The organism is Paraburkholderia nodosa DSM 21604, from assembly GCF_000519185.1.
GTDB lineage: Bacteria > Pseudomonadota > Gammaproteobacteria > Burkholderiales > Burkholderiaceae > Paraburkholderia > Paraburkholderia nodosa.
The window spans coordinates 1-57531 of record NZ_JAFA01000047.1 but is presented as its reverse complement, the minus strand read 5'-3'; the positions used below and the strand labels follow the sequence as shown (position 1 = coordinate 57531).

At 65.4% G+C, this 57531-nt stretch carries 47 protein-coding genes and 1 pseudogene; 15 read left to right on the top strand and 33 right to left on the bottom strand.

Annotation, left to right across the window (positions count from 1 at the left end):
* Positions 1–535 precede the first annotated feature (535 nt).
* Together A3CW_RS0138710 and A3CW_RS0138705 are read left to right on the top strand one after the other, a co-directional pair.
* The gene (locus A3CW_RS0138710) at positions 536–1561 is read left to right on the top strand and encodes a PRC-barrel domain-containing protein (protein WP_028208325.1); all 1026 of its coding nucleotides are present in this window, start codon (positions 536–538) and stop codon (positions 1559–1561) included.
* Between the two features lie 11 nt (positions 1562–1572).
* The gene (locus A3CW_RS0138705) at positions 1573–2826 is read left to right on the top strand and encodes an MFS transporter (RefSeq protein ID WP_028208324.1); all 1254 of its coding nucleotides are present in this window, start codon (positions 1573–1575) and stop codon (positions 2824–2826) included.
* 216 nt (positions 2827–3042) lie between these two features.
* On the opposite strand, the gene A3CW_RS49025 is transcribed toward A3CW_RS0138705, so the two are convergent.
* Together A3CW_RS49025 and A3CW_RS0138695 are read right to left on the bottom strand one after the other, a co-directional pair.
* Positions 3043–3516, bottom strand: coding sequence for a DUF3331 domain-containing protein (locus A3CW_RS49025; protein ID WP_051482004.1), 474 nt, complete (start codon positions 3514–3516; stop codon positions 3043–3045).
* A 761-nt stretch (positions 3517–4277) separates the two neighbouring features.
* The gene (locus A3CW_RS0138695; protein WP_028208323.1) at positions 4278–5186 is read right to left on the bottom strand and encodes a LysR family transcriptional regulator ArgP; all 909 of its coding nucleotides are present in this window, start codon (positions 5184–5186) and stop codon (positions 4278–4280) included.
* Positions 5187–5329: 143 nt separating this feature from the next.
* Here A3CW_RS0138695 and A3CW_RS0138690 point away from each other — a divergent pair, with 143 nt between their 5' ends.
* The 4 genes from A3CW_RS0138690 to A3CW_RS0138675 all read left to right on the top strand — a co-directional run bounded on the left by A3CW_RS0138690 (position 5330) and on the right by A3CW_RS0138675 (position 9223).
* Complete coding sequence (locus A3CW_RS0138690) at positions 5330–5947, top strand: LysE/ArgO family amino acid transporter (protein WP_028208322.1); 618 nt, start codon at positions 5330–5332, stop codon at positions 5945–5947.
* A gap of 358 nt (positions 5948–6305) precedes the next feature.
* On the top strand, positions 6306–7298 hold the full coding sequence (locus tag A3CW_RS0138685) for a hypothetical protein (RefSeq protein ID WP_028208321.1): 993 nt from the start codon (positions 6306–6308) through the stop codon (positions 7296–7298).
* 224 nt (positions 7299–7522) lie between these two features.
* The gene (locus A3CW_RS0138680; protein ID WP_028208320.1) at positions 7523–8272 is read left to right on the top strand and encodes an electron transfer flavoprotein subunit beta/FixA family protein; all 750 of its coding nucleotides are present in this window, start codon (positions 7523–7525) and stop codon (positions 8270–8272) included.
* Between the two features lie 15 nt (positions 8273–8287).
* The gene (locus A3CW_RS0138675; RefSeq protein WP_028208319.1) at positions 8288–9223 is read left to right on the top strand and encodes an electron transfer flavoprotein subunit alpha/FixB family protein; all 936 of its coding nucleotides are present in this window, start codon (positions 8288–8290) and stop codon (positions 9221–9223) included.
* Positions 9224–9328: 105 nt separating this feature from the next.
* Here the strand turns inward: A3CW_RS0138675 and A3CW_RS0138670 are convergent, their stop codons facing one another.
* From A3CW_RS0138670 to A3CW_RS0138610, 13 genes are all read right to left on the bottom strand, one after another.
* Positions 9329–10132 carry an HpcH/HpaI aldolase/citrate lyase family protein gene (locus A3CW_RS0138670; protein ID WP_028208318.1) on the bottom strand — a complete coding sequence of 268 codons (804 nt, stop codon included), beginning with the start codon at positions 10130–10132 and terminating at the stop codon, positions 9329–9331.
* Entirely contained in the window at positions 10129–11508 is a 1380-nt protein-coding gene (locus tag A3CW_RS0138665; protein ID WP_028208317.1) for an MmgE/PrpD family protein, read from the bottom strand. Before A3CW_RS0138665 ends, A3CW_RS0138670 begins: the two co-directional genes overlap by 4 nt.
* Before the next feature lie 45 nt (positions 11509–11553).
* Positions 11554–12732 carry a CaiB/BaiF CoA transferase family protein gene (locus tag A3CW_RS0138660; protein WP_028208316.1) on the bottom strand — a complete coding sequence of 393 codons (1179 nt, stop codon included), beginning with the start codon at positions 12730–12732 and terminating at the stop codon, positions 11554–11556.
* Positions 12733–12747: 15 nt separating this feature from the next.
* Positions 12748–13911, bottom strand: coding sequence for an acyl-CoA dehydrogenase family protein (locus A3CW_RS0138655; RefSeq protein WP_028208315.1), 1164 nt, complete (start codon positions 13909–13911; stop codon positions 12748–12750).
* 38 nt (positions 13912–13949) lie between these two features.
* Positions 13950–14795, bottom strand: coding sequence for an FAS1-like dehydratase domain-containing protein (locus A3CW_RS0138650; RefSeq protein ID WP_028208314.1), 846 nt, complete (start codon positions 14793–14795; stop codon positions 13950–13952).
* Between the two features lie 157 nt (positions 14796–14952).
* Positions 14953–15741: a citryl-CoA lyase gene (locus A3CW_RS0138645; protein ID WP_028208313.1), complete on the bottom strand. Its 789-nt coding sequence runs from the start codon at positions 15739–15741 to the stop codon at positions 14953–14955.
* A gap of 32 nt (positions 15742–15773) precedes the next feature.
* Entirely contained in the window at positions 15774–16643 is an 870-nt protein-coding gene (locus A3CW_RS0138640; RefSeq protein ID WP_028208312.1) for a MaoC/PaaZ C-terminal domain-containing protein, read from the bottom strand.
* Positions 16644–16664: 21 nt separating this feature from the next.
* Entirely contained in the window at positions 16665–17456 is a 792-nt protein-coding gene (locus A3CW_RS0138635; RefSeq protein WP_028208311.1) for an enoyl-CoA hydratase/isomerase family protein, read from the bottom strand.
* The gene (locus tag A3CW_RS0138630; protein WP_028208310.1) at positions 17453–18589 is read right to left on the bottom strand and encodes a lipoate--protein ligase family protein; all 1137 of its coding nucleotides are present in this window, start codon (positions 18587–18589) and stop codon (positions 17453–17455) included. The genes A3CW_RS0138635 and A3CW_RS0138630 overlap by 4 nt, the downstream gene beginning before the upstream one ends.
* The gene (locus A3CW_RS49020) at positions 18586–19761 is read right to left on the bottom strand and encodes a phenylacetate--CoA ligase family protein (protein WP_051482003.1); all 1176 of its coding nucleotides are present in this window, start codon (positions 19759–19761) and stop codon (positions 18586–18588) included. The genes A3CW_RS0138630 and A3CW_RS49020 overlap by 4 nt, the downstream gene beginning before the upstream one ends.
* A gap of 45 nt (positions 19762–19806) precedes the next feature.
* On the bottom strand, positions 19807–21006 hold the full coding sequence (locus tag A3CW_RS0138620) for an acetyl-CoA C-acetyltransferase (RefSeq protein WP_028208309.1): 1200 nt from the start codon (positions 21004–21006) through the stop codon (positions 19807–19809).
* A gap of 56 nt (positions 21007–21062) precedes the next feature.
* Positions 21063–22355 carry an acetyl-CoA hydrolase/transferase family protein gene (locus A3CW_RS0138615; protein ID WP_028208308.1) on the bottom strand — a complete coding sequence of 431 codons (1293 nt, stop codon included), beginning with the start codon at positions 22353–22355 and terminating at the stop codon, positions 21063–21065.
* A complete protein-coding gene (locus tag A3CW_RS0138610; RefSeq protein WP_028208307.1) occupies positions 22355–23260 on the bottom strand; it encodes an SDR family NAD(P)-dependent oxidoreductase in 906 nt (301 codons plus the stop codon). The genes A3CW_RS0138615 and A3CW_RS0138610 overlap by 1 nt, the downstream gene beginning before the upstream one ends.
* A 303-nt stretch (positions 23261–23563) precedes the next feature.
* Between A3CW_RS0138610 and A3CW_RS0138605 the strand changes: the two genes are divergently transcribed.
* Complete coding sequence (locus A3CW_RS0138605; RefSeq protein WP_028208306.1) at positions 23564–24466, top strand: LysR family transcriptional regulator; 903 nt, start codon at positions 23564–23566, stop codon at positions 24464–24466.
* A gap of 41 nt (positions 24467–24507) precedes the next feature.
* Here the strand turns inward: A3CW_RS0138605 and A3CW_RS0138600 are convergent, their stop codons facing one another.
* The 4 genes from A3CW_RS0138600 to A3CW_RS0138585 form a co-directional block, all read right to left on the bottom strand.
* Positions 24508–25665 carry an acyl-CoA dehydrogenase family protein gene (locus A3CW_RS0138600; RefSeq protein ID WP_028208305.1) on the bottom strand — a complete coding sequence of 386 codons (1158 nt, stop codon included), beginning with the start codon at positions 25663–25665 and terminating at the stop codon, positions 24508–24510.
* Between the two features lie 69 nt (positions 25666–25734).
* Positions 25735–27267, bottom strand: coding sequence for a class I adenylate-forming enzyme family protein (locus tag A3CW_RS0138595; RefSeq protein WP_035515206.1), 1533 nt, complete (start codon positions 27265–27267; stop codon positions 25735–25737).
* Between the two features lie 269 nt (positions 27268–27536).
* Positions 27537–28910, bottom strand: a complete 1374-nt coding sequence (locus A3CW_RS0138590) for an MFS transporter (RefSeq protein ID WP_028208303.1) — start codon at positions 28908–28910, stop codon at positions 27537–27539.
* A 47-nt stretch (positions 28911–28957) separates the two neighbouring features.
* On the bottom strand, positions 28958–31297 hold the full coding sequence (locus A3CW_RS0138585; RefSeq protein WP_028208302.1) for a cytochrome P450/oxidoreductase: 2340 nt from the start codon (positions 31295–31297) through the stop codon (positions 28958–28960).
* A 164-nt stretch (positions 31298–31461) separates the two neighbouring features.
* Here A3CW_RS0138585 and A3CW_RS49010 point away from each other — a divergent pair, with 164 nt between their 5' ends.
* Entirely contained in the window at positions 31462–32346 is an 885-nt protein-coding gene (locus tag A3CW_RS49010) for an IclR family transcriptional regulator (RefSeq protein ID WP_081772011.1), read from the top strand.
* On the opposite strand, the gene A3CW_RS49005 is transcribed toward A3CW_RS49010, so the two are convergent.
* Positions 32343–33701 (bottom strand): cytochrome-c peroxidase, encoded by a 1359-nt coding sequence (locus A3CW_RS49005; RefSeq protein WP_081772010.1) that lies wholly within the window; start codon positions 33699–33701, stop codon positions 32343–32345. The two genes, A3CW_RS49010 and A3CW_RS49005, sit on opposite strands and share 4 nt — an antisense overlap.
* A gap of 4 nt (positions 33702–33705) precedes the next feature.
* The gene (locus A3CW_RS0138570; RefSeq protein ID WP_051482002.1) at positions 33706–35013 is read right to left on the bottom strand and encodes an alkaline phosphatase family protein; all 1308 of its coding nucleotides are present in this window, start codon (positions 35011–35013) and stop codon (positions 33706–33708) included.
* 306 nt (positions 35014–35319) lie between these two features.
* On the opposite strand from A3CW_RS0138570, the gene A3CW_RS0138565 reads away from it, so the two are divergent.
* Positions 35320–36678 carry an NYN domain-containing protein gene (locus A3CW_RS0138565; RefSeq protein WP_081772009.1) on the top strand — a complete coding sequence of 453 codons (1359 nt, stop codon included), beginning with the start codon at positions 35320–35322 and terminating at the stop codon, positions 36676–36678.
* Positions 36679–36940: 262 nt separating this feature from the next.
* Here the strand turns inward: A3CW_RS0138565 and A3CW_RS49000 are convergent.
* The 9 genes and pseudogenes from A3CW_RS49000 to A3CW_RS0138515 all read right to left on the bottom strand — a co-directional run.
* A pseudogene (locus A3CW_RS49000) lies at positions 36941–37171 on the bottom strand (hypothetical protein); the annotation flags it as partial.
* A 64-nt stretch (positions 37172–37235) separates the two neighbouring features.
* The gene (locus A3CW_RS0138555; RefSeq protein ID WP_028208299.1) at positions 37236–38042 is read right to left on the bottom strand and encodes a bestrophin-like domain; all 807 of its coding nucleotides are present in this window, start codon (positions 38040–38042) and stop codon (positions 37236–37238) included.
* The gene (locus A3CW_RS48995; RefSeq protein ID WP_063750905.1) at positions 38039–40279 is read right to left on the bottom strand and encodes a cation:proton antiporter; all 2241 of its coding nucleotides are present in this window, start codon (positions 40277–40279) and stop codon (positions 38039–38041) included. Before A3CW_RS48995 ends, A3CW_RS0138555 begins: the two co-directional genes overlap by 4 nt.
* A 12-nt stretch (positions 40280–40291) precedes the next feature.
* The gene (locus A3CW_RS0138545; protein WP_028208298.1) at positions 40292–40879 is read right to left on the bottom strand and encodes a LutC/YkgG family protein; all 588 of its coding nucleotides are present in this window, start codon (positions 40877–40879) and stop codon (positions 40292–40294) included.
* A complete protein-coding gene (locus tag A3CW_RS0138540; protein WP_028208297.1) occupies positions 40866–42260 on the bottom strand; it encodes a lactate utilization protein B in 1395 nt (464 codons plus the stop codon). The genes A3CW_RS0138545 and A3CW_RS0138540 overlap by 14 nt, the downstream gene beginning before the upstream one ends.
* Positions 42257–43000: a (Fe-S)-binding protein gene (locus A3CW_RS0138535; RefSeq protein WP_028208296.1), complete on the bottom strand. Its 744-nt coding sequence runs from the start codon at positions 42998–43000 to the stop codon at positions 42257–42259. The genes A3CW_RS0138540 and A3CW_RS0138535 overlap by 4 nt, the downstream gene beginning before the upstream one ends.
* Before the next feature lie 120 nt (positions 43001–43120).
* Positions 43121–44332 carry a porin gene (locus A3CW_RS0138530; protein WP_028208295.1) on the bottom strand — a complete coding sequence of 404 codons (1212 nt, stop codon included), beginning with the start codon at positions 44330–44332 and terminating at the stop codon, positions 43121–43123.
* Between the two features lie 138 nt (positions 44333–44470).
* Complete coding sequence (locus A3CW_RS0138525) at positions 44471–45880, bottom strand: APC family permease (RefSeq protein WP_051482006.1); 1410 nt, start codon at positions 45878–45880, stop codon at positions 44471–44473.
* A 356-nt stretch (positions 45881–46236) separates the two neighbouring features.
* Entirely contained in the window at positions 46237–47253 is a 1017-nt protein-coding gene (locus A3CW_RS0138515) for an AraC family transcriptional regulator (RefSeq protein ID WP_154678170.1), read from the bottom strand.
* Between the two features lie 206 nt (positions 47254–47459).
* On the opposite strand from A3CW_RS0138515, the gene A3CW_RS0138510 reads away from it, so the two are divergent.
* The 5 genes from A3CW_RS0138510 to crcB all read left to right on the top strand — a co-directional run bounded on the left by A3CW_RS0138510 (position 47460) and on the right by crcB (position 53389).
* The gene (locus A3CW_RS0138510) at positions 47460–49442 is read left to right on the top strand and encodes a primary-amine oxidase (RefSeq protein ID WP_028208292.1); all 1983 of its coding nucleotides are present in this window, start codon (positions 47460–47462) and stop codon (positions 49440–49442) included.
* Between the two features lie 37 nt (positions 49443–49479).
* Entirely contained in the window at positions 49480–50430 is a 951-nt protein-coding gene (locus A3CW_RS0138505; RefSeq protein WP_154678169.1) for a hypothetical protein, read from the top strand.
* 53 nt (positions 50431–50483) lie between these two features.
* Positions 50484–51962 (top strand): phenylacetaldehyde dehydrogenase StyD, encoded by a 1479-nt coding sequence (styD, locus tag A3CW_RS0138500; protein ID WP_028208290.1) that lies wholly within the window; start codon positions 50484–50486, stop codon positions 51960–51962.
* A 123-nt stretch (positions 51963–52085) separates the two neighbouring features.
* Positions 52086–52832 (top strand): SDR family oxidoreductase, encoded by a 747-nt coding sequence (locus A3CW_RS0138495; protein WP_028208289.1) that lies wholly within the window; start codon positions 52086–52088, stop codon positions 52830–52832.
* A 176-nt stretch (positions 52833–53008) separates the two neighbouring features.
* Positions 53009–53389 (top strand): fluoride efflux transporter CrcB, encoded by a 381-nt coding sequence (gene crcB / locus A3CW_RS0138490; RefSeq protein ID WP_028208288.1) that lies wholly within the window; start codon positions 53009–53011, stop codon positions 53387–53389.
* 67 nt (positions 53390–53456) lie between these two features.
* Here crcB and cfa read toward each other — a convergent pair whose 3' ends face one another.
* Positions 53457–54620: a cyclopropane fatty acyl phospholipid synthase gene (gene cfa / locus A3CW_RS48990; RefSeq protein ID WP_051482001.1), complete on the bottom strand. Its 1164-nt coding sequence runs from the start codon at positions 54618–54620 to the stop codon at positions 53457–53459.
* Positions 54621–54855: 235 nt separating this feature from the next.
* Between cfa and A3CW_RS0138480 the strand changes: the two genes are divergently transcribed.
* Positions 54856–55272: an HIT family protein gene (locus A3CW_RS0138480; protein WP_028208287.1), complete on the top strand. Its 417-nt coding sequence runs from the start codon at positions 54856–54858 to the stop codon at positions 55270–55272.
* A gap of 37 nt (positions 55273–55309) precedes the next feature.
* Here the strand turns inward: A3CW_RS0138480 and A3CW_RS0138475 are convergent, their stop codons facing one another.
* The gene (locus tag A3CW_RS0138475) at positions 55310–55981 is read right to left on the bottom strand and encodes a nitroreductase (protein WP_028208286.1); all 672 of its coding nucleotides are present in this window, start codon (positions 55979–55981) and stop codon (positions 55310–55312) included.
* A 402-nt stretch (positions 55982–56383) separates the two neighbouring features.
* Entirely contained in the window at positions 56384–57418 is a 1035-nt protein-coding gene (locus A3CW_RS0138470; protein WP_028208285.1) for an IS110 family RNA-guided transposase, read from the bottom strand.
* Positions 57419–57531 lie beyond the last annotated feature (113 nt).

Below are 57531 nucleotides of genomic sequence, written 5' to 3'. Positions count from 1 at the left end.
ATGCTGAAACGGTTCACGGCTCACCAGCCGATCCGTCATCAGGTTTTCGTCTCGATTGAACTAGTCGTGTCGACGCGTTGCCGGCGCCTTTTTGAACTTCCCGGCGCTCATCGTTTTGACATCTCTTTATGGATGGAGCGAAGGTTAGGCGAACACGATTTGCGCTCCCATCGCACGAGTCGCATTGAGTTCATGCCGCGATGCTTATATGCCCGTGTACAGGGCACGGCGCGCGGGGCGGCCCCGCGTTTACACCTGGCCGCAAAGCGGGCCGTTGCCACGCGGACCGGGGCCGGTTTCGTATGACGAAGCGCGATCGTCCCGGCTCGCGCGGGCAGCCGGTTGCCCGGCGCGGCGCTTGCTGTGCGTCGCCCAAGCTGGTCGCCCACGCTGGTCGCCCACGCCGGTCGCCGACGCTGGTCGCCGACGCCGTCATTAAGCGGATCGGGCCGGTGCGCGGGTTACACTCACGCATCCCGACCTGGTTTCCCCCTGCCGCGCGCGTCGCGCCGGCCGCTCCAAGGAGTTTCAGTAGATGAGACGCGGCTTCTTGCGTTCCACACGTCCTGCTTTTCACTTTCCGTACGCCCTGACGCTGCTGATGCTGCTCACGCTTTCGGGTTGCAGCCTGTTCCGGCCGGCCCCGCCGCCCGAGCCGGAAGCGCCCGTGGCCGCGGAGCCCGAGCCGGCCGCGAGCGAGCCCGAGGCCGCGTCCGCGCCCGAGGCGGCGAGCGAGCCGGAGACGGAGAGTACGACGAAGCCGGCGCCGAAGAAGCCGCGCCCCGCGCCGGTGCACCGCCGCCGTCCAGCGCCGCTGCCGCCCGCGCCCGCGAGCGCCCCGCCGGCGCCGCCCCCGGCGCCCATCGTGCAGGTGCGCACGCTCGAGCGCGGCACATTCCGCACGCTGCTCGACAGCGAAGTGCAAAAGACCGACGGCAAGGTCGTGGGCCGCGCCGTCGACATGGTCACGGGCCCCGGCGGCAAGCCCGTCGACGTCGTGGTGAACCTGCAGGGCTTCATGGGCATTGGCGACCGTAAGGCCAACTTCCCGTGGAGCGGCGTGCGCGTGAATACCCAGGCGAAAACGCCCGCCATCACGCTCGCCCTGCCGGCGAACCAGCTGCAGGTCCCCGACCGACCCAAGGCCGGTGCGCCGCAGCCCGGCAACCCCGAGGCGAGCGCGACGCGCCTGCCCATGCTCGACGCGGACGTGGAACGCGCCAACGGCGGCAAGGTGGGCCGCGTGGTGGACGTGCTGCTCGACGGCAGTGCCGCCCCGCAGGCCGTCGTGCTCGACGTGAGCGGCACGCTCGAGAAACGTCATACGATCGCGGCCGACTGGTCGGCGCTGCACTTCGTCACGAAGAACAACACGCTCGAAGCGCAGCTCGAAATGAGCGATCAGCAGGTGGACGCCTCGCCGCCCTACGCGCCCGACCAGCCGGTGCACGCGGTGACGCCGGCCGCCCCGCCGCCGGCCCCGGCCGCCGCCCCGGCTGCGCAAGCCGCGCCCGCTGCCTCGCCCGTCGCCTCGGCAGCCAATGCCCACGGTGCCAAATGACGGACGGCACCATGCAACAACCCAATCCAGACCAGCGCAGCGTGCGCGCGCTCGACTGGCTGAACTTCTTCGTGGCGAACGTGCAAACGGGCTTCGGGCCGTTCATTGCCTCGTATCTGGCGTCGCACAAGTGGACCCAGGGCGAGATCGGCCTCGCGCTGTCAGTCGGCACGATCAGCGCGATGGTGAGCCAGGTGCCGGGCGGCGCGGCTGTGGACGCCCTGCGCAACAAGAAGGCCGCCGCCGCGTGGGCGATCATCGCGATCATCATCTCGGCCGTGCTGCTCGCCTCGAGCCCGACCGTCGTGGCGGTGATGGCCGCCGAGATTTTCCACGGCTTCGCCAGTTGCATGCTCGTGCCGGCCATGGCGGCGCTCGCGCTCGCGCTGGTGGGTCGCCAGAACCTGGGCGACCGGCTCGGCCGCAACGCGCGCTGGGCCTCGATCGGCAGCGCGGTGGCCGCCGGCCTGATGGGCTTGTGCGGCGAGTACTGGTCGCCGCGCTCCGTGTTCTGGCTGACGGCCGCGCTCGCGTTGCCCGCGCTCGTCGCGCTCGCGATGATCAAATACGACCAGAACGCCGCCTACGCCAAACCCGCGCCCAAGCCCGGCAAGGCCGGCGCGGCCGCGGGCTCAGGCGAATCTCGCGAAACGATCTTCGACCTGCTGCGCGACCGGCGCATGCTGACCTTTGCGGCCTGTGTGGTGCTGTTCCACCTCTCAAACGCCGCGATGCTCAACCTGGCCGCCGGCGAAGTGACGGCTGGCATGGGCGACAACGTTCAGCTCGTGATCGCGGCGTGCATCATCGTGCCTCAAGCGATCGTCGCGTTGATGTCGCCCTGGGTCGGCCGCACCGCGCAGGCCTGGGGACGCCGCCCCGTGCTGATTCTGGGCTTTTGCGCGCTGCCGCTGCGGGCGCTGCTATTCGCCGCCGTCGGCAACCCGTACTTCCTCGTGCCGGTGCAGATGCTCGACGGCCTTTCGGCTGCCGTGTTCGGCGTGATGCTGCCGCTCATCGCCGCCGACGTGGCGGGCGGCAAAGGCCGCTACAACCTCTGTATCGGGCTCTTCGGACTTTCCGCGGGGATCGGGGCGACGCTTTCGACGGCGCTTGCCGGCTTTATCGCCGATCACCTGGGCAATACGGTGAGCTTCCTCGCGCTCGCGAGCGCGGGCGCCGCGGCGGTGCTGATGGTTTGGCTGGCGATGCCCGAGACGCGCGACGCGCTCGAAGAGGAAAACGCCCGCGACGCCACCGTCTGAGGGGTGCGCCGCCGGGGCGGGCGCCGGTTGCGCCTGCGCCGGCGCACGGTGGCGACCCGCCTTTCTCCCTGCCAACGAACAACGGCGCCCCTCGGGGCGCCGTTTTGTTCTTGTGCAGCTTTATGACATGGGAATGACGAGGTGTGACCAGCCGCGCGGCATGTGAGCGGCGGGTGGCCTACCCGCGCGGGCGCCCGGTGCGCCCGGGGACGCCGCTCAGGCGGCCAGCGCCTCGTCCAGACGCGCCGCGACCACGGCGTTGGGCAGATTGTCGAGCTTGCTCGCGAGGATCATCGCGTCGGCATTGGCCGGGCGATGACGGCGATTCGGGCTCGGCCGGAACACCGCGTCGCCGCGGCGGATCTTCTCGCCGGTCAGCGCGCAAACGGCGCTGCGGCGCGCCGTGCAGACCCGCCACAACTGGTCCGAGTAGCGGCCATAGGTGGCGTCGCTCCAGCAAACGGTGATGCTGTCCGGATCATGCCGCCGGATCAAGGTGATGCCCTGCGCATCCCACGAACGGACGGTGGCGCGCCGCCGGTTGGCCGCCTCCGATGCGCCGCGTGTGATGGGTACCGGTTTGCAGCTTCTGCCGCCTTCGAATTCGCTGTCCAGGCTTAGCGGCTCGGAAGCCGCGGACAGAAGGTCAATGGTTTGTTGCCAAACGCTGCCGGTATCTAATTTCGTCATAATGCACCTCGTGCACGTGGAAACGATTCAAATATGCCGGTCGAATAAGCACTCTGCCACGTCCGGATTATAGCGTGTTCAACTCGCAATCCACAGGAAAAACGCAATTTTCACACGATAATGCCAAACGCAAAAAACGAGATGGCAGAGCTTTCAGTTCCGACTGCAAGCCTCCAATGTTGGTTTCTTTACATCCGTGAACTTTTTTGCCGATTTGATGATACTTAACAATCTCACCGCGGAAAAAATAACCGGTTTCCGGCTGGATGTCACTAGTCGCGCGACTTTTCCACATAACTGAATTGTTACAGCGCCCGCTGCGCCCCGCGCATACATAAAGCCCTGAATGCCCGTCCATGGCCGGTCTCGCGGTCTTCAGCGGTATCGCGACGTCTCCACTCTTACATACGGGACGTGACCGATCAATGAAACGCAACGCACCTATTCGACATAGGTGCATCAGACATATCACATACTAAACGTCAGTCTATTGGACGCGCAATTCTCGCACGAAGCTTGCATTGACCACACCCTTGGAATATCGAGGCATTCCACTATTCGAAAAGCAATTAATGGATTCCGGATATTGCTTTAGCGCTTTGGCGCGCGCCAATGCGGCCATTGTGCAACTCGCACGAGACGAATAGCAACAAAACGGTGATGTTACAAGCACTATGATCCGCACCGAAAGTATGCACACTAAACCACTATTGAATCCGCGGATAAAGACAAACGAATGAAGATATCGCGCGGCTCGCGTCTTACGTGCCGCGGCCCTGATCGAGAAATTCGCCGGCGCGTACCTTGAGCATGGCGCCGAAGTCATCGAGCCAGCCAATGGAAAGCCGCCAGCTCTGCCAGTAGAGGTCGACGTCGAGCGCCCGCCCGGGCGTGAGTTCGACGAGTTCGCCCCGCGCGAGATGCGGCGCGATCATGCGCTCGGGGCACATGCCCCAGCCCAGACCGTTCAGGCAACAGCGCAGAAACCCCGCCACATGGGGAATCCAGTGCAGCGGCGCGTCGATCTGCGCGCGCGTGATGCGGCGAATGAAGCGCTTTTGCAATTGATCCTTGGGATTGAACTCGACGCACGGCGCGTGGCGCAGCGTGTCGCGCGTCACGCCTTGCGCGAAATGCCGCTCGAAGAACGCCGGCGAGCACACGGCGAGGTAGCGCATGCGGCCGAGCCGGGTCGAGCGGCAGCCCTGCACGGGCTCGGCCTGCGTCGTGACGGCGCCCTGCACACTGCCGTCGCGCATGCGTTGCGCGGTGTGATCCTGGTCGTCGATCACGAGGTCGAGCAGAATGCCGCGCTCGACGCAGAAGCCCGCCACGGCGTCGATGAACCAGGTGCCCACGCTGTCGTCGTTGACGGCCACCCGCAGCGTCGGCCGCGCCGCGCCCAGCGCGCTCGTGAAGGTCGGCATCGCCCCGCCCAGTTCCGCCTCGAGCAACTGCACGCGCTCCGTGTGACGGCACAGCAGCGCGCCGGAAGCCGTCGCGACGCAAGGCTGGCCGCGCTTCACGAGCACGGTGCCCACGCGCTCCTCCAGCAGCTTCACGCGCTGCGAAACCGCCGACGGCGTGACGTTGAGCGCACCTGCGGCGCGATCGAACGAGCCATGCCGCACGACGGCGGCGAGCGCATCGAGCAAGGCATAGTCGAGCATTAGCGTTCCTTAATCCGGTTAATGAAAATGAGCTTTGCTTATGCGGCTCCTGGCGGCAGACTAGCGCCATTCCCTGTCGATGTCCAATGACCGCAGGCGCCGCGCACCGCGCCGCCCGCGTTCCTACTTTGTCCGCAACCGTCATGAACTGGCTCGCTTTCACTCACGGCGCGGCGCTCTGCGCCTCGCTCATCGTCACGATCGGCGCACAGAATGCGTTCGTGCTGCGTCAGGGCATCCTGCGCTCGCACGTCGGCAAGATCGTCCTGCTCTGCGCGCTGTCCGACTTCGTGCTGATCGGCGCGGGGGTGGGCGGCGCCTCGGCGCTCGTCGAACGCTATCCGACCTTCGTGCACATCGTGCTGTACGTGGGGCTCGCGTGGCTCGTGTGGTTCGGCATCGGCGCGCTGCGCCGTGCGGTGCGTCCTTCGCACGCGGTGCTGGAGAGCCAGGCCGCGGCGGATGCGCCTGAGCAGCGCGCGTGGCCGATCATCCTCATGACGCTCGCGTTCACCTGGCTCAATCCGCACGTGTATCTCGACACCTTCCTGCTGATCGGCACGGCCGGCGCGCGAGAACCGCAGGGCAGCCGCCTCGCCTTCGCGATCGGCGCGATGTCGGTGAGCGCGGTGTGGTTCGTCGCGCTAGGCTACGGCGCGCGTGCGCTCGCGCCGCTGTTCCGGCGTGCGGGTGCATGGCGCGTGCTCGACGGCGCCATCGGCGGCATGGTGCTGTTGATCGCCTTTGCGCAATTGCGCTGAAGTGTGCAGCACACATTCGTCCGGCTCCTCAACGCTCAGGCCCGCCCGTCCGCGCCGCGATTGTTCATCGATTCGATACGGACCGGGTCACTATTGCACCGAACGAGACGTACTGGATATTGAAGTCCTGTTCGTTCAGGCGCGACGTAGGGAGGATAGCTAACGATTCGATGTAACGCCATGCTCGTCGCGTCTGGCGCGAGTTCGAAGTATGCTCTTGCGACCAGGGCGAACGCTCCTGCAGCACGGCGTATCCGCACAGCGACACCGATCGAAGGCGCCTGGCAGGCCCCTTTCGCCACGGCACGCGATCCGTGAAAAAACCGCCTGCGTTAGCCACCAGCAAGCGAACAGCGAGATGGACGATCTGATACTCGACGCCTTCGATGCGTCGCAACTGATTCCCGGCTTCGACGCGCCGGCGTTGCCCGTCGAGCGCCCGGACCGCGAGACGCTCGACGCCGCCGAGCGCAACACTCGCCACTGGACGAGCCGTGTCGCCGGTGCGCTCACGCCCGGCTCCGACGTTCATCGCGACGAGATGTGCCGCATGTTCCGCGAGACCTTCAATCCTTACCGGCCCTCGGTACTCGATTGGCCGCAGCTCGAACCCGCGGCGCTCAAGCGCATTACCGATCTGCCCATCTGGGACATTGCCGTGCAAACGGAAGGCCGCGCGCGCCTGCGCATGGCCGCCTATGCCGCCTCGCTCGACGACGCCGTGATGCGCGATGCGCTCGCATTGAACGCGTGGGAGGAGAACCGCCACAAGGAAGTCCTCTCGCGCATGGTGGCGGCGTACGGCATCAAGCTCGCGAGCGAACCGCCCTACGTGTACCCCAAGGACGCCGAATGGGCTTACCTCGTGACGGGCTACAGCGAATGCGTGGACAGCTTCTTCGCGTTCGGCCTCTTCGAAGTGGCGCATCGCTCGGGCCTCTTTCCGCCCGAACTGATCGACACGTTCGAGCCCGTCATGCAGGAAGAATGCCGCCATATCCTGCTGTTCGCGAACTGGGTGGCCTGGCACCGCGCCCGGCTCAACGGGTGGCAACGCATTCGCTTCGAGCTGAAGGTGGCCGGCGTCTGGGCTTTTCTGGTGTGGGAACGCATTGGACTCGCGCGCGCCATGGATGCCGAGGGCAACCAACACCGGCACGACAACAACTTCACGATGAACGGCGCGCAACAGGTGACGGACGTGGACATCAGCGTGCCGGAACTCATGCGCCTGTGTCTCGCCGAAAACGAGCGGCGCTTTGCGGGCTACGACAAGCGTCTGCTGCGGCCCGAAACCATGCCGCGGCTCGTGCGCTTCGCACTGCGCTTCGCGCGCGACAAGAAGAACTGACCCTCCCCTCCCGCTGGCACGCGCGCCGCTTCGTTCGAACGGACGATTGCGGCGCGCGCCGCATTCGTGCGACGCTTCGCGCCCATGCAGGTTGCGCGGCGCCGCTTTAGCGCGCTCGAAGCGCGCCTTCCGCAAAGCTGAATTCCGCGCAGCCCACGCGTCTGTCACAGTGACGAAGGTCTTCGTCAGCGACGAAAGCATTGCCCCTATCGAGGAGAAAGAGCTTGAAAATTCTGGTGCCCGTCAAGCGCGTGGTCGATTACAACGTGAAGGTCCGGGTGAAGTCGGATGGCACGGGAGTGGATATCGCCAACGTGAAGTTTTCGATGAACCCGTTCGATGAAATTGCCGTTGAAGAAGCAGTGCGTCTGAAGGAAGCCGGCGTGGCGACCGAGGTCATCGCCGTTTCGTGCGGTGTCTCGCAGGCCCAGGAAACGCTGCGCACGGCGCTGGCCATCGGTGCGGATCGCGCCGTGCTGATCGAGTCGAACGACGATCTGCAGCCGCTCGCGGTGGCGAAGCTTTTGAAAGCGCTGGTCGACAAGGAACAGCCGTCGCTGGTCATTCTCGGCAAGCAGGCCATCGACGACGATTCGAATCAGACTGGGCAGATGCTCGCTGCGCTGGCGAATCTGCCGCAAGCCACGTTTGCTTCGAAGGTCGTCGTAGCAGACGGCAAGGCCACGGTTTCGCGCGAAGTGGATGGCGGCGCGGAAACGCTGTCGTTGAAACTGCCCGCCGTTGTGACGACCGATCTGCGCCTGAACGAACCGCGCTACGTCACGCTCCCGAACATCATGAAGGCGAAGAAGAAGCCGCTGGAGACGATCCAGCCTTCTGATCTGGGTGTCGACGTCGCGCCCCGCCTGAAGACGCTGAAAGTTGCCGAGCCGCCGAAGCGTTCGGCAGGCGTGAAGGTGCCGGACGTTGCCGCGCTGATCGAGAAGCTGAAAACCGAAGCCAAGGTGCTGTAAGGGAGCGATTTGAAAATGACGAATCTGGTTATTGCCGAACACGACAATCAGTCGATCAAGGCTGCAACGTTGAACGCGGTCGCCGCAGCACAGAAAATCGGCGGCGGCGTGCACGTGCTGGTCGCGGGCCACAACGCCCAGGCCGCAGCGGATGCAGCCGCGAAGATCGCAGGCGTTGCCAAGGTACTGCTCGCCGACGCGCCCCAACTTGAGCAGGGTCTTGCCGAGAACGTAGAAGCAACGGTGCTGGGCATCGCGAAGCACTACTCGCACATCCTTGCGCCCGCAACGGCAGCGGGCAAGAACGTCGCGCCGCGCGTTGCCGCGAAGCTCGACGTCGCCCAGATCAGCGACATCACCGCCGTGCACAGCGCGGACACTTTCGAGCGTCCGATCTACGCGGGCAATGCGATCGCGACGGTGCAATCTCAAGATGCGATCAAGGTCATCACTGTGCGTACGACGGCGTTCGATGCAGTCGCAGCCGCTGGCGGCAACGCGGCGATCGAGAAGATCGAAGTCGCAGCAGACAGCGGTCTTTCACAATTCGTGAGCCGCGAAGTCACGAAGCTCGACCGTCCGGAACTCACGAGCGCGAAGATCATCGTCTCGGGCGGCCGGGGCCTGGGCAGCGGGGAGAACTATACGAGGGTTCTGGAGCCGCTCGCGGACAAGCTCAACGCCGCACTCGGCGCCTCGCGCGCAGCCGTCGATGCTGGCTATGTGCCGAACGACTATCAGGTCGGTCAGACCGGCAAGATCGTCGCGCCGCAGCTGTACGTGGCGGTCGGCATCTCCGGTGCGATCCAGCACCTTGCGGGCATGAAGGACTCGAAGGTCATCGTCGCGATCAACAAGGACGAAGAAGCGCCGATCTTCAGCGTCGCCGACTACGGCCTCGTGGGCGACCTGTTCACGGCCGTGCCCGAACTCGCTGGCGCAATCGGCTAAGTCCGTCCGCTGGCTAGCAGCAAAAACGAAAGGCGCCTTTGTGAAAACAAAGGCGCCTTTCGTTATCGACTTCATCGCAGCAGTTTCAACGACATCGGCTAGCGTTCAACCACCCAGAATGCGCCGCGCCTTGAGGATCACCGGCATGTCCACCATTTTGCCGTCGAGCGCCACTGCCGCCCCGCCACTCGCCTGCACTGCATCGAGCACGCGCTGCGCCCATGCGCGCTCCGCCTCGGTCCATGCGTAGGCGCGATGCACGGGCTCGATCTGCTTCGGATGAATGCATAGCTTGCCGCCGTAGCCGAAGCGCCGCCCGCGGCGCGCTTCACGCTCGAGCCCGTCGGCATCGTCGAAGACGGTCGAAACGCCGTCCACGGGCGCCGCAATGCCCGCAAGCCGCGAGGCCAGCACGATCTGCGAGCGAAACACGTCGAGTTCCTCGCCGTCGCCGTCGATGCCCATATCGACCTGAAAATCGAGCGTGCCGAACGCCACGCGCAGCACGCCTTGCGCGCCACACAGCGCATTCAGGCCCGCGATGCCGCGCGCGGTTTCCACGATCGGCAACACGTGCAGCGTGCCGTGCGCGCCTGAACGCACCGCCGCGACCTGCTCCGCGCTTTCCGCCTTCGGCAGCATGATGCCGGCCACGCCTGCATGTCCCGCGAGTGCGGCGGCGTCATCGGCGAACCAGGGCGTGTCGGTGCCGTTCACGCGCACCCACACGGGGCGCGCGGCGTCCAGCGCCGCAAGCACAGCGTCGCGCGCCGCGCCCTTTTCGGCCGGCACAACTGCATCCTCCAGATCGACGATCACGGCGTCCGCCCCTGCGCCGCGCGCCTTCTCGAAGCGCTCGGGCCGGTTGCCCGGCACGAAGAGATACGAGCGGGAAAGCGCGGCGCTCATATGCTCGCCCCTTCGCTGAACAGCGTGCTCACGCGCTGCGCCTCGGCAATGCCCCACGCCGCGTCGAGCAAGCGCTGCGCTTCGCTTTCGCTCGCGGCGCCCGAGAATGCCGCGAGTCGCACGAACTTCGCTGCGATCTCCTCGCGCGAGAGCGTATTGCCCGGGTCGCCCTTCGGCTCGTCCACGCGGCCCTGCAACGTGCGGCCGTCGCGCGTCGTCACGCTCACCTTGCCGATCCAGCGCGCGGGATACGCGCGGTCCACTTCTTCGTCGAGCGCCATCGTCACGCGTTCGCGAAACGCGGCGATATCGTCCGCCGAGTAGTCGCGCTCGAATTCGTTCACGCCCGCATAGCCGCGGTATGCGACCAGGCCCAGCACCGTCCCCATGTTGAATTTCGCCTGATGAACGGTGCCCGGCACGACCACGCTGCCAAGCACGTCGATGGCGCCTTGATGCACATGCGCCGTCACGCTCGCGATATCGTCGGGATTCAGGCGGTGCGCGTCGATCACGGACAGCAGCGCGTCGGCGGCCGGATGCGTGTGACGGCACGCCGCGTGATACTTGAACGACGTTTCGACCGTGGCCCAACGCTCGCCCAGGCGATCGACCAGCTTTGCGGGATCGGCGTCGCTCGACATGCCGGCCGCCATGCCCTGTGCGCCTTCGAGAATGCGCTGCGCGCCACGAAAGCCGTCCGCTGCGAGCTGGGCGGCCATCAGGCCGTTCGCAGCCGCCATGGCCGTGTGCAGTTGCTTCGAATCCGCCGCGTCACGCAGGAACTCCCACAAGCCGCTCGCCTGCGTGCCTGCCGATCCGAACGCGTCGAGCATCTGCTCGGGCGTGAGCTTGAGCAGACGGCCCGCCGCGGCCGCAGCCGCGACCGTGCCCACGGTGCCCGTGGTGTGAAATATCTTGTAGTGCGAACGACCCATGAATTCGCCGACGCGGATGCCCACCTCATAACCCGCCACCGAGGCGGCGATGAACTCCTGCCCCGAGGCGCCCAGCGCCTGCGCGAGCGCCAGCGTCACCGGAAACACGACGGTGGCCGGATGCAGCACCGAGCCGTTGTGCACGTCGTCCTGCTCGACGAAATGCGAAGCGGCGCCGTTGGTCATGGCGGCGAAATACACCGTGGTGCGCGTGCGATCGATGATGACGTCGCACCAGCCTTGGGCATCGGGCGCGCCGCGGGCGGTGCGGGCGAAGCGCGCAATGGTTTCGACCGGGCGCGCGCCCTTGCCGCCCAGCGCGGAGCCGAGCCAGTCCACATAGAGATTGACGGTGCGCTCGACCACGTGAGTCGGGATCGAATCGAAGCGCAGTTGCGAGGCAAACGCCGCGAGTGCGCGGCTTGGATGGTCTGTCATGGCAGCGTAGTTCAGTGAAGTCGGTTTGCGAGGCGCCAGGCGCGATCAGATGGCCCCGGCTTCGCGCAGCGCACCGATGCGCGTCGCGTCATAGCCAAGCTCACGCAAGATGGATTCGGTATGCTGACCGAGCGCGGGCACCGCATCCATGCGCGCATCGAATGCGGAAGGTGCGCCCGGCGGCAACAGCGCCGGAACGGTCCCCACCGAGGTCTGCACCTCGCGCCAGCGCTCGCGCGCCTGCAGTTGCGGATGCGCCCACACATCGGCCATCGTGTTCATCTGGGCGTTGGCAATGCCGGCGCGGTCGAGCCGTTCGATGACCTGTGCCGCAGTCAGCTTCGAAAACGCCTCGACGATCAGCTCGCGCAGTTCCGCACGGCGCGCGGAACGCTGGGAGTTCGCCGCAAAGCGTTCATCGGTAGCAAGTTCCGGCTGCAACAGCACGTGTTCGCAAAAGAGCTTCCATTCGCGATCGTTCTGCAAGCCGAGCATCACCGACTTGCCGTCGCCGGCGGGAAACGGCCCATACGGATAGATCGTCGCGTGCGAGGCGCCTGCGAGCGGCGGCGGCGTTTGCCCGTCGATTGCGTAGTAGAGCGGATAGCCCATCCACTCCACCATGCTCTCCAGCATCGAAACGTCGATGCAGCAGCCGCGTCCGGTGCGGCCGCGCATCAGCAACGCACTGAGGATGTTCGAGTAGGCATACATGCCTGCGGCGATGTCGGCGATCGAGCAGCCCGCCTTCGCGGGCTCGCCGGGTGACCCCGTGATGGAGAGAAAGCCAGATTCGCTCTGGATCAGCAGGTCGTAAGCCTTGCGCTCGCGGTAAGGACCGTCGTCGCCGTAGCCGGAGATATCGCACACGATCAGCTTCGGGTAGCGCTCGCTCAGCGCTTCGTAGCTCAGCCCGAGTCGAGCCGCAGCGCCTGGCGCGAGATTCTGCACGAGCACGTCGGCGTCGGCGAGCAGCGCGTCGAGGATCGGCGCGGCCTCGTTGTGCTTGACGTCGAGCGAAAGGCTTTCCTTCGAGCGGTTCGTCCACACGAAGTGCGATGCGAGTCCATGCACGCGTTCGTCATAGCCGCGCGCGAAGTCCCCGACGCCCGGCCGCTCGATCTTGATGACGCGCGCGCCGAGATCGGCAAGCTGGCGCGTGCAGAAGGGCGCGGCGATCGCGTGTTCGAGCGTGACGACCTTGATGCCGTCGAGTGGTCTCATGGCGCGCGCCTCCGGTCAGAACGAACGCGGCAGGCCGAGCACATGCTCCGCCACGTACGACAGGATCAGGTTGGTCGAGATCGGCGCGACCTGGTAGAGGCGCGTCTCGCGGAACTTGCGCTCCACATCGTACTCGCAGGCGAACCCAAAGCCGCCGTGGAATTGCAGGCATGCATTCGCGGCTTCCCAGGAAGCGTCGGCGGCGAGCAACTTCGCCATGTTGGCCTGCGCGCCGCAGGCCTCGTGCGCGTCGAATCGGCGTGCGGCCTCGAAGCGCATCAGGCTCGCGGCTTCGACGTTGACGAACGCGCGCGCAATGGGGAACTGCACGCCCTGGTTCTGGCCGATCGGCCGCCCGAACACGATGCGCTCCTTGGCGTAGGCGCTCACCTTGTCGATGAACCAGTAGCCGTCGCCGATACATTCGGCCGCGATGAGCGTGCGCTCGGCGTTCAGGCCGTCGAGGATGTACTTGAAGCCCATCCCCTCCTCGCCGATCAGGTTTTCCGCCGGAATTTCGAGGTTGTCGAAGAAGAGTTCGTTGGTCTCGTGATTGACCATGTTGAGAATCGGCTGCACGGTGAGGCCGTTGCCGATCGCCTCGCGCAAGTCCACCACGAAAATCGACATGCCTTCGGACTTCTTCTTCACGTCGGCGAGCGGCGTGGTGCGCGCAAGCAGGATCATGAGGTCCGAATGCTGCACGCGCGAAATCCACACCTTTTGGCCGTTGATCACGTAGCGGTCGCCCTTGCGCACCGCGGTGGTCTTGATCTTGGTGGTATCGGTGCCGGTGGTGGGCTCGGTCACGCCCATCGATTGCAAGCGCAGTTCGCCGCTCGCGATCTTCGGCAGGTACTTGCGCTTTTGCTCGGCCGAGCCGTGGCGCAGCAGCGTGCCCATGTTGTACATCTGGCCGTGGCAAACGCCCGAGTTGCCGCCCGAGCGGTTGATCTCTTCCATGATGACCGAGGCCTCGGTCAGGCCCAGACCCGATCCGCCGTACTCCTGAGGAATCAACGCAGCGAGCCAGCCCGCTTTCGTGAGCGCATCGACGAATTCCTCGGGATAGCCGCGCGCCTCGTCGATCTTGCGGAAATATTCACCGGAGAACTGCTGGCACAGATCGCGCACGGCTTCGCGGATGTCCTGAAACGAATCTTGTTGCGTGGTTTGCATGATCGATATGAATTCGCTATGAATAGTCGTGTTGCCGCTCAGGTCAGCGTGGCGGTGGCCTGCATCGTCAGATAGCCGTCGTGGTCTTTCGCCCAGAGTTCGACCGAGCGCGCATCGTCGGCGAGCTTGCCGCACAGCGTGAACGCGTTGCCCGCGAACGTGGGCCGTACCGCGCGAAACGCGAACGTCGCGATCGTCGCGTCGGGCCGCTCACGGTGCACGAGGTCGAGCAGCAGAGTGGCGATGAGTGGGCCGTGCACGACGAGGCCTGGATAGCCCTCTTCCTGCGTGACGTACGGGAAGTCGTAGTGAATGCGATGACCGTTGAAGGTCAGCGCCGAATAGCGGAACAGCATGAGCGCGCTGGCGGTGAGCGTTCGCGACCATGTCTCGCCTTGAGGCGCTGCGACCGGCTTGGGCGCGCTCGCGCCGGGCTGCGGCGCGTCGCGATAGACGATGTCGTGCTCTTCCTCGATGCACAGCGCCCCGCCGCTCTCGTAGCGATGCTGCACGGTCACGAACACGAGGCGGCCACTGCGGCCGGTCTTGTCTTCGATGTTCGCGATGGTGGAAGTGCGCGCGACTTCGCTGCGCGCGCGCAGCGGCGCGTGAAAGGTCAGGCGCCCGCCCGCCCACATGCGGCGCGGCAGCTCGACCGGCGGCAGGAAGCCGCCGCGTTTCGGGTGTCCATCGGGACCTGCTTCCGCGAGCGGCGAGACAGGCAGAAAGTAGAGCCAGTGCCATAGCGGTGGCACGGCGCTATCGGGTGCTTCGCGGTCGAGTGTGGCCGCAAGCGCACGCAGCGGAAACGCGGTGATGTCGTCGGTGAGCGTTTCGGTCTTGTCGAGCCACGCACTGAGCGTTGGCGTTGGCGATTCCGGCATGGCAATTCTCCGTTGCGAGATCAGGGCCATACTATGAACGGCTCACATCGTTTCGCGAAGTTGCCTTTGCCGAATCAGCCCTTTCGCTTTCGTTAATCCCCCGGCCATTGTTGCCCGAGACTTGCACGCAGCTTTCAACCCGGGCCGCGCGCCGGCCTCACACTTCGCCGCGCAGATGGGCGGAGGCTTCGTCTTCCACACGCTGCCACAACTCGAACGACATGGGGCGCTCGCCCTCTTCGAGCAGATGACCCACCAGGCCAATCGCACGCGCCATCACGCCGAAGCCGCGCACGATGCGCCACGGGAAGCCGAATTCGCAGCAGATCGCGCCGATCGCACCCGTCGCATTGATCGGCAGTGCTTTACCCGATGCACGCTCCGCTTCTGCGCCAATGAGTTGCATGAGCTTCACATAGCGCCCCGACATGCCGTTTTGCGCAGCCAGTTCGAAAAGGCGCGGCGTACGGGGATCGATGGGCTTGTGCAGCGGATGACCGAGCCCCGGAATCGGCGTGCCGCGCGCGCGCCATGCGGCGACGGTATCGACTGCGAGTTTCTCCAGGTCGTCGCACTGGCCGTCATAAGGCAGCGTTTCGGACAGCATGCGGCACGCGCCTTCCATGCTGCCGACGAACACCGAGCCGAGCCCGCATAGCCCCGCTGCGACGGCCGCCTGCAGCGACTCGGGTGCGCCCGCATAGGTCATGCGCGCGGCGATGGCGCTCGGCGTCATGCCGTGCTCGACGAGCGTGATGACGATCGCGTTGAACATCGCGGACTGCTGCGGCGTGGCCGCCTTGCCCGTGAGTTGCAGATACGCGAAGTCGCCGAGATTCATGTGGCCGAGCACTTCGTCGGGCAGGCTCTTGCCGCGCACGACGATACGATCGGGCGTGCTGTACGCGATATCGGAGCGCACGAGCGGTTTCGGTTGACGGGCCATAGTCTTGATTCCTTCGTTATACAGAATAGCGTTCAGCGCAATTGCGCGCGGCCATGGTTGAGCACCAGCACGTCGCGTTCCAGCACGCGCGCGCGAAAACTCACCTCGCTGCCGTCTCGCCACATCTCGGTGCGGATCGTCTCGCCCGGATAAACAGGTGCGGTGAAGCGCGCGCGAAAGGCCGCGAGGCGTTGCGGCTCGCTTGCGCACAGCGTCCTGAGCACGGCGTGCGCAGCCACGCCCCACGTGGCGAGCCCGTGCAGGATAGGCCGCTCGAACCCCGCCGCGCGCGCGACCTGCGGGTCGGCATGCAACGCGTTGTCGTCACCACATAGACGATAAATCAGCGCCGTTTCCGGGCGCGTAGGCAGATCGCAATGATGATCGGGCACGCGCTCGGGCATCGGCGGTGGCGGCGCGGGGGCTTCGTCGCTCAAGCCGTTGTTCGCGCTAAAGCCGCCGTCACCACGGCAGAACGTGAGCTGCGTGACGGTGGCATACAGCTCGCCGCTTGCCTTGTCGGTAATGCTACGCTGGATTTCGAGCAGCGCGCCCTTGCCTGCGCCTTTGTCGACCACACGCGTGATGCGCGAGCGGCCGATCACCGTCGCGGCCGGCGGCAGCGGCTTGTGCATCACGAGGCTCTGCTCGCCGTGCAATAGCCGCACCCAGTCGATGCCCGAGCGCGGGTCGCGCGCCCAGAAGCCGGGAAAGCCGAGCACGACGGCAAGCGTCGGCGGCACGCGCAATTCCTTTTCGTAGACGAATGCCAGGTCGTCCGGATCAACGGGATTGGCGCCGTATCCCACGGCGAGGCTGTAGAGCATGGCGTCGCGCGCGGTGTAGGTCTGCTCGACGTCCTTGAACGGCCAGTTGCGCAGGGTGTGATAGTCGATCGTCATGGCAGTGCGTTCAATGTAAGTTCAGGCCTCGGCGGCGGGCCACTTGAAGAGCGGATCGGCCTTCTCGCGAAAGCGCTTCACGGCTTCGCGATGGAATTCGGTCGTGAACGCAATGCCCTGCGCCGCCGACTCGATTTCGAGCATCGCGCGCAGGTCGCTGCCAAGCGACTGATTCAACGCGCGCTTGGCCAGACCGAACGCAATGGGCGATGCCGCCGCGAGACTGGCCGCGACCTGCGCGGCGCGCGCATGAAGCTGTTCGGGCTCGACTACTTCGAGCACCGCGCCGATCTCCTTCGCTTCCGCGGCGCGTATTTCGCGCGCCGTAAAGACGAGATCCTTCGCGCGCGCGAGTCCCACCACGCGCGGCAGCGTATAGAACGCCCCGCAATCGGGCACGAGACCGACTTTCATGAAAGGCATGCAAAAGCGCGCCCGCGTGCTGGCAATCACGAAATCGGCGGCGAGTGCGAAGCTGAAGCCCGCGCCGTAACACACCCCATCCACGGCCGCGATCACCGGGCGGTCGAGGTCGATCAGCATGCTCACCCAGCCATGCAAGTCGTCGATCCGGTCGCGTCCCGCTTCGGCGCTCGTCACGTTCATGCCGCGCACGTCGCCGCCCGAGCAGAAGTCATTGCCCGCGCCGCGCAAAATGACCGCACGCACGCCGCGGTCGGCACGTATGCGCTGCACGGCTTCTAGCAATTCCACTCGCATCTCGCCGTTGAGCGCGTTCTTCGCCTCCGGACGATTGAACGTGAGCGTCGCGACGCCCGCGTCCTGTTCAACCAGCACCGTTTTTGCGCTCATGCGCACACCCCGGCGCTTGCGAGTTCTGCGAGCGCCTTGTCGAGCGCCGTGATGAGATGCACAGGCTCGACGCCTGCGAACTCCACGTCGGGACGTGCGAGAAATGCCTCGATATGCACCGCGCACGCCTCGCGCGTGGCAGCGAGTCCCGTGAAGCCGTCTTCGAGCCAGGCGACCGAAGCCAGTGGGCGCGGGTGCCAGTCGCCATTGACGATCGCTTTGACCACCGTGCCGTCACGCACGAGCAGGCTCAGCCAGATCAGCCCGGCCGGCGCCTTTTCGCGTCCACGCACGATACGGTCGCCCGTCAGGGTGATCGGGCTGTAACGCGTGGCCTCGCTTTTTTCATGGAACCAGCTTTCCTCGTGCAGTTCGCGCTCGTACTGCTGGGCAAAAACGAGTTCTTCGCTGCCCAGTGCGCCGGACTCCAGCGCCATTTCGCCGAACGTGCGGCGAACGCAGGCCGTGACCCAGGCAGTCAACTCATCGGCGTTCACCTTGCGGCCGAGTTCCTGCTCCAGGTACGTGTAGCGCGAACCGAGATCCTTGTGCTTCTTGTCCTTGACCTTCTCGGGCGCCATGGGCATGGCGCGCGCCGCGATCGCCGTGTCGATCGCCTTCACGTTCAGCAGAATGCGGAACGTCAGCACGCCGCCTTCGATCTTGAGCGAGGTGGCCACGAGCTTGCGTCCGTCGATCTCGACGTCGTTCAGCGGTCGGTAGGCGGCCTGCAGGCCGAACACATCGCGTAGCGCTTCGGCGACGTGGCCGAGTATCGTGGGAAACGCCTGCGCCGCCGTTTGCGGCACGCCGGGCAGACCAATCGGCAGATAGAACGCGAGAAATGCCGAACCGCGCCCCGCGTAAATCGCGCCGCCGCCGCTCACGCGCCGCCGCGCGAGCACGTTGTTGTCGCGGCAGAACGGCAGATCGAGCACCTGGTTCGGATCTTCGTTCACGCCTACGGTAATGCTGTCTTCGTTGAAGACGTTCAGATAGACCGTGGGCGGCGCGAGATTCTCGGCCACCGCGCGCTCGACGGCCGGCGACACCGAAATGGAAAAGTCCGCGTAGTTGTGGCTGCCTACGACGAGGCGCCACGGGTCTTGGGTATGCGTTGCGCTTGCATTCATGTCGTCTCTCTCCGTTGATCTTCTACGAGGGCTGCCCCTTCGAGTTTCGCGACCGTCTCGATGGCGTCCGCGTGTATCAGCGTCTGGCGCTTGAAGCGCTCCGCTATGGCCTCGATCGCGCCGCCCTGCACCGCCCCTTCCACCTGCAGCGTGAGATGGTCGCCGCCATGAGCCTTTGTGCCGACCACGAGCCGATACGCCCCCGTCGCGCCCTCTACGCCCAGCAGCACCGTCTTCAACTCGGAGGGGTAGACCTTCACGCCTTTGATCTTCACCATCGAATCGGCGCGGCCGAACACCACGCGCGGCAACGACACCGTGCGGCCATGCACGGGCGCGGTGCGCTCGAGCGCGGTGAGGTCGCCGGTGCGGTAACGCACGAGCGGCTGCAGTTCCTTCTGCAGATGGGTGAGCACGAGTTCGCCACGTTCGCCCTCGGCAACCGGCATGCCGGTGTCCGGGTCGATGACTTCGGCGTACAGCAGTTCATCGAACACATGCACACCCGTACCGCCGGGGAACGTACGCGCCACTGGCAGGCATTCGGAAAGCGAGTAACTGTCGATCAGCAGCGTGCCCGGCATCGCTGCGCGCACGCGTGCGTATAGCGCGGCATTGCCTGTGAACGCTTCGCCGCCCGCGAAGAACACCCGCGGCACGGGGCACCCCGCTTCGATGAGCTTGAGCGCGTGCGACGGATTGCCGGCCAGCACCGTCACGCCACATTGCTGCGCAACGCGCGCCGCGCGCTCGGTCTCGCCGGGACCATGCGGAATGCACGCCACGCCGCGCGCTTCCATCTGGGTCTGGTAGAAAAGCCCCGCAACGAAGAGGTGATAGCCGAACGTCACCATGCCCACGTCGCCGGGACCGATGCCGCACGCGTCGAGATGCTGGCCGCACGCGGCTTCGATCGCGCGCAGGTCGGCCGCGCTCTGCAGGATCGGCACGAGCGAAGCGCCCATCGGCGTGAGGTGCACGCGCACCGGCGGCACGGCCGGCGCAAACGCGCCGTAGCCCGGGCGATTCATCTCGGCCACCAGTTCGGCGCGCGTCATGAGCGGCACGCGCTCGGCGAACTCCGCCGCGCTCGCGACGCTACCCGGCAGGCGTCCCGCATAGAACGGGTGCGTTTGTAGCCGCGAGAGCTGCGCGTTGAGTGCATCGAGCATCGTCTCCTCCTTTTTCTGTTCAGTAGGGCTGCGCAGCGTTTGCCCTCAAGCCGCTCGCTCGAAAATAGCCGCGATGCCCTGCCCGCCACCCACGCACATCGTTTCGAGGCCATAGCGGCCCTTGCGGCGCTGCAGTTCGTAAAGCAGGGTCGTGAGCATGCGCACGCCGGTCGCGCCGATCGGGTGACCGAGCGAAATGCCCGAACCGTTCACGTTCAGCCGCGATTCGTCGTGCCAGCCCCAGCCCTTGAGCACGGCGAGCACCTGGCACGCGAATGCCTCGTTCAGTTCGACGAGGTCGAGTTGATCGAAGCTGAGCCCGGTCTTTTGCAGCAGCTTTTGTACGGCCAGCACCGGGCCGATGCCCATCGTCGCGGGCTCGCATCCCGCGGCCGCCCAGCCGGTCAGGTAGCCAAGCGGCGTGAGGCCCAGTTTGTCGAGCTGATCTTCGGCGACGATCAGGCACGCCGCCGCGGCATCGTTCTGCTGGCTTGCGTTGCCCGCCGTCACCGTGCCGCCTTTCATGAGTGGCTTGAGCTTCGCGAGCGACGCCTCGCTCGCGTCGGAGCGCAAGCCTTCGTCGCGTGCGAACAGCACCGGGTCGCCCTTGCGCTGCGGCACCGAAACCGCCACCACCTCCTCGGCGAAGCGGCCCGACTCCCATGTCGCCGCCGCACGCTGGTGGCTGCGCACAGCGTAAGCGTCCGCTTCCTCGCGAGTGATGCCGTATTGCTTCGCGAGGTTCTCCGCCGTTTCGATCATCCCGGAGATATAGCCGAAGCGCGCTTCGGGCTGCGAGCGTTCGCGGCCGCGCTCGAGACGATCGTGCATCTTCACCGAGCCTGCGCGAGCGCCCCAACGCATGTCGGTCGTGTAGTACTCGATATTGCTCATGCTTTCCACGCCGCCGGCCACGACCACGTCCGCCGCGCCGCTCTGCACCATCATCGCGGCGGTCACGACCGCCTGCAGGCCGCCGCCGCAACGGCGATCGAGCTGCATGCCGGGCACCTGCACGGGCAGCCCCGCTTCGAGCGCGGCCCAGCGGCCGATGCAAGGCGTTTCGCTGTTCGCATACGATTGCGCGAAGACCACGTCTTCGATACGCGCCGGGTCCACGCCGCTGCGCGCGATGGTTTCGCGCAGCACCGTGGCCGCGAGCGTCTCGACGGAAACAGGGCGCAGGCTGCCGCCGAACGTGCCGACCGGCGTGCGTACCGGTGCCACTATCGCTGCTCTTCTCATTTCGGATTCCTTTGCATGTTGTCTGATTGTTGTTCGCGTCATGCGCCCGCGTACCGTCAAACCGCTATCGCATCCCGCCGCGCATGGTGTTGCGCGTCCAGTTGCTCGCGCCACTCCGGCGGCGCGATGGCGAGCATGCGCTCGGCGCGCTGCGCGAGCGTGAGCCCACGCAGGTCCGCCACGCCGTGCTCGGTGACGATCACCGCCGCGTCGCTGCGCGGCGTGCTGACCGGCCCCGAAAGACGCGCGACGATGCGGCTGCCATGCCGCGTGCTCGATGCGAGCGCGACGATCGCGACGCCCCCGTGCGAGCGCGCCGCGCCGCGCATGAAATCGAGCGCCCCACCCACCGCGCCCACATAGCGGCCACCGGCGGCCTCCGCATTGACCTGACCCGTCAAATCGACTTCGAGCGCCGAGTTGATCGCCACGAACCGGTCGAGGCTGCCGAGCACGTCGATGTCGTGCGTATAGGCCGTGGCGCGAAACTGAATCTGCGCATTGCGGTGCGCATGCGCGTAGACCTTGCGCGTGCCCATCATCGTGCCGACCACGCTCACGCCTCGATCGCGCGGCTTGCGGGCATTCGTCACCACCCCCGCTTCGATCAGATCGACCACGGCGTCGCCGATGGTGCCGCTATGCACGCCAAGGTCGCGCCGGTCGCGTAACTGCGCGACGATGGCCTCGGGCAGCGCGCCCAGCCCGAACTGGATCGTCGAGCCGTCTTCGATCAGGGAAGCAGCGTGCTGCGCGATGCGCCGCTCGATGTCGCCGGCCTGCGCGGCCGGCGCTTCCAGCGGCGTGCGGTCGGTATGGATCAGCACGTCGAAATCGTCTGCGCGCAACATGCGCTCGCCGTAAGTCCAGGGCGCCGCCGCATTCACCTCCGCGATGACCACGCGCGCGCTGTCGATCAGCGGCACGAGATACTCATGGGCGATCGAGAGGCTGTAGCGGCCCGCTTCATCCGCGGGGGCAACTTGCAGCAGCAACACGTCGATGCGGTTCGGACCGCTGGTCAACGCGCTGCGAAACTGCGAGTAGTGACACGGGAGAATATCGAGCACGCCCTCGCGTTCGAGGCGCCGGTTCGTTCCCGACGCGCCATAGGCCATGAAGTCCACGCAGTCGGCATACGCGGGCTCGAGCGTTTCCGACCACGACGCGCCCACGAACACGCGAAAGCGCCCGCCTATCGACTTGCGCTGCGCCATCAGCAGCGCGGTGAGCGTGCACGGCTCGGCTCCGCACTGGCCCCACGCGAGCGTGTCGCCCGGGCGCAGGTACTGCGCGAAATCGAGCTGCGCGGCGTCGACGATGCGCGCCGCGCGCGGACCGCGCGTCATCAGACGGGGTCCCAGCTGAAGACATCGGCGGAAACATCGAGCGTATGGAACGACTTGCGCAGCGCCGGCATGGCATGCTCGGCAATCGTCTCCGGTGTCCAGCCCTCGCCGCGATGCACCGAACGCACGGGGCGCGGCTGGCTCATGAGGAAGATTTCGTTGTTGCGGACCGCGAAAATCTGGCCCGTCACGTCGGCGGCCTGCTCACTGGCGAGGTAGACGGCGAGCGGCGCGATCTTCGCGGGCGTCATCTGCTTGATCTTGGCGACGCGCGCTTCCTGTTCCGGCGAATCGATCTTGATCGAGTTGATCATGCGGCTCCAGGCGAACGGTGCGATGCAGTTCGAACGGACACCGAACTTTTCCAGATCGAGCGCGATGGATTTCGACAGGCCCGCAATGCCGAGCTTCGCCGCGCTGTAGTTGGCCTGCGCAAGATTGCCGATCAGCCCGGACGTGGACGTCATATGCACGAACGCCCCGCTGCGCTGCTCCTTGAAGTGGTCGGCGGCGGCGCGCGAGACGTAGTAAGAGCCGTAGAGGTGAACCTTCAGCACGGCGTCCCACTCTTCTTCGCTCATTTTGTGGAAGAAGCGGTCGCGCAGGATGCCCGCGTTGTTCACCACGCAATCGATACGGCCGAACACGTCCAGCGCGTTCTGCACGATGCGGGCGGCGCCGGCGGCGTCGGCCACGCTGTCGGTGTTCGCGGTGGCCTGACCGTCGAACGCCTTGATCTCGTTCACCACGGCCTGCGCGGGGCCGTCGTTATGGCCCTCGCCGGTGAGCGAGGCGCCCACGTCGTTCACCACGACTTTCGCGCCGTGGCGCGCCATCATGAGCGCGATATCGCGGCCAATTCCGCCGCCCGATCCCGTCACCACCACGACCTTACCGTCCAGCATTCGTTGCGTCGTCATCGTTTTCGCTCCTCCAGCCCGCGTTGCGCCGGGCATTGATCCGATTTGATTCGATTGGATTTGTTATGCGGCAAGCTGTGCCGTTCGTGTTGCAGCTTGACGCATCGGCTAGGGCTGCACAATTTGGATATGCCGAACGCCTGTTTCGGCCAGGATTAACCCGTACTATCGCTAATGGCGCGCATTGCGCTGCGGCGCAATAATGGCTGGAGTCTGCTCGTCCCGCATGTTTTTTGCATCCCTCGAACGAACGAGCTGACGGACATTGGAGTCACGGCAAGTCAACCCATGCATTTCGATCTCGTCGACCTGAAGCTCTTCACCCACGTAGCCGAGGCGAGCAGCCTCACGCGCGGCGCGGAACGCGCGCACCTGTCGCTACCCGCGGCGAGCACGCGTATCAAGAATCTCGAAGAACAGGTGGGCGTGAAGCTCCTGAGCCGCACGAGCCAGGGGGTCACGCTAACGGGCCCCGGCGAAACGCTGCTCGCGCACGCGCGCCGCGTGCTCAAGCAGCTCGAGCAACTCACGGGAGACCTGCAGGAATACTCGCAGGGTGTGAAGGGCCATGTGCGCGTGTTTGCGAACACCACGGCGATGAGCGAGTTTCTGCCTGCCGTGCTGCGCACCTACCTCATCAATCATCCCGACGTGTACGTGGACATACACGAGCGCCTTTCGCCCGATATCGTGCGCGCCGTGCAGGACGGCACGATCGACATCGGCATCGTGGCCGGCAATGTGCGCACCGAGGGACTGCAGGTGCTGCCCTACCGGCGCGACCGGCTCGTGCTCGTCACCGCACTGAGCCACCCGCTTTCGCAGGCGAGCGAGATGGCGTTTGCCGATACGCTCGACTACGACTTCATCGGGCCGCCCGACGAAAGCGCGATTTTCTCGTTTCTCAAGCGCGCCTCGTCGGATTTGCAGCGCACGATACGCTGGCGCATCCAGATCGGCAATTTCGAAGCCGCGTGCCGCATGATCGAGGCGAACATCGGTATTGGCGTGCTGCCCGAGGGCACGGCGCGCCGCCACGCGCAAACCATGTCGCTCAAGATCGTGCCGCTCACCGACGAGTGGGCCGTGCGCAAACTGCAGATCTGCATGGCCGACCGCGATGCGCTGCCGCTGTTCGCGCGCAAGCTCGTCGATCTGCTGGTGGCCGACGGCAGCGGCCGCCTCGAATAAACCCATGACGCGGCGCGCGTACTGCGCGCCGCCCCTCTCGCCTAGCGCCCGCCAGCCGCGCGAATCATGTTGCGCGCGATGACGATCTGCTGGATCTGGCTCGTGCCTTCGTAGATGCGGAAGATGCGCACATCGCGGTAGAAGCGCTCGATGCCGTAGTCGGACATATAACCCGCACCGCCGAAAATTTGCACCGCGCGGTCTGCCACCCGCCCGCACATTTCGGATGCGAAGAGCTTCGCACACGCAGCCTCGGTGCTCACGTTCTGGCCGGCATCGCGGCGGCGCGCGGCGTCGAGCACCATGCAGCGCGCCGCGTAGAGTTCGGTCTGGCTATCGGCGAGCATGGCTTGCACGAGCTGGAACTCGGCGATCTTCTCGCCGAACTGCTCACGCTCCATCGCATAGCGCAGCGCGTCGTCGAGCATGCGCTGCGCCACGCCGACGCAGATCGCCGCGATATGGATGCGCCCCTTGTCGAGCACCTTCATCGCGGTCTTGAACCCCACGCCTTCCTTACCGCCGATGATGTTCTCCGCGGGCACCTTCACGTCCTCGAAGATGACGTCGCAGGTATGCGCGCCGCGCTGTCCCATCTTCTTGTCGCGCTTGCCGAAGCTGATGCCGGGCGTCTTCGCGTCGACGATGAACGAGGTGATGCCGCCCGCGCGCGGCTCGTCCGGATTCGTGCGCGCCATCAGCGTGAACATGCCGGCTTGCGGCGCATTCGTGATGAAGCGCTTGGTGCCGTTCACCACATAGTGGTCGCCGCGCCGCTCGGCGCGCGTCTTGATCGAGGCGGCGTCCGATCCCGCGCCCGGTTCCGTAAGCGCAAAGCTCGCGATGATCTCGCCGCTCGCAAGCTTCGGCAGCCACGTCGCCTTTTGCTCATAGGTGCCGTCGATCACGATGCCCTGCGAGCCGATGCCCACCGTCGTGCCGATGATCGAGCGAAACGCGGGCGAGGTCTTGCCGAGTTCGAGCATCACGAGCACCTCTTCTTCCATCGTGAGATCGAGGCCGCCGTACTGCTCCGGGATGGTCAGGCCGAAGAGACCCATGGCCTTCATGTCGTCGACGATATCGGCCGGAATTTCATCGGTTTCGGCCACGCGTTCTTCGTTCGGCACGAGACGCTCGCGCACGAAGCGCGCGACGTTGTCGAGCAGAACGTTCATCGTTTCCTGGTCGCGAATCATGGTGTATGCCCTGCAATCGTTGATCGGGCGGCACGACGCCGCCCGTGAGGAAAGGAAAATCGGGAATGCTCAGCGAGCGCGCACGGCACGTTTGGCCATTTCGCGCAGCGGCTGCTTTTGCAGCTTGCCGCTCGCCGTGGTCGGGATCATGTCGATGGTCACGATCTCCGAGGGGCGCTTGTAGGCCGAGAGCCGCTCGCTCAGGTAGTGGGCAAGGTCGTCTGCGTCGATCGTCGCGCCCTCCTTCGCTTCCACGAAGGCCACGACTTCCTCGTTGCCTTCGGCGTCGCGCCGCCCCACCACGGCGCTCTGGCGCACCGCCGCGTAGGTGTTGATGACCGACTCGACTTCGATCGGATAGACGTTGAAGCCTGAACGGATGATGAGATCCTTCGAGCGGCCGACGATGAAGAGCGCGCCGTCCGCGTCCAGCCGGCCGAGGTCGCCGGTCTTGAGCCAGCCTTCTGCATCGAGCACTTCCGAAGTCAGGCCCGGCTCGCGATAGTAACCGTGCATGACGCCGGGACCGCGCACCCACAACTCGCCCGCTTCGCCGCGCGGCACGTCGTGGCCGTCGGGCCCGACCACGCGCAACTCGGCGCCCTCGACGATCTCGCCCGAGGACACGTCCTTGCGCGGACGGTCCATGCGCGTGATGAAGAGCGAGCCCGCGTACTCGGTCATGCCGTAGCCGTGATGCAGCGGCATGCCGAAGAGTGCTTCGACCTGCTGCTTGAGCGTGGGATCGAGCGGACCGCCGCCCGTATAGAGGTAGCGCAGACGCGGCGCGTGCACCGCGCCGCCGTGCTCGCGCACGTAGGCGACGATGCGCGTGAAGAGCGTCGGCACGCCCTGCAGGATGGAGATTTCGGAGGCGCCGAGCGCTTTCACGACCTCTTCCGCCGAAAAGCGCGCCGCGAGATGCAGGCTCGCGCCCGCTTCGAAAGTGGCGAGCAGCAGCGTGGCGAGGCCGAAGATATGCGACATCGGCATGACCGCGTACGCGCAGTCCGCCTGTGTCATGTCGCGCGACGTCGCCGAGACATGCGCGAAATGCAGCAGGCCGCGATGCGTGGCCATCACGCCCTTGGGCTGGCCCGTCGTGCCCGACGTGTAGATGAGCACCGCGACCTCGTGCGCGAGCGCCTCGGCCTCGCGCGCGGCGTTGAGGTCGGGCGCGGCCATCATCAGCGGGCCGAGCCCGGCGGGCGCGATTTCGCGCGCGCGATAGCGCACGCCGTGACGCAGCGCGTCAGGCGATGCGCCGTGCGTAAACAGCATGAGACGCGGCCCGCAATGCGCGCGGATCGTCTCGATCTCGCGCTCCGAGAGCCGCGCATTGACCACGGCCGGCCACGCGCCGATTTCCGCAAGCGCGAACAGCAGCGTCACCACGGCCGAGCAGTTTTCGGCCACGATCAGCACGCGGTCGCCCACGTCCACGCCCTGCTCGCGCAAAAACCGCTGCGCCTGCCCTACGTCGCTCCAGAGCTGCCCGAAGCTCGTCACCTTTGTTTCTTCGCGTATCGCCACGGCCTCGGGCGACGCCTCCGCCCAGTGCCGCGCGATATCGCTGATCTTGCGCGCCGCTCGCCTCACCACTGTCACCTCCCGTCGTTGCTCTTTGACTGCGTACGGCGCGCCGTGGCACGCCGCATCGCGACAGGTATGAGTGTGGTTCAGGCGCGGCCTGCCAACAATTCGTTTTCGAGAAAGCCGGCATTCGTCTGCCGAGAAGTCGGAAATCACCCCGATGGCCGGGGCTTCGAGGCGATTAGCGTCTCGACCGGGCGCGTGCTCGCGAGGCACTCAGCGCTCGCGGGTGACGCGTGCGAGGCACCGGCGCGGCCCTACGCAGGCGCTGCCGCCAGTCACTCCATCTGCGCCGACGCACGCTCGCCTCCCATCGTGCCCTTAGCGGCGCTATTCGCCCGATGAATCGCCACGATGCCCGCGAGCGACACGCAGGCCGGCGCGGCCGCCGCGAGAAAGAGCGCCGAGGACGACCATTGCAGGTGCAGGAGAGCGCCGCCCAGCACCGGACCGATGACCGAGCCGATCCGCCCCACGCCGAGGCTCCAGCCGATGCCGGTCGAGCGCAGCGAGGTCGGATAGTAGGTCGCGGCGAGCGCGTTGAGCGCGGGCTGGCCGCCGATGATCGTAAAGCCCGTGACGAAGATCGCCACGAACATCGCGGCCACGGAGACCATCACGGCCGGATTGCCGATGGCGGCGGTCGAGACGATGGCGATCAGGAATGTCGTGGCGAGCACGCGCGTGAAGCCCGCGAGGTCGATGATGCGCCCGAGCAGCAGCGTGCCGATCACGCCACCGCCCCACAACGCCGTGCCGGCGAACACGGCGGTCTGGGTCGAATAGCCGGCATCGCGGATCACGGTCGGCAGCCAGTTCGAGAGGAAATACATGGCGAGCAGGTTCGCGAAGTTCACGACCCACAGCAGCACGGTCACCCGCGCGCGCCCTTCTTTGAACAGCTCGACGAACGGCACGCCGCGCGAGCGCGTTTCCACGGTCGTGAACTGCACGCCGGTTGGCAACGCGAGCGCAGGCGCCACGCGGGACAGATTGCGGCGCACGCGCGCCTGAGTGTGCTCGCCGCGACCGCGAAACAGGAGGAACTGAATCGACTCGGGCAACGCGAGCCACATCAGCACGCCGAGCACGAGCGGAATCGCGCCGCCCACGAAGAACACGGCGCGCCATCCGAACGCGGGAATCATCGCCGCGGTGATCAGGCCGCCCACCACGCCGCCCAGCGTAAAGCCGCACGAGACGATCATCATGAGCGTGACGCGCATGCGGCGCGGGCTGTACTCGCCCGCGAGCGCCATTGCGTTCGGCATGATGCAGCCAAGACCCAGCCCCGCGACGAAGCGCCAGGCCACCAGTTCCGCGATCGAATGCGCGAAGCCCGTCGCCACCATGCACGCGGAAAAGAACAGCGTCGCGCCGATCAGCACCGGGCGGCGGCCGATCTTGTCGGCGAGCGTGCTGAACGTGAGCGAGCCCACCAGCATGCCGAACAGGCCCGCGCCAAACACCGGCGAGAGCGTTTCCTTCGCAATACCCCACTCGCGGATCACGACCGGCGCGACATAGCCCATCGCCTGCACATCGAAGCCGTCCATCACGAGGCACAGCGCGCACAACGTGACCACGAGTAGCTGATACGGCCCGAACCGGCTTTCGTCGATGATGCCGGTAACCTCCACCGCCTTGTTCATGCAATGTCTCCAATCATTATTGTGTCGTCTCGATCGCTCTGCGGCGACTAGAGTTCGAGGATCAATCGCCCGCTTTTCGCGCGCGAGCAGCAGGTCATCATGCGGGTTTGCGTGTCGCGCTCGGCGCGTGTGAGCACCACGTCGCGGTGCTCGATCTCGCCCGCCAGCACGCGCACCTCGCACGAGCCGCACAAGCCTTCTTCGCAATCGCTTTGCACGTCGATGTTCGCGCGGCGCAGCGCGTCTAGCACGGTCTGGTCCGCGCCCACGTTGAGCACGAGCCCCGAGTCCTTCAACTCGACTTCGAACGCCCGCTCCCGCGTGGGGTCGAGCTTGCCGCCGGTCGCGGCGAAATGCTCCACGCGCAGCGCATCGTCGGGCCACGCCTCGCTGCAGGCTTCGAGTGCTTCGAGCATGCGCGCGGGGCCGCATGCGTAGACGCGCGTATGTTCGTCGACGTGCAGCGCGGCGAAATCGTTGCGCGTGCCTTCTTCCGAAACGTGCAGATGCAGGCGCTCGCCGTGCAGCTGCGCGAGTTCGTCGACGAGCGCCATCGTCTTGCGCGAGCGCCCGCTATAGTGCAATTCGTAATCGATGCCCAGCTCGCGCGCGCGGCGCGCCATGGCGCTAACCGGCGTGATGCCGATGCCGCCCGCAATGAAGATCGCGCGCCGCCCTGCTTCGTCGAGCCGGAAGTGATTGCGCGGGCCGCGAATCTTCAGGCGCATGCCTGCGCGCAACGCGTCGTGCACCCATGCCGAACCGCCGCGGCTTTGCGTTTCGCGCAGCACGGCGATCTCGAACGCGCCCGTGTCGGCGGGGTCCGAGCACAGCGAGTACTGGCGCGAGATGCCGGTGTCGCCGCACTCCACGTCGATATGCGCGCCCGGCGCCCAGCGCGGCAGCGCGCCGCCGTCCGGCGCGACGAGACGCAAACGGACGATGCCTTCGGCCACGGCGTCCACACGCTCGACCACCACAGGCCGCGAAAGCGCGTGCGCCGATGGCTCGCCGATGCGCACCACCACCTGCGCGCCGAGCAGCGCCGGATTCACGCGCTCCGGATTTTGCGCCGGGTCCCATTCCACCAACACATGCTCGGGACCCCGGAACGACGTGTTCGGTACATAGGTGAACGTCTGCTCGGCCAGACGCATGTGAGGCAAGCGGCGCGTGAACTCTTCGAGGAAGATCTGCATCTCCATGCGTGCGAGGTTCTTGCCCATGCACTGGTGCGAGCCATAGCCGAACGTGACGTGGTCGCTCGCGTTGTCGCGGCGGATGTCGAACAGGTCGGCATCGGCAAAATGACGCTCGTCGTGATTCGCCGACGAAGTCACGATGAGCAGCTTCGAACCCGCCGGAATGTCGATGCCGCCAATCTGCACGTCCTTCGTCGCGAGGCGCCGCCAGGCCGCCACCGAGCCGTTGTGGCGCAGACACTCCTCCACGGCGTTCGGAATCAGGCTCGGGTCCTCGCAGATCTCGCGCCACGCGTGCGGGTGCTGCAGCAGCAGCTTCATTGCGTTCGCCGTGGCGTTGGCCGTGGTCTCGTGTGCGGCCACGATGCCGGCCATCATCATCGAATGCAGATAGGAGTCCGTGACGACTTCGGGATGCGTCTCCTGCTTGCGAATGCCGTATTGCATCCAGCCCGGGCCATCCGGGTTCTGGCGCATCTTGTCGAGCACCTTGCCCGCGAACTGCCAGAAGTTGCCCACCGCGTGTGCGACTTCGACCTGCTCTTCGGGGCGCGGCCGGCCCCATGTATTGACCGTGTGCGCAATCGAGTACTTGCGCAGCAGGTCCATGTCCTCTTCGGGCACGCCCAGAAAATGCAGCGCCACAGTGAGCGGCACTTCCCAGAGCATCTGGTCCACGAGGTCGGCGCGCCCTGCGTCGATGAAGCGGTCCACGTACTCGCGCGTGAGACGCCGCACCATTGGTTCGTGGTGCTTCAGATGTTCGGGCGTGAACGGCTCCATCAGCGCGCGGCGGCGCGGCATGTGGGCCGGCTCGTCCTCGTTCACCAGCGTGCGGTTCATGGCGTAGCCGTACGACTCCAGCACCGCGTTCGCCTCGGGACCGGTGGGCGTGATCTTTTCGAGCGCGATGGAGGGTGAGAACGTGAGGTTGTCGCGAAAGATCGCCTTGATATCGTCGTAGCGCGTGACCACCCAGTAACCAAGCTGCGGGCTATAGAACACGGGCTCCTGCTCGCGCGCCCAGCGCACGTATTCGGGCGGGTCCTGCTGGTAGCCGTCGCTGAACGGGTCGAATGCCGCGGCATTGGCGCTGACCGGACAGCGCGGCGCAGCGTTTGCGGCGTGACTCGCTGCGTGGGGGAACGGGCAGCGGCCCGCCGACGGGGAAGGTGTCTCGCTCATAGGCCTCTCCTGCATGCTGCGTGCATTACGTTTTGCGTAACTCTAGTACGCATTGCGTAATTCTGAGATAGGGGTTAACCTGCAAGCACCGCAGGCACCACGCCGCCCCTACGCGCCCTAAAATCCGCCTGAACCCAACCGATACCCCAGCGTCCCCGCCCAGCATGGAAAGCAGGAAAACCACCCCCCGTCGCCCCGCGGCCAAAGTCGCCGAAGCCTCGACGTCCCCCAAAGTCGCGAGAGAGACCAAGGCCGTAGCCGCACCGCGCGAGCGCCGCCAGCGCGTGCAATCCGCGCAAACGGGCATGGCCGTGCTCAAGGGTCTCGCGCGCCTGGGCGGCCGCGCGAGCCTCTCGGGGCTCGCCGCCTGCGTGGGCGAGAGCCCCGCGAAGGTGCATCGCTATCTCGTGAGCCTGATCGAGGAAGGCCTCGTCGCGCAGGACACCACCACCCAGCAGTATCTGCTCGGCGTCGAGGCCATGATGATCGGCGTGGCCGCCATGCGCCAGGCCGATCCAGTGCGCATTGCGGAACCCGCGCTCGTGCGCCTGCGCGAGACGCTCGAAGTGACGTCGTTCGTCGCGGTGATGGGCAACAAGGGGCCCACGATCATCCGTTTCGAGGAGCCGGGGCTGCCCGTGACCGTCAACGTGCGGGTGGGTTCGGTGATGTCGCTGCTATGGTCGTCCACGGGCCGCGTGTTTCTCGGCCTGCTCGACGACACGCGCGTACTCGCGCAAGCGCAGGAAGAACTCTCGCATGCCGACGCTTCGTTGCGCGCGCAACTGAATGCGAGTGACCCGATCGGCACGCTGCGGCGCGACGTGCAGGCGGCGCGCTGCGCGAGCGTGCGCGACACGAATCTCAAGGGCATCAGCGCCGTGTCGGCGCCGCTCTTCGATCACACCGGCAAGCTCTGCGGCGTGCTCACGGCGCTGGGCGCCACGGGCGGCTTCGACGCCACGCCCGAGGGCCCGAACGGGCGCGCCGTACGCCGCGAAGCGGACGCCGTGAGCGCCCTCCTCGGCTACGTGGCGCGCGGCGCTTAACGCTTCGTCAGCGTGGTCGGCGCGGGGGCGGACGGCTTCGTTGGCGCGGGCAGATAGCCGTCGTTCAACGTCTTCAGGAAGGCGATCACGTCGTCGATATCGCGTGCGTTCCACGCCGGGCGCTCGCCCGCCTTGCGCGTGAGCGGCTCGTCCACGGTGTCGATGTTGGCACGCAGTTCGGGCGGCAGATCGTCGAACTTCACCACACGGCCGTGCGCGTCCTTCGAATACCACTTCGCCGGGTTCGTGTCGCGCTCCACGTAGAAGCGCAGCGCGTCGCGCAGCGTATGGAAGCGCCCGTTGTGGAAGAACACCTGGCGCGTAGCGACGTTGCGCAGCGTCGGCGTCTTGAAGAGCCCGCAGTACAGGCGATTCTTCGCCGCGTCCGTGCGAATCGGGCCGCACAGGCCTTCGTCGTAGTACTTCGGATCGCGGTTCGCGCGCAGTTCCGGATTGCGCGGCACGCCGAGCGCCTCGAACTGGAAGTCGGTAAATAGCGGATGCGCGCCGTTCGCGCCTGGCTGGTCGATGTGGCATGACGCGCAGTTGCCGCTGTTCGGATCGTCGAACAGCTTCTTGCCGCGCATCTCGCTCGCAGTGAGTTGCGCCCGGCCGTCGAGATACGCGTCGAACTTGCTCGTGTAAGGACGGAAGCCCGGGTCCTCGAGTTCGTAGCGCTCGACGGCGGCCATCGCCTGGCGCAGCGCCGTGTCCTTCGAGACAAAAATCGTCTCGCCGAACACCTGTTTGAAACGCGCCGCGTAGGGCGCGCGCTCGAGCTTCGCCACCACGTCGCCCGCATCGCGATTCGCCATTTCGTTCGCGTTGAAAAGCGGGAACAGCGCCTGGTCGTGCAGCGTGTTGAAGCGCCCATCCCAGGCGAAGCCGCCGGACGGCGGGCTATCCGCATCGGTCAGGCGCTCGTAGATGCTCGCGGCCTGCACGTGCGTCCACACCGGCGTGCGGTTGAGCACGTAGGCGAGCGTGGGCACCGCGCGCGTGCCCTGCGAACGCAGGTCGGGCCCGCCGAACTGCGCGGCGAGGCCGTTGGGCGGACCGTAGGCATGCGCGGGACTATGGCAGCTCGCGCACGACATGCGCCCCGAGGCCGAGAGCGCCGGGTCGTTGAAGATCAGCTTGCCGAGCGCCGCGACGTCGCTATAGGGAACGCTCTGGGCAGCTTGCTTGGCAGTGGCCACGGCGACAGGCTGCGCCGCATCCGCCGCATCCGCCGCATCCGCCGCATCCGCCGCGTGCGCCTCTGATACGCCAAACACCGCCACCGCGGCAGCGGTGGCGGCGAGCGCAGCGGTCACGGCGCGGCGCGCCGTGTGGCTTGCGAAAAGAACGGTCATCGGCTTAGAGGCTCGTGAAGATATCCTTGCCGAAGCCCGCGAGACCAGACTGGCCTGCGTAGCCGAGGTAGCCAAGGCCGAAGATGTCTTCGATGCTCTTGAGCATCGAATAGTGGTTGTATTGCACCGTCGAAACCGTGCCCGGCTTGATGTACTTCGAGATCATCACCGCACCCGTGCGGTCGCCGCCGTAGCTTTGCTTGGCAAGCACGAGGTCGATGTTGCCCGTGAGGCCCGTTGCGCTGATGCCGAGGCTCGACAGATACGCCGCGGGCACCGTGCCCATCTTCGCGCTTTGCGGGAACGCACCGAGGTTCGGACCCGGCTGCTGGCTGCAGCAGGTGGTGCCCGAGAACGTGAAGTCCACTTCGCTCGTGTTGGGCATCGTCACCGACGCGTAGCTGCTTTCGTCGAAGTTGATGATGAGCAGACCGTCCTGCTTGAACGCCGGCGACGCCGTGATGATGGGCACCCACTTTTGTAGGAACGCATCCGCCGAAACGAGGCCGCCCGTCGCGCCGTTCGCGCACGGCGAGTCATGGCCGTCGTCGCAGGTGCTCGGCGTAATCAGGTTGAAGTTCGCCGTGGTCGACACTTGCTGCAGGTCGGTCGTGAGCTGGTTCAGATTCACCACGTTCTTCTCGCAGTCCGGCGAGTCGATGATCGAGTGGAAGTACATGAACGGGTTGTGGCGTGTGGCGTACGAGTCGCCAGCCGGCGTCGTCGCGTTCGGCGCTTCCTGGGTGTTCGTCAGGTCCGTGGTGCCCAGCGTCGGGTGGCCGCACGTGGCCGCCTCGCGCGCCGGGTCGTTGCCCATGTCGCCTTCATAGCCCTTCCACGTGAGCCTGGCCGCCGTGAGTTGATCCGCAATCGTTTTCACGCTGGCCGGATACACACAGCCCGTGCCGATCGCCTGGCCGTCCGGGGTCGTGCCCGTGAGCGTGAAATCCTCATAGGTCGTGCAGTCGTTGTCGGTCTGCAGCGTGGGCGCCTGGCCGCTGATCATCGAGATGTAGTTGTCGAGGCTCACGTGACCCGTGCCGTAGTACTGCTGCACCAGCGCGCCCTGTCCGGCGAGCGTGGTCGCGAGATACGGTGCCTTCGTGTTCGCGCCGAACGTCGTCGTGTAGTTTTCGTTTTCGAGCGTGATGATAAAGACGTGCTTGATTGCCTGCACGGTGCCGGCCGTCGACGGGCTACTGACCGACGGGCCGCACGCGCTCACGAAGAGCGAAACGAACAGCGCAGCGAAGATGGAGGCAATCGACGCAGAAAAGCGCGCGCCGATCTTGCCGGTGAAGCGAACAGCCATGGGAGGTCCTCTGTGTGTCGAGTCGTTTTTGGTTTTTTGCCGCTATGGGGCTTGGGAGCGCTTGCGGCTTTTTGTGCCCTGTCGATGTGCAATGTCAGGGCGGCGCAAGCTTACGAAGCCTTTGTGACGCTTACATGAATAAAGGGGGTTTTACGACCGCACGTTCGAAAATCGTTCCAAAGAACCATGCTTGCGCACACAACCAACAGGCGCGCGCGGCGAGGCACCGCCATCGCGATTCCCCGCCCGCCGCGGTGCAACCGGCTATCATGTGAATTCACACGGTAGATGGAACGAATCAATCACATGGCTTCCCCACAGGAAAACGTCAGCATGGCGGTGTTCTGCGACTTCGAGAACGTCGCGCTCGGCGTGCGCGACGCGAAGATCGACCGCTTCGATATCCAGCCCGTGCTGGAGCGGCTCTTGCTCAAGGGCAGCATCGTCGTGAAAAAGGCCTATTGCGACTGGGAGCGCTACAAGGGCTTCAAGGCCGCGATGCACGAGGCGAGCTTCGAGCTGATCGAAATTCCGCACGTGCGCCAGTCGGGCAAGAATTCGGCCGATATCCGTCTCGTCGTGGACGCGCTCGATCTCTGCTACACGAAGTCGCACGTGGACACGTTCGTAATCGTGAGCGGCGACTCCGACTTTTCGCCGCTCGTCTCGAAGCTGCGCGAAAACGCCAAGAAGGTGATCGGCGTGGGCGTGAAGGACTCCACCTCCGACCTGCTCGTCGCCAATTGCGACGAATTCATCTTCTATGACGATCTGGTGCGCGACCTCGTGCGCGATCAGCACGCGCATGGCAAGGGCAAGAGCAAGGACGCCGGCGGCGCGAAACGCCAGGGCGGCGAGGAGCGCCAGCCCAAGCAGGACGGTGACGAGCGCAAGTCGAAAGCCGTTGCCTTTGCGATCGAAACGCTCGACGCGCTCGTGCTGGAGCGTGGCGAAAGCGGCAAGATCTGGGCTTCCGTGCTCAAGAGCGCCATCAAGCGCCGCCGGCCTGACTTCAACGAGACGCGCTACGGCTTCCGCGCGTTCGGCAATCTGCTCGAAGAGGCGCAGTCGCGCGGCCTGCTCGAAGTGGGCCGCGACGACAAGTCGGGGACGTGGGTTTCGCGACTGAACCCGCCCCCGCTCGCGGCTGCCGCCGCCAGCGTGTCAGCGCCGGAAAACACGGGGGCGCGTGCCGAGGAGCCGCGCGGCAGACGCAAGGGCCGTCGCAATGGCCGCGGCGGCGCAGCGGGCACGCGCGAAACGGCAGTGGAGCAACCGGTCGAGGCGCAGGGCGAAATTCCGTTCGAGCCTGACGAGGCGCTCGCGCACGCAGCGCATCGGCACGAAGCCGCGCCGCCCTTCTCCGCCGAGCCATACGACGCGAACGGGAGCACCCACGCGCCGCAAGAGACATACGTGGCACATGCGGCGCCCGAGCCGGCTGCCGATGTCGAGCCCGCCGCGCCCACCCCTGCGCGAGCGCGCAAGACGCCGGCCCGCAAGAGCCCCGCGCGCAAGAAGACCTCGAAGAAAGCCGCCGAAACACCGGCCAGCGCCGCGGACGAACCGCCGAGCGCTGCCGTTGCGCCGGCCGAGCCCGCTGCAAAGAAGGCACCGTCGCGTGCGCGCCGCGCGCGCAGCAAGGCCGCTGCGGAAGAAAGCTGAATATTGCGCCACACGCGCCGCTCGCAGTGGGCGGCGCGCGGCGCATCGGTCAATCGCCGAACGGATTCGCGGGGCGCTTGCCCGTAGCCGGCGGCGCTTCTTCACTCGCGGGCGCGGTATCGCCGAAAGGATCCTGCTTGCCCGACGGCCTAGCCTCGCCAAACGGGTTCGCGGCCTGCGCGGGTTTCGATCCGCCGAACGGATCGTGCGCGTCGGCCGCCTCGCCGGCATCGACCTCCACGGCTTCATCCTGTGCCTGTGGGAGGTTGTACTCGGCCCGCACCTGCTCCAGCACACGCGCCACGCTCGCTTCGAAGCCAGCCGCGTTATGAAAGTGCTGCATCGTCCAGTTGCAGCCGCTGCGGTCGGGCTCCTGCAGCTGAGGGCGCGGCACGCCGATCTTCACGCCGTCGTCGACCACCTCCTGGAGCTTGTGGACGCGCCGGTGCACTTCCTCCTGCAGCCGCGAAGCATTGAGCGTCTTGCGCAACATTGCGAACCTCCTTTCCTGTACGCGTCACGTCGCGCGAGTCTAGCGCAATGGCTCGCTCGCGTCGCTACGTGGCCGGCACGTTCATGTGCGCGAGCGCATCGCGCATCGAATCGCTCGGCACCACGAGTTGCCCCGTGAACGGCGTATCGAGATCGGCGATCACATAGACCGCCGACGAAATCGACACCGCGCCGAGCACGATCAGCACGATCGCCAGCGCGTTACGCGGCGCGACGAGCCCGAAGCTCAGGAAGATCAGGATCAGCCAGAGCGCGAGCATCGTGAAGAACGGCCGCGAAATCGTGCCGTGCGCCTCTTCGATGAGACGCCAGCGCGTATCGGTCACGCGATCGAACATCTGCGAGAGCGGGCTCACGAGCGCCTGGTGGTACGCATCGCCTGGCGCGAGCGTTTCGATTTCGTGCCCGACCGAGTCGAGCAGCGCACCGAGCGGCCGGCTTTCGAGTTCGTCGTTGCCGACGCCCGGATCATGCGGATAGTAGTTGCCCGGCGGCGCCTTTTCCTGCGTCCAGGTCGAGGCGATGGCGCTTGCGGTATAGGCGCGCAGCAAGGTGCGCGCCGCGGCCGCGTCGGGGCCGTATTCGCGCAGGCGTTGATCGAGCTGGATCAGGTCGGCGGCGTAGGCGCGCATGTCGTTGGTCGCCGTATCGAAGCTCGATTTCGCGGACGCGGTGAGCAGGCTCAGCACGAGCGCCGCGAACGTCACCAGCATGCCGATCACGAGTTGCACGAGCTGCACGGTTTCATGCTTGCGATGCTCCTCGGGCAATAACGGCCGCAACAGCACGCCAAGGCCCGTGCCGCCGAGCAGCAGCGCGAACACGAGCAACGCCGACTGGATTTCTGTCATGGCGACGGCCTCTGTGCTTGGGCGGCGGTGTTTTTCACCTGCGCGGCGGTGTCGGTGTGCGCCGCTATGGGTGTTGAGGGCGCCGGTTGCGCTTCGGCGCCGCCAACGCTCAAAGCGTCGATGCGCGTATGAATCTCCTTCGCCTGTGCCTCGCCCGGCACGAGATCCGGATGCGCCCGCGGCACCGCGAGCTTCCACGCGGCGTCCAGCTCGCGCCGGATCGAATCGTAGATCTCCTTCGAAATCGAGCGGTCCTCGTACATGGCCTGCACGCGTTCGCGCCCTTCGCGCAGCGCGTAGAGCAGCAGCATGCGCCGCTCGAGCACGTCCGAAGCGTGGCCGAAGCAACGGCGCACGTCCGCCAGTCCATGCTCGGCCGTCGCGATACGCGCCTTGAGTATCGTCTTGAGCAGCGCCGCGAGACGCTCGCCCAGCAGCGGCGTGAGGCTGCGGTCGTTGAAGACGATCAGCTGATGCAGCACCACCCGGCGACACATCAGGAGTTCGAAGCGATCGGCAAGCGCGTCGCCATACGGCTGCCGCACGCGCAGCCAGCGATAAAGCAGGCGCGCGACCCGCATCTCGATCGTATCCGCGAGTATTTTTGCGGCGGCGCGCTGATAACCGAGGCGCCCGCCCACGCGCGCCTCTTCGATCATGGCGTCGGTGTTGCGCATCATGGCGTCGAGATTGCGGATCGTAATGATGCCGCTGCCATACTGCGGAATGAGATCGCGCTCCTTCGCCGCGAGGGTCACGAGGCCGATGACGAGACGCTCGCGGTCGGACAGCGCCGCTTCGAAATCGAATGCCGTCGCGCTCATGTCGACGCTGCGCCGGAACGTGTGGCAGGCCTGGTCGGCGATCGCATCGGGAATGTGAAAGGTGCGGGCCGCCATATGCACGCGCTCGGAGACACCGATCGACGAAAGTTGCACCGCCTTCTGCTGCAGCGCCTGCTCCTGGGGCGAAAGCAGATCGAGGTGCAGCCGCCGGATCAGCAGCTTGAGCGACGTGCCGTTCACGATCAGGCTCACGAGCACGAAGCCAGTCGCGAGAATCGCGACGAAGCGGCGCGTGGAATCGGGCAGCGCCGTGTCCTGCGCGAGGCCGAGCGCGAGCACGAGCGTCACCGCGCCGCGCAACCCACCCCATGCGATCACGAGCTTGTAGGCGGCGCTCACGGGCTCGGTGAGCCGCATTCGGCTCAGTAGCGGCAGCATGCCGAACACCACGACGACGCGCGCCGCGAACGCCGCCACCACCACGACGGCGAGCGCGATGAGGTCGATCCACTGCGCGTTGCGCAGCGTGGCCGGAATCTGCATCGCCGCGAGCAGAAAGATCGCCGCGCCTGCCATGGCCGCAATCTGTTCCCAGATTAGTTGCAGATGCTTCCAGTTGACAGGCGACAGGCGCGTGCTTCCCAGACCGCTAATGACGAGCCCGGCCGCGACCACGGCCACCACGCCCGAGACGTGCAACATCTGGTCGGCGAGGAGATAGAGCGGATACGGCAGCGCGAAACTGAGCGAGATTTCGGCTTTACCCTCGCCGCCCAGCGCCGGCAGGAGCCACGCGAACGCGCGCCCGGCCAGCGCGCCAACCAGCAGCCCACCGCCGAGCGCGATGCCGAGCGCGCGCAGCGCGGCCGTTGCCGAGACATTGGCGGCGTCTCCCGTGATCGCGGCGATCAGCACGCTGGCAATCGCAATGGCAGCTGCGTCGTTGAGCAGGCTCTCGCCTTCCACGAGGCGCACGAGCCGCTCGGGCGCGCCCACTTCACGAAACACGGCGAGCACGGCGGAAGGGTCGGTCGTCGCGATCATCGCGCCGAGCAGGAGGCCGTCGGCGAGCGGACCGAGACCTGTGAGCCGGACTGCGCCGCCCACCATGCCGGTCGCAACGAACACGGCCACCACGGCAAGCAGCAGAATGGGCGCCGCGTCGCCGAGCATCTCGCGCACGTTCACGCTGAGCGCGGCCTGGAACAGCAGCGGCGGCAGGAAGATCCACAGGTAAGCCTCGGGCGGCAGCCGAGGCGCAAGCGCGGGCATCACGAAGTTAGCGGCGAGCGTGGGCCAGGCCTCGCCGCTCACGAGATAGATGCCGCCCAGCGTGAAACCCCACGCGGCGAGCAAGACCGATTCGGAAATCGCCCAGCGCAGGCTCACCGCCTGGACGAGGGCGATACTCGCCAGCAGAAAGCCGCTCAGGAGAAGGACGTGGATGACCATGGCGTGCAACCGTCACGGTGCCGGTAGCCACACCACCGTCAACGACCTCACCCCTTGTGCCCCCTGGATCAGCACGCCTTCGATATCGGCCGTCGCGGACGGCCCTGTGACGAGCGCAGCGTAGCGCGCGCTGCGAAAATCGTCGCGCCGGTATGCGTCCTGCAGCCCTGCCACCAGTTGCGCGGGATCGAGCAGCACCACGAGATGCTGCACGATATAGCCTAGCGCATTCACCACATACTCGCGCTCGCTCAGCCACAGCGACCCCGTTTCCGCCACGCCGAAGCGCGCGCGCACCACGCCCACGTCGACGTCTTCGAGCGAGGCCGGCTTCGTGGCGGCGCTGATCTCGCGCGTGCCCTGCACCTCCGGCGTGGCCGACGCGATGCGCGCCTCGCTGCCAAAACGGCGCAAGATCATGGCACGCACATCGGCCGCGCTTTGCATCGGCGTCTCGCCGCCGCCCATCAGTTTCAGTGCGGCGCCAAAGCGCTCGCGCAGATCGCCGGCGGGCGCTTCGAACAGCGGCACCTCGGGCAACGGTTCGTGCGCGGGCTGCGCGGCGCGCACGCGCGCGAGGAACGCCTCACGATCCGCCATCGCCACCTCCCTTGCGGTTTTTCCGGTACCACGTGTGGAACGTGGTATGCGGCACGTGCGGCAAATCGCGCTGTTTGCCCCAGATATTGAGCGGGTTGTAGAGCATGAAATTCGGCAAGCGCCGCAACGCGCCCTCGAGCGACTTCACCGTGCCGCGATAAAGCGTCGGACTGCCGAGCAACCGGCCAGCCATCTTCAGCACTTCCTGCTTCACGAACGGCACTTCGTGCTTTGCCGCGATGACCTGCCGCCACTGGTAGATCTGCTCGTGAATATTGATCTTCACGGGGCACACATTCGTGCAACTGCCGTTGAGCGTCGAAGCGAACGGCAACGCGCTGAAGCGTTTGAGGTCGAAGGTCGGATTGATGATCGCGCCGATCGGCCCCGCATAGGTACTGCCGTACGAGAGGCCGCCGCTGCGCCGGTACACGGGACAGGTATTCATGCACGCGCCGCAGCGAATGCATTTGAGCGAATACCAGAACTCGGGCATGGCGAGCCGCTCGGACCGGCCGTTGTCGACGAGCACGAAATGCATTTCCGCACCGGGCCGCGGCGCGCGGAAATGCGAGGTGTATTGCGTGATCGGCGAGCCGAGCGCACTGCGCGAGAGCATACGCACGAATACGCCGAGATCGGACAGGCGCGGAATCAGCTTCTCGATGCCCATCGAGACGATGTGCAGCGGCGGCACGTTAGCGGAAAGGTCCGCGTTGCCCTCGTTGGTGCACACCACCACCGTGCCCGTTTCGGCCACCGCGAAATTGCACCCGGTCATGCCCGCCGTTTTCTCGCGCACGAACCACGGCCGCGTATTCATACGCTGGCTTTCCGCCAGATAGTGAATGTCGTTGTTGTGCGGGTCCGTGCCGATGGTGCGGCCGAACACTTCGGCCACGTCGTCGCGCAGCTTGTGCACGGCGGGCACGACGATATGGCTGGGCGGCTGCTTGTCGAGCTGCTGGATGCGCTCGCCAAGGTCGGTCTCCATCACCGAAATGCCGCGCGACTCCAGGTACGGACGCATTTCGCACTCGTCGGTGAGCATCGACTTGCTCTTCACGAGCGCCGTCATGCCGCGCTCGCTCAGGATGCGATACACGATTTCGTTGTGTTCCTCGGCCGTATCCGCGAAATGGACCTGCACGCCATTGGCTTGCGCCGTGCGCGTGAAATGGTCGAGGTAGTCGGCGAGATGCGAAAGTGTATGCGCCTTGATTTGCGAGGCGAGCGTGCGCAGCATTTCCCATTCGGGAATGGCGTGCGCCTGGGCGTCGCGCTTCGAGCGCAAGTCCCACAGACGCTTGTCGTGGAAGGCGACATGCTCCGGCCGAGAGAGAAACGTGCCAGCGAGCTTCGCGTGTTCGACTCGCTTCATTCGCGCGCTCCGTTGAGCACCTGGGCAATATGGATGAAGCGGATGTCCGCGCTCATGCGCTCGGCGCAGCCCTGCTGGTGCATGAGGCAGGACATGTCGGCAGAAACGATGTATTGCGCGCCCGCGCTCACGTGATCGACCACCTTGTCCTGACCCATGCGCACCGACACGGCTTCTTCGGTCACGGCGAACGTGCCGCCGAAGCCGCAGCATTCGTCGGGGCGCGCCGGCTTCACGAACTCGATGCCCTTCACGTGTTCGAGCAGTGCGAGCGGCTTCGAGAAGGTCGGACCCGCGATTTCCGAAACGGAAGCTTCCTTCAAATGGCGCAGCGCGCTGCAGCTATTGTGCAAACCCACCCGCCACGGAAATTCGGCCCAGGGGAATTCGCGCGCGCCCAGCACGTCATGCAGGAACTCGACGAGCTCATAGGTGCTCTCGCGCACCTTGCGCACGGCGTCGGTCTGCTCGATCGCCGTGAAGTGGTCGCGCACGTGACTCACGCAGCTCGCCGACGGCCCGACGATATAGTCGTAGCCCGCGAAGGCGCGCGCAAACACCCGCTCCGCGCCCGCTGCCTCGGCCTGCGCGCCGCTGTTGGCCATGGGCTGGCCGCAGCAGGTTTGTTCGAGCGGATAGTCGACCTCGCAGCCGAAACGCTCCAGCAGTTCCAGTGTGGCGATTGCGACTTCGGGGTAGAACGCGTCGATGAAGCAAGGGACGAACAAGGCAACTTTCATGCGCGGGCTCACACGAAAAGCGGACCCGAACATTCTACTGCCGAACGGCGCGGGCGTCGCGCGGAGCGTGTACGCGCTGCGGGTTGCCGCGGCGCATCATGCTGCGCCGCGGCTTTTCGCTCAAAAGTTATGGCGAATGCCCGCGATCACGGCAAGCTGCTTGTCGGTATTCGAATTCACGAGGTTCGGAATCTGCGCCAGGTTCTGCGTCGCCCCGCTCGCGGCATCGATCCCGAGACCGGCCCCCGACGACTTCTGGCCGATCGCCACCGCATAGACCGCCGTGCGCTTGGAGAGGCTATAGACCGCGCCCAGGTTGATCTGGTGAAGCCGTGTGGACGAGCCGCCGTCCGGATGCGCGTCGTTGAAGATATAGGCGAAGCCGAACTGCAGCGCGGGCGAGTATTGCCACGACGTGTTCAGCTCGGCAATATCGAACGAGACGTCCGCGCCCTGGGGTCGCGCCGCATCCGCGAAATAAAGACTCTGCGAGAGACGCGTATGCGTATAGCTGAGCGCCACGCTGACCTTGTCGAACGCGTACGAGCCGCCCGCGCCGAAAATACTCACGCGCTGGGCATTTTGAAGTTCGCAGTACGATGCATTCGGATTGCTGCAACTGAAGTCGCCGATATAGCCGGTCTCTCCGCCCAGCGCTGCCTGCAACGGATTGCGCAGCTCGAGGTAACCGGCAGAGAGCGAAAGCGGCCCGTTGGCGTAATTCGCAGCCACCGACCAGCCGCGGTTCTGCGAGAAGTTCCCCGCCACGCCGCCAAAACTGAACAGGCCGCCTAGCGTGAAGCCGCCGAAACTGGGACTCACGTATTTGATCGAGTTATTGAAGTTGAACGCTTCGTTGAGATTGTCCACGTCGCCGAAGTGCGAGCCATAGAGCGTCGCCCAGTTGTTGCTCGACACATAAGCGCCCAGATCGTCGGAAAACGGATCGTACTGGCGGCCCAGCGTGAGCGTGCCGTAGCGGCTGTTCGCAACGCCCACCCAGGCGTTGCGGTTGAAGAGCGTGCCGCCCTGCAATAGCGCGCCGTTTTGCGAGAAGAAGCTGTTTTCGAGCGTGAAGTTGACGCTCGTGCCGCCGCCAATGTCTTCGCTGCCCGTGAGGCCCCAGCGCGACGGCACGAGGTTGCCGCCGCCCAGTTGCCAGTTCGCGTGGCCGCTCGTGCTGCCGTCTGCGTGCGTGGTCTGCTGGTTGGTCGAATAAATGAGGCCCGCGTCCACCGTGCCGTAGAGCGTGACTGAAGATTGCGCGTGTGCACTAATCGCGAGGGCGCACGAAGCCAGCGCCAGCGCCGTGCGCTTGACGTTATTTGCCATGTCGTTGTCTGTTCGAAGAGAGGTGGGCCGCTGCGCTGCATGCACGTGCGCGGCCGGAGCGCGGCGCCGGGGCGCGCCGCACTTGTCAGGGACTGCGTGAATCGGGGGCTTTGCGCGAAGCGCGTCCCGGGCGTCTTGTTATTGGCCGAAGCGCGCGTAGATGTCCGGCCGCGAGCGCTTGAGCACGAAGGCGATCAACACGCCGATCAGCGCCACCGCGAGCACGAGCCACGGGAACGCGCGCACGACGGGGCTATCGGAGCCGGCGAGCGCGTCGAGATTGCCGATCAGCACGATGCCGATGGAGAGCAGACCGCAGCCACCCAGCACCGGCGCGAGGAACGCGTGCCAGACGCGCGTATCCTTCTTCGTGGCGCGGAAAAACGCCGCCACCGAGAAACTCGTGACCGCCTGCAACATGACGATGCCGATGGTGCCGAGCGCCGAGCCCCAACTGAACACGATATTGAACGGATCGCTGCCCGCGACTACGAAAAGGCCCACCGGCACAGCGACCGAAAGCGTCTGCAGATAGCTCGCGAGATACGGCGATCCGAACTTCGGATGCAGGCGGTCGAGCACCGCGGGAAGAATCCCCTCACCCGAGAGCGCGTGGATGTAACGCACGATCGTGTTGTGGAACGATAGCAGGCTCGCGAAGATGCTGGAAAGCAGCAGGAAGCTCATCGTCGTGGTCATCGCGCCGCCCAGGTACTTCGTCGACTGGATGAACCAGAAGTCGCCCGGCTGCTTCGTCGCGACGTCCGTAACGTTGCTGATACCGTAGGCGCAAACAATGGCCCACGTGACGAACGCAAAGAACACGAGAATCAGCGTAACGGAGACATAAGTGGCGCGCGGCACCGTGACCTTCGGGTCGCGGCACTCCTTGCCGTAGATCGCCGTTGCCTCGAAGCCGATGAACGACGCGAGCGCGAACATCACCGCGATGCCGAGGTGGCCGCTGAAGACGTGACGCGGCGAAAACGGCGCGAGCGTGAGGCCATCCGGACCGCCATGATGAATCACGATCGCGAGGCTCAGCAGCAGCAGGATGCCGAGTTCAAGACACATGAGCACGCCGAGCAGGCGGCTGTTCAAGTCGATGCCACGAATGCCGGTGAACTGCACGACCACGAGGCACGCGAATGAATACGCGTACCACGGCAGCGAACCATGCAGCAATGGCCCGAGCACCACCGTGCAGAAGAAGCCGAACAGGCCGTACAGCGCGATCTGGATGCTCGTGTACGAGAGCAGCGCGACGAGTGCGCCGGCCATGCCAACGGGGCGGCCGAACCCCGCCGTGATGTACGCGTAGAACGCGCCGGCGCGCACGATGTGGCGGCTCATCGAAGCGAAGCCCACGCTGAACACGAGCAGCACCACGCCCGCGATCACGAATGCGCCGGGAATGCCCGCGCCGTTGCCAAGGCTGATGGCGGGCGGCACCGCGCCCAGCATGCCGGTGAGCGGCGCCGCTGCGGAAATGACGAGAAAGACGATCTGCCAAAGCCCGAGCAGGCCGCGCTGTGAGTCCACTGCCACGTTGTCTCCAACGAGGTGAGCGGGAGAATACGGTTCGTTCATCGTTGCCTCTGCTGGTGTCTGTTCTGGGTTCGCCATACGACACGATGAAGAACCGCGTGCCTCTGGCGCTCGACGAATCGAATTTCCCGATTCGGATTGAGCGCATGGTAGGCAGCTAATAAACTCGCCGGCTTGGCGCAACGCGCCAATTACTCGATAAAGTGCGCCAGAGCTGGAGCGGGTTTTCACTTAACCGCTTTGAAGCAGTCGATATTACCTTCGGCATCCTGATTAATGCCGTGGATTGGGCATTCGTACTTTATTCAGCCCACAAACTTACTGGAAGCCATCAATTCGCTTTCATGATTTGCGCGCTAACGGGTTCGCTTGGCGCCTGCCCGGCCCCAGTTGCGCGTCGCACGCCATAGCACGGTGGCGTCGGCATAACCCACTGCGCGGGCCACGGCCGCGTTGGTCATGCCCTCCTGCTCGCGCAGCACCGCCACGCTGCGCTCGCGCTCTTCGCGAATGATCTGGCGCACGGAGGTCCCGGCATCGGCGAGATGCCGCTGCAAGGAGCGGTCCGAAAGCCCGAGGTCCTTGGCGATATCGCCGACCACGAGCTTCTCGCGCGCGAGCCGGCGCGTGACGAGATCGCGCACCTGGTCCACGAGGGTATGCGGGATCGTGTCGCGCGAAATAAGGTCGGTGGCGTGGCGCTCCATCATGCGCGCCATCTGCACGTCGGCACTCTTGAGCGGCGTGTCGAGATCGTGCGGATGCATGACCACGCCGTTTGCCGGCTGCTGGAAGCGCACCGGCACGCGAAAGAGGCGCAAATAGGGCTTGAGGTCCTCGGGTGCCGCGTGCTCGAAATGAATCTCACACGGCGTCCACGCCGCGCCCCGCACCTGGCGAATCATGTGGCACATGGCGGATACGCTGTACTCGGCGTCCTGCCGGCGCGGCCAGATCTGCGCATGCGCGATGCGATAGCTCCACATCGGCCATGCGTTGTCGCTCACGAGATCGACGGCCGTCGCGCTTTGCCACGAGCCGAGCGTATCGGTGAATTTACGGATTGCGGCACCGAGCGTGGGCGACGACATGAACACGAGACCAGCCGGCCCCAGTTCCGTGAGCTGCAGTTCGGCGCCTAAACGCAGGCCGAGAAAGGGTTCGTCGAGCACCTGCGCCGCGCGTTCGAACGCGCCCACGTAACGCCCCAGCGCCACGATTTCATAGGGGTTGGAAAGCTGCCGGCGACTCAGACCGAACTCGGCCAGCAATGCATCGCAGTCCGCACCAGCAGCGTCGAGTGCACGCACGATGGGACCCATCACGGCACCGCGAATCATCGGGAAACCGCTATTGACAGGCACTCTTTTCATGTCTCGCTCCATTAGGGCCTGTATGTGCCGACGTTTTAATCATCGATCGTCTCTGGCGCACTCTATCGCCCCTTTGGCGCGTTTTGCAAGCGCGAAAAAAATACGGCGTTTCTACGATTGACCCATCGACATCGCGTGAGACGAATGCGGATTCTTCATACCGTCCCATGCCCTGTTGCGCCCAACGCCATCCTTACGAAATGCTTATGAACACGAATCCGAATGCGCATCCGCTCGACCCGTTGAGCCTCGCCGAAATGCAGCTTGCCTGTGACATCGTGAAAGCCGCGGAGCAGCTCGATGAATATGGGCGCTTTCCTGTCACCGAATTGCGCGAGCCGCCCAAGGCGGAAGTACTCGCGTACAAGCACGGCGATTACTACTCGCGCCGCGCCTTCGTCATCGCAATCGATCGCACCCGCAGCCAGACGCTCGAATTCGTCGTGGACCTGCGCGAGAAGAAAGTGGAATCGCGCAAGGCGCTCGCCTTGCAAAACGCGCCCTATGGCCAGCCGCCCGTGATGATCGAAGACTTCATGAATGCGGAGCGCATCGTCAAGGAAGACGCGGCATGGCGCGAGGCCGTGAAAAAGCGCGGCCTGACCGATGACGAACTCGAGCGCGTGCAGGTCGATCCGTTCTCCGCGGGCGCCTTCGACCGCCCGAACGAGAATGGACGCCGCCTCGTGCGCTGCGTGAGCTACTACCGCGAGTCCCTGACCGACAATGGTTACGCGCATCCCATCGAAGGTGTCGTCGCCGTGGTGGACCTGCTCGCGCACAAGGTGATCGAGCTGATCGACGACGGCCGCATCGTCCCCATTCCGCGCGCAAAGCACAACTACGACACGCCGAGCCTCGGCGAGCCGCGCGCCACCGTCAAGCCGCTCTCCATCAGCCAGCCCGAAGGCCCGAGCTTCACGATAGACGGCTGGCAGGTTAGTTGGCAGAACTGGAAATTCCGCGTGGGCTTCACGCCGCGCGAAGGGCTCGTGCTGCATCAGATCACGTGGGACGACGGCAAGAGCGCGCCGCGCCCGATCGTCTACCGCGCGAGCGTGACCGAGATGTGCGTGCCCTACTCGGACCCCACCACAAACCATTACTGGAAAAGCGCCTTCGATGCGGGCGAATACGGACTCGGCAAGCTCGCGAACCAGCTCGAACTGGGCTGCGATTGCCTCGGCACGATCCGCTATTTCGACATTCCGTCCGCCGACGACTTCGGCAACGGCTTCAACATGAAGAATGCGGTGTGCCTGCATGAAGAAGATTACGGCACGCTCTGGAAACACTACGAGTTCCGCACCGGCGTGTTCGAGATGCGCCGCTCGCGCCGGCTTGTCATCTCGTTCTTCGCGACGGTGGGCAATTACGACTACGGCTTTTACTGGTACTTCTATCAGGACGGCACGATCCAGCTCGAATGCAAGCTCACAGGCATCATCCAGACCTCGGCGGTGGCGGATGGCGACACGTATCCGTGGGGCGGCATGGTCACCGAAAACCTGGGCGGCCCGACGCATCAGCACTTCTTCAACGCGCGCCTGCACATGATGGTGGATGGCGAGAAGAACTCCGTCACCGAGCACGAATTCGTGCCGCGCGCGATGGGTGCGGAGAATCCGTACGGCAACGTGTTCGATACGACCAAGCGCGTGTTCAAGACCGAGCAGGAAGCGGCGCGCAACGCCAACGGTCAGACCGGGCGTTTCTGGAAAGTCGTGAACCCGAACGTGAAGAACCGCGTGGGCGCGAATCCCGGCTACAAGCTCATCATCAACGACTCCCCACTCATGCTCGCCGATCCCAACTCGAAGGTGCGCCAGCGCGGCGGCTTTGCCACACGCCACGTGTGGGTCACGCCGTACGACACGACGCAGCGCTACGCAAGCGGCGACTACCCGAACCAGCACGCAGGCGGCGACGGCCTGCCGCGCTATATCGAGGCGAACCGCAACGTGGAGAACGAGGACATCGTGCTGTGGCACAGCTTCGGCCACACGCACGTGTGCAAGCCCGAGGATTTCCCCGTGATGCCGGTGGAATATGCGGGCTTCATGCTCAAGCCCAACAACTTCTTCTATGGCAATCCCGCGATGGACCTGCCGGGCGGGCGCGATCCGCACAGCGTGCAGGATGGTGCAGACGCGCCAGAAGCAAAATCGTGCTGCCATAGCAAGCAGTGAGCACGCGATGATGCCGTGCGAGCGCCGCCTTGTTGTGATGCACGCAGCACGCCCGCTGTGTGTCTGGGCGTCGATCACGGGCGGCGCGAGCGCGCTTGCGGGCGGCGTCATGATCGCGGCGATGCAGGCCGGCGCGCCGTTTGCCGCATTCGCCGCGAGCGCGCTGGCCCTGCTCGCGATGGCGTTGATCCCTGGCGCGCTGGCTCGCGGTTTCGCCACGCGTGCCACCGTACCGATCGCGAGCGCACTCGTACTCACGATGGCGGCAATGAGCGCCGGGGCACACGCTGGCGAAACGCTTGCGCAGACGCCGCTCATTCTGGGCGGCGTCACCCTGATCGCCGCTGCGTGCATGCACTTGCGGCGCACGCGTGATATCGCGGCAACATCGGTGCATACGCACGCGACGGCGCCCGCATGGCGCGACGGCATGCTGCTCCTCGCACCCGCGCTGCTTGCGGGCCTGTCGAGCGGCGTGCTCGCGCGCTTCCAGTTTTTCGCGCTCTGCGGTGGCGTTGCGATATCCGTGACGCAGGTCGCGATGTCACTCGCCGTGGTGAGTCTCGCAGGCTGGCTCGCCGATCGCGTCGATTACCGCCGCGCGCTGCTCGTGCTCTTCATGTTGCGCGGCGCGCTGCTCGCGGCGCTCACGCTTGATTGCCTCGCGCCGTGGGCCGCGCTCGCCGCCCCCGCATTCGCCGTGCTCGACTACCTGACGCTTCCCACGCTCATACGCGGAGGGCGAGCGTCGCGCACGTCGGGTGCCGGCTGCCCCGGCCTCGCACATCACGCGGGCATGCTGGCAGGCGCGGCGCTCGCCACCACGTCATGGGGCTTTGGACAAGGTTTTTACGCGCTGTTCATCGTTGGGGGCGCGCTCAATCTTGCATGCGCGTATGCATTCGCGACGCCTCGCCGAATCCGTACGCACACGCCCTATCCTGCTTCATCTGCACTCGCTGCGAGCAGCACAATCGACTTACGCTGAATCAATCACCACCGAACAAAACATTCGCATTACTACCGAAATCAGGAGACGGTATGGACCGCCAGGACTTCACGCACACGATCCGCACACAGATGTTCGTCGACGGACGCTTTAGCGAAAGCGGCAACGGCCGCACGTTTGCCGTATTCAACCCCGCCACGGGCGCGGAGATCGCGCAGGTGCCCGACGCCAGCGACGCCGACATCGACGCCGCCGTCACCGCTGCGCGCCGCGCTTTCGAAGCCGACACGTGGCGGCGCATGCCGCCCGCCGCGCGCGAGCGCCTGCTGCTCAAACTCGCCGACCTCGTCGAGCAGCACGGCGAAGAACTCGCGGCGCTCGAAACGCTCAATCAGGGCAAGCTGCTCGGCTTCTCGAAGATGCTCGAAGTGGGCGGCAGCGTGCAATGGCTGCGCTATATGGCTGGCTGGGCGACCAAGATCGAGGGCAGCACCGTGGATCTCTCGCTCGCGTTCCCGCCCGGCGTGCGCTACAACGCCTCCACGCGGCGCGTGCCCGCGGGCGTGGTCGCCGCGATCGTGCCGTGGAATTTCCCGCTGCTGATGGCGGTCTGGAAGATCGCGCCCGCGCTCGCCTGCGGCTGCACCGTGGTGCTCAAGCCCGCCGAGGAAACGCCGCTCACCGCCATCCGCCTCGCCGAACTCGCGCGCGAAGCCGGCTTTCCGCCGGGCGTGTTCAATGTCGTCACGGGCCAGGGCGAAACAGCGGGCGCGGCGCTCGTGCGCCATACGCAGGTGGACAAGGTCACCTTCACGGGCTCGACCGAGGTGGGCCGCATCATCGGCAAGCAATGCGCGAGCGACCTCAAGCGCGTATCGCTGGAACTGGGCGGCAAGAGCCCCGTGATCGTGCTCGACGACTGCGATCCGCAGCGCGCGATCGAAGGCGCGGCCGGCGCGATCTTCTTCAATCACGGCCAGGTCTGTACGGCAGGCTCGCGCCTGTATCTGCCGCGCGCGCGTTTTGATGAGATCGTCGACGGCATTGCACAGGTTGCGCGCGCAACCGTGCTCGGTTCGGGTTTCGATGCGGCCACGCAGATGGGCCCGCTCGTTTCGGCGCGCCATCGCGCCAAGGTCGCCGGCATGATCGCACAGGGACGCGCCGAAGGCGGCGAGATCGTAGCGGGTGGCGGCGACGGCAATCGGCCCGGCTTCTTCATCGAGCCCACGGTGATTTCGAACCGGACCAACAAGCCGCTTACCGTCGTGCGCGAAGAGGTGTTCGGGCCGGTGCTCGTCGCCATGCCGTATGACGATGTCGAGGAAGCCGTCGCGGCGGCGAATGCTTCGGAGTACGGCCTGGGCGCGAGCGTCTGGACCAATCAGCTCGACCGCGCGCTGCGCGTGGTGGACGGCGTGCAGGCGGGCACGGTATGGGTGAACACGCACAACATGGTCGATCCGGCACTGCCCTTCGGCGGCTTCAAGGCCTCGGGCATCGGCCGCGAGCACGGCCGGGCGATCATCGACGCGTACACGGAGACGAAATCCGTCTGCATCGCCTATTGAGCGCCGCCGTGCAGCATTGTTAATCGAAATGGAATGATGAAACCCGGCGGCGCGCAATGATCGCCGTTGTGGTTTCGTCCATGATCGAGCCCGTTCTCACCACTCACGAGAAGGACTCCGATCATGAACGCATCCACGAACTCGCGCGGCGTCGCCATCGTCACGGGCGCCTCGCGCGGCATCGGCGCTGCGATTGCCGAACGTCTCGCACGCGACGGTTACGCCGTCGCCGTCAACTATGCATCGCGCAGCGCCGAAGCCGAGGCGCTCGTCGCGAAGATCGCGGCGGGCAGCGGGCGCGCCATTGCCGCGCAAGCGAACATCGCGAAGGCCGAGGACGTGCGCCGCCTCTTCGAGACCACCGCCGAAACGCTGGGCCAACCCACGCTGCTCGTGAACAACGCAGGCATCATGAAGACGGTCACGGTGGCCGATTCGACCGACGCGATCTACGACGAAACCTTCGACGTCAACGTGCGCGGCACGCTCAACACGCTGCGCGAAGCGGCGACGAAGCTCGCGGACGGTGGCCGCGTGATCAACTTTTCCACCTCCGTGCTCGCGATGAATCTGCCCGGTTACGCGCTCTATACGGCGAGCAAGGCGGCCGTGGAGACGATCACGCGCGTGTTCGCACGCGAGTTGCGCGGACGCTCCATCTGCGTGAACGCGGTTGCGCCAGGGCCGGTGGCGACAGAATTGTTCCTCAGCGGCAAAACCGAAGAGCAGGTCCAGCATTTCGCGAACATGCCGCCGCTGCAGCGCCTCGGGCAACCCGACGACATTGCGAGCGTCGTGTCATTCCTCGCGGGCCCGGACGGCGGCTGGGTCAACGGCCAGGTGCTGCGCGCGAACGGCGGCATCGTCTGACACGCCGCCCGGCGCGGGTTCGCGGCAGAACCCGGGCAGGACGTGGTCTGAGGGCAAGCCGTGGCGTGAAACCGCCGGTCACGGCCGGTGCTACACTCCGTGCTCGAAAACGGTAGAAAGACAGAGCCGGCGACATGGCGCGCCGGCTCATATTGCGCCCTCAACCACTCCAGACCATGTATTTGTCCATCTTCGCCGTCGGCATTGGCGGCGCGCTCGGTTCGCTGCTGCGCTGGGTTCTCGGGATACGCCTGAATGCCCTCTACCCTGAGCTGCCGCTCGGCACGCTTGCGTCGAACATCATCGCGGGCTATGTGATCGGCGTAGCGGTCGCATACTTCGGGCGCATGCCCCAGCTCTCCGCCGAGTGGCGCCTCTTCGTCATTACCGGCCTCATGGGCGGCCTCTCCACGTTCTCGACCTTCTCAGCCGAAGTCGTGTCGCATCTGCAGCACGGACGTTTCGGCTGGGCCGCGGGCGAGATCGCCATTCACGTGTGTGCCTCGGTCGTCATGACGATCCTTGGCATCGCAACGGTCTCGGCACTGATTCGTTGATCTGCAACGAAAACGGCCGCGTTCGCCATTCGCGAAACGCGGCCGCATGGGTGAGGCGACGGAAAGATCAGGCAGGACGCTGATAACCGCCCCGCAAACCGTTCTTCGAAAACACCCACTGCCACAGCTGAATGTCGCGCGCACGGAACGCCCCGGCACACGAAAGCAGGTAGTAGCGCCACATGCGGTAGAACCGCTCGCCCATCTGCGCCTTGAAACGCGGCCACGCGGCCTCGAAATTCGCGTGCCACGCCATGAGCGTGCGGTCGTAGTCGGCGCCGAAGTTATGCAGGTCTTCGGTCACGAAGAGACCGCCCGAAGCGTCGGCGATCTGGCCGATGGTCGGCAACTCGCCGTTCGGGAAGATGTATTTGTCGACCCACGGATCGGGCGTGGTGTCGCGGCGGTTCTTTCCGATGGTATGCAGTACGAACAGACCGTCGTCGACAAGACAGCGCTGAGCGACTTCCATAAAGGTGCGATAGTTCTTCGGGCCCACGTGCTCGAACATGCCCACGCTCGCAATGCGGTCGAACTTCTCGTCGAGCAGCCGATAGTCCTGCAGGTGGAATTCAACCGGCAGATCCTTGCAGCGCTCGGCGCCGAGCGCGGCCTGCTCCTTCGAGATCGTCACGCCTACGCACGACACGCCATAGTGTTCGGCCGCGAACTTCATGAGGCTGCCCCACCCGCACCCGATGTCGAGCAGACGCATGCCGGGCTTCAGGCCCAGCTTGCGGCAGATGAGATCGAGCTTGGCGTCCTGCGCCTCGTCGAGCGTCTTCGCGCCGCCCGACCAGTAGCCGCAGGTATAGGCCATGTTCTTGTCGAGCATCGCCTCGTAGAATTCGTTGCCGATGTCGTAGTGCTGCTGGCCCACCTTCCATGCCCGGCGCACGGTCTGGCGATTCATGAGGCGCGCCTTGAGCGCGTGGAAGACGAGACGGGAGGGATCGATCTGGTCATCTAGATGCGCGCGCAACACATGTGCGAAGAATTCGTCGAGCTGCTCGCAGTCCCACTGGCCGTCCATGTAGGCCTCGCCAAGGCCCAGGTTGCCTAGCGCCAGCACGCGCTCAGGCACCTGCGGATCGTGGATGCGCATGTCCCACGGCCGGGTGCCGTTGAACTTCACGTCAGCGCGCGCCAATAGCTGGGCTGTAAACCGCCAGGCCCCCGAAACGGTGGCCTCACGAACGGGTTGAGCTGCTTCGAGATCAGTCGTTGCCATACGTGCTCCATGCGGCTGGAGTCGGGTCCTTGGTACCTTGCTCCGATGCCATTCAAGAGGTTGCTTTCAAGACATTCGTCGTCGCGCGCGCTGCGAGAAACTCTATGATGCACCTACTTCAAAAAACGTGCAGGAACACGCACAGGCCATATGGGGCGGGCCATAATCGCAAACTCGACCCAAACCCATCGCCCCGGCGCGAGCAAACGGCGCGCCCGAACTGGAGAGACTGACCATGGCCTACGACGACAAAAACATCTTCGCGCGCATCCTGCGCGGCGAAGCACCCTGCATCAAGGTGTACGAGGACGACGCGACGCTCGCGATCATGGACGTCATGCCGCAATCCGAAGGCCACCTGCTGGTGCTGCCGAAGGAAGGCGCCGAGTTCATCTACGACCTTTCGCTGGAAGCCGGCGCCGCCGCGATGGCGACGGTGCAGAAGATGGCGGTTGCGATGCGCAAGGTGCTTGCGCCCGAAGGCCTGTTGATCGCGCAGTTCAACGGCGCCGCCGCCGGGCAGACCGTACCGCACGTGCACTTTCACCTGATTCCGCGCCGCGCGGGCGAAGAACTGCGCCCGCATGCGCGTGAAATGGCCGACATGGCGCAACTCGAAGCGTTGGCCGCGCGCATTCGCGCCGCGCTGTAAGCGATATGTAAATGCTGGCGTGGGCTGCGCTCAAGTTTCAAATGCCGTCGAATTGAACGAATTCGTCGAGCGGTACGCGAGCCGAGCGCCACTGGTTGATGGGCGCGTCCGGGTCTTCGTGACCGATCGCCATGCCGCAGAACACCATGCGTTCGCGCGGCAAGGCGAGAAACTCGCCAACGCTGTGCGCGTAGCGCGCCCAGCTTTCCTGTGCGCAGCTATGCAGGCCGGCTTCGCGCAGGAGCAGCATCACCGTCTGCAGGAACATGCCAAGGTCGGCCCATTGCGGCGGCCCCATCTGACGATCCACGCTGCAAAAGAGTGCGAGCGGCGCGTCGAAAAACGCGTAGTTGCGCGCGAATTGCTGTAGCCTGCCTGGCCGGTCGTCGCGCGCGACGTCGATGCTGCGGTAAAGATCCTCGCCCACCTGATAACGACGCTCGCGATACGGCGAACCCAGTTCGCGCGGATACACGTCGTACTCCATCTGTTCGCCCGCGGGCGCCTGCGCAATACGACCGGCCATGATCGACTTGAGCTTCGCAAGCGATTCGCCGCCCACGATATGAACATGCCACGGCTGCAGATTGCCGCCCGAGGGCGCGCGCGCAGCGGTATCGAGCACGCGGCGAATGACGACGGGGTCCACCGGATCGGGCAGAAACTGACGCACGGACTTGCGGCTGGTGACGGCTTCGCTGACCTTCAAGCAGATTCTCCTCGGGGGATCGACGAAGCATTATCGGCGATCCCCCGCACGGCTGCCGACGCTCGCCGCATAGGTCCGTGCTGGCGATTGCGGTAGGGATGTCCATTACTGAACACCCCCCGCACATACATGGACGCCCCCAGTTTGCCAAGCTTTCAGTCTTTGACGGCTCGAAGGTAGAGATTGCACTCATACATCCGGACTTTCGGTGCGGCGTTGCCGCTGTCCCTGATGGAATCCGCTGGCCAAGTTCTCAATAGATCCGTGTGCTCGAGGCACGCTGTGCGGGTCAGATTTCCGTGGCCACGGTCTTACCAGTTTTGCCATCAATTCATGATCACCTGAGCAATCTAGAGAGCTCCTGTTCTGCGGGGTTACGTTGACTACTTCAAGCCGCGCCGACTACGCGACGGCGATAGCCGTCGCGTAGTCGGCGCGGAATTCGCGGCCATTGGACAGCAATGCCCAGATAATGCGAGCATTCTTGTTGGCTAATGCAACCGCTGCCACGTTCGTGTTGCGACGCTTGAGTAGCCTGCTCAGCCAACCGTCTGGACGCTCCTTTCGCTGCGCCGCGTAGATCACTGAACGCGCTCCCTGAATCAGTAGCGTCCGCAGATACGAATCTCCTCTCTTGCTCATCCCCAGCAGCACGGTCTTGCCGCCAGTGGAGTTTTGCTTGGGCACCAGCCCAAGCCAGGCACTTACCTGTCGACCGCTCTTGAAGCTCTTGGCGTCGCCAATAGAGGCCACCATCGCACTGGCCGTAATCGGCCCTATTCCTGGCAGCTTGGCCAGCTTACGGCTATCGTCGTTCATGCGATGCCACGCGACGATCTGACTCTCGATCTCATGAACCTGACGATCGAACTCCTTCAACTGATCCAGTAGGCGTTGCACCAACAGACGGAACGAGCCCGGCAAATCATTGTCTGCATCCTCAATGAGGTCTGGCACACGCGTGGCAATGTGGGCGATGCCCTGCGGAATGACGAGCCCGAATTCGGCCAGCAGTCCACGGATCTGGTTGGATTGCGCTGTCCGAGCCTTTACAAACCCCTGGCGGACACGATGCAGCGCCAGCACAGCTTGCTGCTCGATATTCTTGATCGGCACGAAACGCATATTTGGCCGGCCAACCGCTTCACAAATAGCCTCGGCGTCAGCCGCGTCGTTCTTATTCGTCTTTACGTACGGTTTGACGAATTGCGGCGCCATCAGCCTCACATCGTGCCCCAGGCCGCGCAGCTTGCGCGCCCAGTGATGGGCGCTTCCGCAGGCCTCCATGCCAATCAGACACTGCGGGAGGTTTGCGAAGAAGACCGCCACCTGGTCGCGCTTGAGCTGTTTCCTCAGCACGGTCTTGCCATGCTCGTTGACACCGTGCACCTGAAATACATTTTTTGCCAAGTCGATACCTACGGTCGTAATCTTCATTGCCGGACGCTCCTCTTGGTATGGTTTGCAACCTTCCGCTCCACTATGACACGTCGCGGCCACCGGTTTGTGGGTGGGGGCGTCCATACCAATAGATCCCGGCGTGCCCAATT

Excerpts from the sequence above, each read along its gene's own strand:
- A3CW_RS0138670 (WP_028208318.1), bottom strand. The coding sequence starts at position 10,132 with ATGAGCGCCGCGCTTTCCCGCTCGTATCTCTTCGTGCCGGGCAACCGG.
- A3CW_RS0138710 (WP_028208325.1), top strand. The coding sequence starts at position 536 with ATGAGACGCGGCTTCTTGCGTTCCACACGTCCTGCTTTTCACTTTCCG.
- A3CW_RS0138660 (WP_028208316.1), bottom strand. The coding sequence starts at position 12,732 with ATGAGACCACTCGACGGCATCAAGGTCGTCACGCTCGAACACGCGATC.
- A3CW_RS0138565 (WP_081772009.1), top strand. The coding sequence starts at position 35,320 with ATGGCTTCCCCACAGGAAAACGTCAGCATGGCGGTGTTCTGCGACTTC.
- A3CW_RS0138635 (WP_028208311.1), bottom strand. The coding sequence starts at position 17,456 with ATGAGCGCAAAAACGGTGCTGGTTGAACAGGACGCGGGCGTCGCGACG.
- A3CW_RS0138600 (WP_028208305.1), bottom strand. The coding sequence starts at position 25,665 with ATGATTCGCGACCAGGAAACGATGAACGTTCTGCTCGACAACGTCGCG.
- A3CW_RS0138620 (WP_028208309.1), bottom strand. The coding sequence starts at position 21,006 with ATGAGAAGAGCAGCGATAGTGGCACCGGTACGCACGCCGGTCGGCACG.
- A3CW_RS0138535 (WP_028208296.1), bottom strand. The coding sequence starts at position 43,000 with ATGAAAGTTGCCTTGTTCGTCCCTTGCTTCATCGACGCGTTCTACCCC.
- A3CW_RS48995 (WP_063750905.1), bottom strand. The coding sequence starts at position 40,279 with ATGGTCATCCACGTCCTTCTCCTGAGCGGCTTTCTGCTGGCGAGTATC.
- A3CW_RS0138590 (WP_028208303.1), bottom strand. The coding sequence starts at position 28,910 with ATGAACAAGGCGGTGGAGGTTACCGGCATCATCGACGAAAGCCGGTTC.
- A3CW_RS49010 (WP_081772011.1), top strand. The coding sequence starts at position 31,462 with ATGGAAAGCAGGAAAACCACCCCCCGTCGCCCCGCGGCCAAAGTCGCC.
- A3CW_RS0138695 (WP_028208323.1), bottom strand. The coding sequence starts at position 5,186 with ATGCTCGACTATGCCTTGCTCGATGCGCTCGCCGCCGTCGTGCGGCAT.
- A3CW_RS49025 (WP_051482004.1), bottom strand. The coding sequence starts at position 3,516 with ATGACGAAATTAGATACCGGCAGCGTTTGGCAACAAACCATTGACCTT.
- A3CW_RS0138655 (WP_028208315.1), bottom strand. The coding sequence starts at position 13,911 with ATGCAAACCACGCAACAAGATTCGTTTCAGGACATCCGCGAAGCCGTG.
- A3CW_RS0138530 (WP_028208295.1), bottom strand. The coding sequence starts at position 44,332 with ATGGCAAATAACGTCAAGCGCACGGCGCTGGCGCTGGCTTCGTGCGCC.
- A3CW_RS0138640 (WP_028208312.1), bottom strand. The coding sequence starts at position 16,643 with ATGACGATCGACTATCACACCCTGCGCAACTGGCCGTTCAAGGACGTC.
- A3CW_RS49005 (WP_081772010.1), bottom strand. The coding sequence starts at position 33,701 with ATGACCGTTCTTTTCGCAAGCCACACGGCGCGCCGCGCCGTGACCGCT.
- A3CW_RS49020 (WP_051482003.1), bottom strand. The coding sequence starts at position 19,761 with ATGCTCGATGCACTCAACGCGCAGCTCTCGCGGCTACAAACGCACCCG.
- A3CW_RS0138615 (WP_028208308.1), bottom strand. The coding sequence starts at position 22,355 with ATGACGCGCGGTCCGCGCGCGGCGCGCATCGTCGACGCCGCGCAGCTC.
- A3CW_RS0138685 (WP_028208321.1), top strand. The coding sequence starts at position 6,306 with ATGGACGATCTGATACTCGACGCCTTCGATGCGTCGCAACTGATTCCC.
- A3CW_RS0138605 (WP_028208306.1), top strand. The coding sequence starts at position 23,564 with ATGCATTTCGATCTCGTCGACCTGAAGCTCTTCACCCACGTAGCCGAG.
- A3CW_RS0138545 (WP_028208298.1), bottom strand. The coding sequence starts at position 40,879 with ATGGCGGATCGTGAGGCGTTCCTCGCGCGCGTGCGCGCCGCGCAGCCC.
- A3CW_RS0138645 (WP_028208313.1), bottom strand. The coding sequence starts at position 15,741 with ATGGCCCGTCAACCGAAACCGCTCGTGCGCTCCGATATCGCGTACAGC.
- A3CW_RS0138705 (WP_028208324.1), top strand. The coding sequence starts at position 1,573 with ATGCAACAACCCAATCCAGACCAGCGCAGCGTGCGCGCGCTCGACTGG.
- A3CW_RS0138610 (WP_028208307.1), bottom strand. The coding sequence starts at position 23,260 with ATGCTGGACGGTAAGGTCGTGGTGGTGACGGGATCGGGCGGCGGAATT.
- A3CW_RS0138480 (WP_028208287.1), top strand. The coding sequence starts at position 54,856 with ATGGCCTACGACGACAAAAACATCTTCGCGCGCATCCTGCGCGGCGAA.
- A3CW_RS0138540 (WP_028208297.1), bottom strand. The coding sequence starts at position 42,260 with ATGAAGCGAGTCGAACACGCGAAGCTCGCTGGCACGTTTCTCTCTCGG.
- A3CW_RS0138495 (WP_028208289.1), top strand. The coding sequence starts at position 52,086 with ATGAACGCATCCACGAACTCGCGCGGCGTCGCCATCGTCACGGGCGCC.
- A3CW_RS0138510 (WP_028208292.1), top strand. The coding sequence starts at position 47,460 with ATGAACACGAATCCGAATGCGCATCCGCTCGACCCGTTGAGCCTCGCC.
- A3CW_RS0138555 (WP_028208299.1), bottom strand. The coding sequence starts at position 38,042 with ATGACAGAAATCCAGTCGGCGTTGCTCGTGTTCGCGCTGCTGCTCGGC.
- A3CW_RS0138570 (WP_051482002.1), bottom strand. The coding sequence starts at position 35,013 with ATGGCTGTTCGCTTCACCGGCAAGATCGGCGCGCGCTTTTCTGCGTCG.
- A3CW_RS0138505 (WP_154678169.1), top strand. The coding sequence starts at position 49,480 with ATGCACGCAGCACGCCCGCTGTGTGTCTGGGCGTCGATCACGGGCGGC.
- A3CW_RS0138675 (WP_028208319.1), top strand. The coding sequence starts at position 8,288 with ATGACGAATCTGGTTATTGCCGAACACGACAATCAGTCGATCAAGGCT.
- styD (WP_028208290.1), top strand. The coding sequence starts at position 50,484 with ATGGACCGCCAGGACTTCACGCACACGATCCGCACACAGATGTTCGTC.
- A3CW_RS0138470 (WP_028208285.1), bottom strand. The coding sequence starts at position 57,418 with ATGAAGATTACGACCGTAGGTATCGACTTGGCAAAAAATGTATTTCAG.
- crcB (WP_028208288.1), top strand. The coding sequence starts at position 53,009 with ATGTATTTGTCCATCTTCGCCGTCGGCATTGGCGGCGCGCTCGGTTCG.
- A3CW_RS0138690 (WP_028208322.1), top strand. The coding sequence starts at position 5,330 with ATGAACTGGCTCGCTTTCACTCACGGCGCGGCGCTCTGCGCCTCGCTC.
- A3CW_RS0138630 (WP_028208310.1), bottom strand. The coding sequence starts at position 18,589 with ATGAATGCAAGCGCAACGCATACCCAAGACCCGTGGCGCCTCGTCGTA.
- A3CW_RS0138585 (WP_028208302.1), bottom strand. The coding sequence starts at position 31,297 with ATGAGCGAGACACCTTCCCCGTCGGCGGGCCGCTGCCCGTTCCCCCAC.
- A3CW_RS0138650 (WP_028208314.1), bottom strand. The coding sequence starts at position 14,795 with ATGCCGGAATCGCCAACGCCAACGCTCAGTGCGTGGCTCGACAAGACC.
- A3CW_RS0138515 (WP_154678170.1), bottom strand. The coding sequence starts at position 47,253 with ATGAAAAGAGTGCCTGTCAATAGCGGTTTCCCGATGATTCGCGGTGCC.
- cfa (WP_051482001.1), bottom strand. The coding sequence starts at position 54,620 with ATGGCAACGACTGATCTCGAAGCAGCTCAACCCGTTCGTGAGGCCACC.
- A3CW_RS0138665 (WP_028208317.1), bottom strand. The coding sequence starts at position 11,508 with ATGACAGACCATCCAAGCCGCGCACTCGCGGCGTTTGCCTCGCAACTG.